This is a genomic window from Roseovarius aestuariivivens, assembly GCF_004761875.1.
In the GTDB taxonomy this organism is placed as follows: Bacteria; Pseudomonadota; Alphaproteobacteria; order Rhodobacterales; family Rhodobacteraceae; genus Roseovarius; species Roseovarius aestuariivivens.
In genome coordinates, this window is the sequence record NZ_SJEY01000009.1 from 57,672 (window position 1) to 115,135 (window position 57,464).

Annotated in this window: 52 protein-coding genes (1 of these 52 only partly in view); 22 read left to right on the plus strand and 30 right to left on the minus strand. The window is 60.8% G+C overall.

Translation table 11 applies throughout. From position 1 onward, the window contains the following. From rarD to EZV60_RS14820, 9 genes are all read right to left on the minus strand, one after another. A protein-coding gene (rarD, locus tag EZV60_RS14780) for an EamA family transporter RarD (protein WP_135506378.1) crosses the window boundary here: on the minus strand, positions 1 to 668 show its 5' portion. 229 nt of this gene lie to the left of the window's left edge; 668 of the gene's 897 nt are visible here — the first part of the coding sequence; the start codon lies at positions 666 to 668; the stop codon falls past the left edge of the window. Positions 669 to 757: 89 nt separating this feature from the next. Beyond that, a complete protein-coding gene (locus EZV60_RS14785) occupies positions 758 to 1,213 on the minus strand; it encodes a baeRF12 domain-containing protein (protein ID WP_135506379.1) in 456 nt (151 codons plus the stop codon). Position 1,214: 1 nt separating this feature from the next. Beyond that, positions 1,215 to 1,433 carry a hypothetical protein gene (locus EZV60_RS14790; protein WP_135506380.1) on the minus strand — a complete coding sequence of 73 codons (219 nt, stop codon included), beginning with the start codon at positions 1,431 to 1,433 and terminating at the stop codon, positions 1,215 to 1,217. Between the two features lie 121 nt (positions 1,434 to 1,554). Beyond that, positions 1,555 to 2,154 (minus strand): superoxide dismutase, encoded by a 600-nt coding sequence (locus EZV60_RS14795; RefSeq protein ID WP_135506381.1) that lies wholly within the window; start codon positions 2,152 to 2,154, stop codon positions 1,555 to 1,557. Between the two features lie 135 nt (positions 2,155 to 2,289). Continuing rightward, positions 2,290 to 2,859, minus strand: coding sequence for a sarcosine oxidase subunit gamma (locus EZV60_RS14800; RefSeq protein WP_135506382.1), 570 nt, complete (start codon positions 2,857 to 2,859; stop codon positions 2,290 to 2,292). Beyond that, a complete protein-coding gene (locus tag EZV60_RS14805) occupies positions 2,852 to 5,866 on the minus strand; it encodes a sarcosine oxidase subunit alpha family protein (RefSeq protein ID WP_135506383.1) in 3,015 nt (1,004 codons plus the stop codon). The genes EZV60_RS14800 and EZV60_RS14805 overlap by 8 nt, the downstream gene beginning before the upstream one ends. Next, positions 5,863 to 6,192, minus strand: a complete 330-nt coding sequence (locus tag EZV60_RS14810; RefSeq protein WP_135506384.1) for a sarcosine oxidase subunit delta — start codon at positions 6,190 to 6,192, stop codon at positions 5,863 to 5,865. The genes EZV60_RS14805 and EZV60_RS14810 overlap by 4 nt, the downstream gene beginning before the upstream one ends. Next, entirely contained in the window at positions 6,186 to 6,623 is a 438-nt protein-coding gene (locus EZV60_RS14815; RefSeq protein ID WP_135506385.1) for a hypothetical protein, read from the minus strand. The genes EZV60_RS14810 and EZV60_RS14815 overlap by 7 nt, the downstream gene beginning before the upstream one ends. After that, entirely contained in the window at positions 6,623 to 7,867 is a 1,245-nt protein-coding gene (locus EZV60_RS14820; protein WP_135506386.1) for a sarcosine oxidase subunit beta family protein, read from the minus strand. The genes EZV60_RS14815 and EZV60_RS14820 overlap by 1 nt, the downstream gene beginning before the upstream one ends. Positions 7,868 to 8,061: 194 nt before the next feature. On the opposite strand from EZV60_RS14820, the gene ccmI reads away from it, so the two are divergent. The 3 genes from ccmI to EZV60_RS14835 are packed head-to-tail and all read left to right on the plus strand — an operon-like array spanning position 8,062 to position 10,006. After that, positions 8,062 to 9,300 carry a c-type cytochrome biogenesis protein CcmI gene (gene ccmI, locus EZV60_RS14825; protein ID WP_135506387.1) on the plus strand — a complete coding sequence of 413 codons (1,239 nt, stop codon included), beginning with the start codon at positions 8,062 to 8,064 and terminating at the stop codon, positions 9,298 to 9,300. Then, a complete protein-coding gene (gene ruvX / locus EZV60_RS14830; RefSeq protein ID WP_135506388.1) occupies positions 9,297 to 9,773 on the plus strand; it encodes a Holliday junction resolvase RuvX in 477 nt (158 codons plus the stop codon). Before ccmI ends, ruvX begins: the two co-directional genes overlap by 4 nt. Further along, positions 9,770 to 10,006, plus strand: a complete 237-nt coding sequence (locus tag EZV60_RS14835; RefSeq protein ID WP_135506389.1) for a DUF1289 domain-containing protein — start codon at positions 9,770 to 9,772, stop codon at positions 10,004 to 10,006. The genes ruvX and EZV60_RS14835 overlap by 4 nt, the downstream gene beginning before the upstream one ends. Here EZV60_RS14835 and EZV60_RS14840 read toward each other — a convergent pair. From EZV60_RS14840 to EZV60_RS14855, 4 genes are all read right to left on the minus strand, one after another. Beyond that, positions 10,003 to 10,788, minus strand: coding sequence for a hypothetical protein (locus EZV60_RS14840; RefSeq protein WP_135506390.1), 786 nt, complete (start codon positions 10,786 to 10,788; stop codon positions 10,003 to 10,005). The genes EZV60_RS14835 and EZV60_RS14840 overlap by 4 nt on opposite strands. Further along, on the minus strand, positions 10,785 to 11,783 hold the full coding sequence (gene dusA / locus EZV60_RS14845) for a tRNA dihydrouridine(20/20a) synthase DusA (protein WP_135506391.1): 999 nt from the start codon (positions 11,781 to 11,783) through the stop codon (positions 10,785 to 10,787). Before dusA ends, EZV60_RS14840 begins: the two co-directional genes overlap by 4 nt. A gap of 211 nt (positions 11,784 to 11,994) precedes the next feature. Further along, complete coding sequence (locus EZV60_RS14850) at positions 11,995 to 14,373, minus strand: YbcC family protein (protein ID WP_135506392.1); 2,379 nt, start codon at positions 14,371 to 14,373, stop codon at positions 11,995 to 11,997. A gap of 16 nt (positions 14,374 to 14,389) precedes the next feature. Beyond that, a complete protein-coding gene (locus tag EZV60_RS14855; protein WP_135506393.1) occupies positions 14,390 to 15,949 on the minus strand; it encodes a proton-conducting transporter transmembrane domain-containing protein in 1,560 nt (519 codons plus the stop codon). Between the two features lie 95 nt (positions 15,950 to 16,044). Here EZV60_RS14855 and EZV60_RS14860 point away from each other — a divergent pair, with 95 nt between their 5' ends. Beyond that, positions 16,045 to 16,935: a LysR family transcriptional regulator gene (locus tag EZV60_RS14860; protein ID WP_135506394.1), complete on the plus strand. Its 891-nt coding sequence runs from the start codon at positions 16,045 to 16,047 to the stop codon at positions 16,933 to 16,935. A 141-nt stretch (positions 16,936 to 17,076) separates the two neighbouring features. Here EZV60_RS14860 and EZV60_RS14865 read toward each other — a convergent pair whose 3' ends face one another. After that, positions 17,077 to 17,994 (minus strand): LysR family transcriptional regulator, encoded by a 918-nt coding sequence (locus tag EZV60_RS14865; RefSeq protein ID WP_135506395.1) that lies wholly within the window; start codon positions 17,992 to 17,994, stop codon positions 17,077 to 17,079. Positions 17,995 to 18,102: 108 nt separating this feature from the next. Between EZV60_RS14865 and gstA the strand changes: the two genes are divergently transcribed. The 6 genes from gstA (at position 18,103) to EZV60_RS14895 (ending at position 21,881) form a co-directional block, all read left to right on the plus strand. Continuing rightward, positions 18,103 to 18,711 carry a glutathione transferase GstA gene (gene gstA / locus EZV60_RS14870; protein ID WP_135506396.1) on the plus strand — a complete coding sequence of 203 codons (609 nt, stop codon included), beginning with the start codon at positions 18,103 to 18,105 and terminating at the stop codon, positions 18,709 to 18,711. Continuing rightward, positions 18,711 to 19,091 carry a nuclear transport factor 2 family protein gene (locus EZV60_RS14875; RefSeq protein ID WP_135506397.1) on the plus strand — a complete coding sequence of 127 codons (381 nt, stop codon included), beginning with the start codon at positions 18,711 to 18,713 and terminating at the stop codon, positions 19,089 to 19,091. The genes gstA and EZV60_RS14875 overlap by 1 nt, the downstream gene beginning before the upstream one ends. Before the next feature lie 4 nt (positions 19,092 to 19,095). Continuing rightward, positions 19,096 to 19,317, plus strand: coding sequence for a tautomerase family protein (locus EZV60_RS14880; protein WP_135506398.1), 222 nt, complete (start codon positions 19,096 to 19,098; stop codon positions 19,315 to 19,317). A gap of 168 nt (positions 19,318 to 19,485) precedes the next feature. After that, on the plus strand, positions 19,486 to 20,490 hold the full coding sequence (locus EZV60_RS14885; protein ID WP_135506399.1) for a DMT family transporter: 1,005 nt from the start codon (positions 19,486 to 19,488) through the stop codon (positions 20,488 to 20,490). Continuing rightward, on the plus strand, positions 20,490 to 21,293 hold the full coding sequence (cysE, locus tag EZV60_RS14890; RefSeq protein ID WP_135506400.1) for a serine O-acetyltransferase: 804 nt from the start codon (positions 20,490 to 20,492) through the stop codon (positions 21,291 to 21,293). The genes EZV60_RS14885 and cysE overlap by 1 nt, the downstream gene beginning before the upstream one ends. A gap of 105 nt (positions 21,294 to 21,398) precedes the next feature. After that, positions 21,399 to 21,881, plus strand: coding sequence for a GNAT family N-acetyltransferase (locus EZV60_RS14895; RefSeq protein ID WP_167853535.1), 483 nt, complete (start codon positions 21,399 to 21,401; stop codon positions 21,879 to 21,881). A 257-nt stretch (positions 21,882 to 22,138) separates the two neighbouring features. Here the strand turns inward: EZV60_RS14895 and EZV60_RS14900 are convergent, their stop codons facing one another. The 10 genes from EZV60_RS14900 to EZV60_RS14940 form a co-directional block, all read right to left on the minus strand. Then, positions 22,139 to 23,644: an alpha/beta fold hydrolase gene (locus tag EZV60_RS14900; protein WP_167853536.1), complete on the minus strand. Its 1,506-nt coding sequence runs from the start codon at positions 23,642 to 23,644 to the stop codon at positions 22,139 to 22,141. 20 nt (positions 23,645 to 23,664) lie between these two features. Continuing rightward, positions 23,665 to 25,677 (minus strand): alpha/beta hydrolase, encoded by a 2,013-nt coding sequence (locus EZV60_RS14905; protein WP_210115106.1) that lies wholly within the window; start codon positions 25,675 to 25,677, stop codon positions 23,665 to 23,667. Then, positions 25,592 to 25,912: a hypothetical protein gene (locus EZV60_RS19140; protein WP_167853537.1), complete on the minus strand. Its 321-nt coding sequence runs from the start codon at positions 25,910 to 25,912 to the stop codon at positions 25,592 to 25,594. The genes EZV60_RS14905 and EZV60_RS19140 overlap by 86 nt, the downstream gene beginning before the upstream one ends. Positions 25,913 to 25,980: 68 nt before the next feature. Then, entirely contained in the window at positions 25,981 to 26,343 is a 363-nt protein-coding gene (locus EZV60_RS14910; protein WP_135506403.1) for a hypothetical protein, read from the minus strand. Positions 26,344 to 26,899: 556 nt separating this feature from the next. Next, entirely contained in the window at positions 26,900 to 27,583 is a 684-nt protein-coding gene (locus tag EZV60_RS14915) for a helix-turn-helix domain-containing protein (RefSeq protein ID WP_342588805.1), read from the minus strand. A gap of 180 nt (positions 27,584 to 27,763) precedes the next feature. Beyond that, positions 27,764 to 29,056 (minus strand): NAD(P)H-dependent oxidoreductase, encoded by a 1,293-nt coding sequence (locus EZV60_RS14920; protein WP_135506405.1) that lies wholly within the window; start codon positions 29,054 to 29,056, stop codon positions 27,764 to 27,766. A 224-nt stretch (positions 29,057 to 29,280) separates the two neighbouring features. Then, complete coding sequence (locus EZV60_RS14925; RefSeq protein WP_245306322.1) at positions 29,281 to 29,631, minus strand: copper-binding protein; 351 nt, start codon at positions 29,629 to 29,631, stop codon at positions 29,281 to 29,283. A 35-nt stretch (positions 29,632 to 29,666) separates the two neighbouring features. Beyond that, on the minus strand, positions 29,667 to 32,843 hold the full coding sequence (locus EZV60_RS14930; RefSeq protein ID WP_135506406.1) for an efflux RND transporter permease subunit: 3,177 nt from the start codon (positions 32,841 to 32,843) through the stop codon (positions 29,667 to 29,669). Continuing rightward, positions 32,840 to 35,032 carry an efflux RND transporter periplasmic adaptor subunit gene (locus tag EZV60_RS14935; RefSeq protein WP_135506407.1) on the minus strand — a complete coding sequence of 731 codons (2,193 nt, stop codon included), beginning with the start codon at positions 35,030 to 35,032 and terminating at the stop codon, positions 32,840 to 32,842. Before EZV60_RS14935 ends, EZV60_RS14930 begins: the two co-directional genes overlap by 4 nt. Positions 35,033 to 35,115: 83 nt before the next feature. Then, positions 35,116 to 35,508 (minus strand): hypothetical protein, encoded by a 393-nt coding sequence (locus tag EZV60_RS14940; RefSeq protein ID WP_135506408.1) that lies wholly within the window; start codon positions 35,506 to 35,508, stop codon positions 35,116 to 35,118. Between the two features lie 191 nt (positions 35,509 to 35,699). On the opposite strand from EZV60_RS14940, the gene EZV60_RS14945 reads away from it, so the two are divergent. After that, positions 35,700 to 36,041, plus strand: a complete 342-nt coding sequence (locus EZV60_RS14945; protein WP_135506409.1) for a copper resistance CopC family protein — start codon at positions 35,700 to 35,702, stop codon at positions 36,039 to 36,041. Positions 36,042 to 36,044: 3 nt separating this feature from the next. Beyond that, positions 36,045 to 36,914, plus strand: coding sequence for a copper resistance D family protein (locus tag EZV60_RS14950; protein WP_135506410.1), 870 nt, complete (start codon positions 36,045 to 36,047; stop codon positions 36,912 to 36,914). A 19-nt stretch (positions 36,915 to 36,933) separates the two neighbouring features. Here the strand turns inward: EZV60_RS14950 and EZV60_RS14955 are convergent, their stop codons facing one another. Genes EZV60_RS14955 through EZV60_RS14965 form a run of 3 tightly spaced genes read right to left on the minus strand, consistent with a single transcriptional unit; the run spans position 36,934 to position 39,001 of the window. Continuing rightward, a complete protein-coding gene (locus EZV60_RS14955) occupies positions 36,934 to 37,722 on the minus strand; it encodes a metal ABC transporter permease (RefSeq protein ID WP_135506411.1) in 789 nt (262 codons plus the stop codon). Then, the gene (locus EZV60_RS14960; protein WP_135506412.1) at positions 37,722 to 38,486 is read right to left on the minus strand and encodes an ATP-binding cassette domain-containing protein; all 765 of its coding nucleotides are present in this window, start codon (positions 38,484 to 38,486) and stop codon (positions 37,722 to 37,724) included. Before EZV60_RS14960 ends, EZV60_RS14955 begins: the two co-directional genes overlap by 1 nt. After that, positions 38,483 to 39,001 (minus strand): Fur family transcriptional regulator, encoded by a 519-nt coding sequence (locus EZV60_RS14965; protein ID WP_135506413.1) that lies wholly within the window; start codon positions 38,999 to 39,001, stop codon positions 38,483 to 38,485. The genes EZV60_RS14960 and EZV60_RS14965 overlap by 4 nt, the downstream gene beginning before the upstream one ends. A 56-nt stretch (positions 39,002 to 39,057) precedes the next feature. Here EZV60_RS14965 and EZV60_RS14970 point away from each other — a divergent pair, with 56 nt between their 5' ends. The 7 genes from EZV60_RS14970 to EZV60_RS15000 all read left to right on the plus strand — a co-directional run bounded on the left by EZV60_RS14970 (position 39,058) and on the right by EZV60_RS15000 (position 45,022). Next, on the plus strand, positions 39,058 to 40,077 hold the full coding sequence (locus EZV60_RS14970) for a zinc ABC transporter substrate-binding protein (RefSeq protein WP_135506414.1): 1,020 nt from the start codon (positions 39,058 to 39,060) through the stop codon (positions 40,075 to 40,077). A gap of 315 nt (positions 40,078 to 40,392) precedes the next feature. Next, positions 40,393 to 41,058: a Crp/Fnr family transcriptional regulator gene (locus EZV60_RS14975; protein WP_135506415.1), complete on the plus strand. Its 666-nt coding sequence runs from the start codon at positions 40,393 to 40,395 to the stop codon at positions 41,056 to 41,058. Between the two features lie 92 nt (positions 41,059 to 41,150). After that, on the plus strand, positions 41,151 to 41,363 hold the full coding sequence (locus EZV60_RS14980; protein WP_135506416.1) for a YgaP family membrane protein: 213 nt from the start codon (positions 41,151 to 41,153) through the stop codon (positions 41,361 to 41,363). Between the two features lie 3 nt (positions 41,364 to 41,366). After that, on the plus strand, positions 41,367 to 41,801 hold the full coding sequence (locus EZV60_RS14985) for a YeeE/YedE family protein (RefSeq protein ID WP_135506417.1): 435 nt from the start codon (positions 41,367 to 41,369) through the stop codon (positions 41,799 to 41,801). Between the two features lies 1 nt (position 41,802). After that, complete coding sequence (locus EZV60_RS14990; protein WP_135506418.1) at positions 41,803 to 42,234, plus strand: DUF6691 family protein; 432 nt, start codon at positions 41,803 to 41,805, stop codon at positions 42,232 to 42,234. Between the two features lie 66 nt (positions 42,235 to 42,300). Further along, positions 42,301 to 43,185 (plus strand): MBL fold metallo-hydrolase, encoded by an 885-nt coding sequence (locus EZV60_RS14995; protein ID WP_135506419.1) that lies wholly within the window; start codon positions 42,301 to 42,303, stop codon positions 43,183 to 43,185. Positions 43,186 to 43,276: 91 nt separating this feature from the next. After that, positions 43,277 to 45,022: a SulP family inorganic anion transporter gene (locus EZV60_RS15000; protein WP_135506420.1), complete on the plus strand. Its 1,746-nt coding sequence runs from the start codon at positions 43,277 to 43,279 to the stop codon at positions 45,020 to 45,022. Between the two features lie 18 nt (positions 45,023 to 45,040). Here the strand turns inward: EZV60_RS15000 and EZV60_RS15005 are convergent, their stop codons facing one another. Next, the gene (locus tag EZV60_RS15005; protein WP_135506421.1) at positions 45,041 to 46,597 is read right to left on the minus strand and encodes a trimethylamine methyltransferase family protein; all 1,557 of its coding nucleotides are present in this window, start codon (positions 46,595 to 46,597) and stop codon (positions 45,041 to 45,043) included. A 392-nt stretch (positions 46,598 to 46,989) separates the two neighbouring features. Here EZV60_RS15005 and putA point away from each other — a divergent pair, with 392 nt between their 5' ends. Both putA and nhaC read left to right on the plus strand, forming a co-directional pair. After that, complete coding sequence (putA, locus tag EZV60_RS15010; RefSeq protein ID WP_135506422.1) at positions 46,990 to 50,655, plus strand: bifunctional proline dehydrogenase/L-glutamate gamma-semialdehyde dehydrogenase PutA; 3,666 nt, start codon at positions 46,990 to 46,992, stop codon at positions 50,653 to 50,655. A gap of 84 nt (positions 50,656 to 50,739) precedes the next feature. Further along, a complete protein-coding gene (gene nhaC, locus EZV60_RS15015) occupies positions 50,740 to 52,263 on the plus strand; it encodes a Na+/H+ antiporter NhaC (protein ID WP_135506423.1) in 1,524 nt (507 codons plus the stop codon). A gap of 68 nt (positions 52,264 to 52,331) precedes the next feature. On the opposite strand, the gene EZV60_RS15020 is transcribed toward nhaC, so the two are convergent. Continuing rightward, complete coding sequence (locus EZV60_RS15020) at positions 52,332 to 54,767, minus strand: GcvT family protein (RefSeq protein ID WP_135506424.1); 2,436 nt, start codon at positions 54,765 to 54,767, stop codon at positions 52,332 to 52,334. Between the two features lie 181 nt (positions 54,768 to 54,948). On the opposite strand from EZV60_RS15020, the gene EZV60_RS15025 reads away from it, so the two are divergent. Then, positions 54,949 to 56,481, plus strand: coding sequence for a trimethylamine methyltransferase family protein (locus EZV60_RS15025; protein ID WP_135506425.1), 1,533 nt, complete (start codon positions 54,949 to 54,951; stop codon positions 56,479 to 56,481). 5 nt (positions 56,482 to 56,486) lie between these two features. On the opposite strand, the gene EZV60_RS15030 is transcribed toward EZV60_RS15025, so the two are convergent. Continuing rightward, positions 56,487 to 57,455 (minus strand): LysR family transcriptional regulator, encoded by a 969-nt coding sequence (locus EZV60_RS15030; protein ID WP_167853538.1) that lies wholly within the window; start codon positions 57,453 to 57,455, stop codon positions 56,487 to 56,489. Positions 57,456 to 57,464 lie beyond the last annotated feature (9 nt).

Below are 57,464 nucleotides of genomic sequence, written 5' to 3' on the forward strand. Positions count from 1 at the left end.
GGCGTGGCCGTGATCGGGCCTGAGAGCATCAGCAGCCCTGTCTCAGCCCATGACACGCCCAGCGCGTCGCCGCCCTGCAGATGCACCCAGATGAGCAGGCCGACCGCCAGAGGCACCAGCAGGATCGCCTCGGCCGTCACGGAGGTGATCGGGCCGAGATCAAGCCCCTTCTTGAGCATCCCGTAGATGCCGAAGGTGATGCCGAGAATGAGGGAGATCCATGGCGGCACGCCAAGCCCGGCGGTGAGCGTGATGACACCCACTGCGGCGAGGATCACCGCGGCGGTCTGAACCCGGCTAAGCCGTTCGCCAAAGACCAGAAGCCCGAGAAACACGGCGACAAGCGGAAAGATGAAATATCCCAGCGAGGCGTCGAGCGCTTTGCCGATCTGTACCGCGAAGACGAAGGTGAACCAGTTCGCGCCGACCATGAGCGAGGCCAGCACGATGATCGGCAGGTCCCGGCGGCGCGTGAGGGCGGCGAATGGCGCTGTCGCCCTGCCCTGCACGCCCAGAACGATCAAAAAGAACACGGCGGCCCAGATGGTGCGGTGGGCCATCATCTCGATCGCAGGCAAATGCACGAGAAGCTTGTAGAACATGCCAGACAGGCCCCAGATCATGCAGGCGCAGATGATGGCGAGCACGCCACGGGCTGTCGGGGACATCAGGTTCTCCGGAACTGAAAAACCTCCGGGCAGGCCCGGAGGCGCTTCTTTCGCTCTATCGCGGCCCGCAAGCCGGTTCAAGACAGGGCTCAGCCAGAAGCGAGCTCGGACTTGAGCAGTTTTTCAACCTCATCGAGGGGATGGTTGGTAAAATCCTTGTCCACCTCGGCAATGATGCGGCTTTGCACCTCTTTGTGAAAGTGCTGACGCAATTCCCCAAGGGTGTTGGGCGGGGCGCAGACTACAAGACGTTCAAACGCATTCTTGTGGGCGTATTTGTACAGGATATCCGCCAGATCGCTTGCAAAGCGATCCTTGGCCAGCTGGTGCCAATCGGTTTCGTCGAGCGCCGACATCTGCTGAATTCCGGTATCCTGCATGCGGCCCGGGCTATCGGTACCTTGCTCGGAATCGGCGGGATTGTCCTGCTCTTCCTCGCGAACGACATTGAGGTCGGGGTTCATCTCGTCCAGGTCGTTGCGCAGGAAAAGGGCCTTCTCCCCGTCCGCGATCAGGACCCATGTGCCGTGTTTGAGTTCCGTCATCTCAGTCGTCTCCCTCCTTGATGCCGCTGTCGCGCTTGTCCGAGCCTGTGACGCGTGTGGCGCCGGCGGGCTTGGATTTGGCGCGCTTTTCCTCGTCGCGTGTGCCGATCTTGCGTGAGAGCGCGCCGCCCTCACGGCCCTGCTGGCTGATTTCCGTGTCGTCCCCGATGATGTCTTCGGTTTCCTTGCGGCCGTCCTTGGACCTGTGGCGCTCTGCCATGGCACGTTTCCTTCCTATTCTATCATACGTCAGGACAACGCGGGGCAAGTCTTGGCGGTTCCTGAAACAAAAACACCCCCCGGCATGGCCGGAGGGCGTTTCACCTTTAAATAACAAAGGCTTACATGCGCGACGCGACGTTTTCCCAGTTCACGAGCTTGTCGAGGAAGTTCTGTAGATAGGCGGGACGCTTGTTGCGGAAGTCGATGTAGTAGGAATGCTCCCACACGTCGCAGCCCAGAAGCGCGGTCTGACCAAAGCAGAGCGGGTTCACGCCGTTCTCGGTCTTGGTGACTTTCAGGCTGCCGTCCGTGTCCTTCACCAGCCAAGCCCAGCCCGAGCCGAACTGACCCGCGCCAGCGGCGGCGAACTCTTCCTTGAACTTGTCGACCGAGCCGAAGCTTTCGGTCAGGGCTTTTTCCAGCTCACCGGGCATGCCGGTCTGATCCGGGCCCATCATTTCCCAGAACTGGTTGTGATTCCAGTACTGCGAGGCGTTGTTGAAGATGCCGTTCTGGGCGACAGCGCCGGAATCGTAGGTGCCCTTGATGATCTCTTCGACCGACTTGCCTTCCCACTCGGTGCCCGCGATGGCCTTGTTGCCGTTGTCGACATAGGCCTTGTGGTGGATGTCGTGGTGGTATTCCAGCGTCTCGCGGGACATGCCGAGATCGGCAAGCGCGTCGTGCGAATAGGGAAGATCGGGAAGTTCAAAAGCCATATCGGGCCCCCTTGTCTTTCTGTGAATTTCTGCTGTGACAGATGGTAGCGCGGGGCGCGCTAGGTCAAGCCCTTATGGCGTGGGGCTGCCGAGTTTGGACTGTGCGGCGGCGCACGGAACCGCGCGCCGGCCGGCTTAGTCGAAAAGCCCCATGCGCCCCTCGGACCGCGCGGCGTCCTTCAGAAGATCAAAGGCATATTGCGCCACCGAGCGGAAGCAGACCACGTGCACGGTGTCCTCGTCCGTCATCCAGAAGGCCGCAGGGATCTGCGCCATGCGGGTGCGGCGGATCTGGCCGGGAGCAAAGGCGCCGGGCGCCATATCGACCGGGACGAGCTTGGCCATGACCTCGCGCACTGTGGCCCCGTGCAGGCGGAACATGGCGCGGGCGTCCGAGACGTTGACAGCGAGGTGGTGCGTGCCCGAGAGAGCTTTGTCGATTTTCCCGAGCGCGTCGGTGACATCGGCATAGGGCAGCAGCAAAAGCAGCTCGTCAGGTGACATCCACGCTGCACCCCGCCCATCCTTTTGAGCGATCTCGCGGGTGGCGGGAATGGCCACGCCGACGGTGTCCTTGACCGCCTTTTTCAGCTTGGCGGTCCCGAAATCCCCACGCAGGGTGATCATGCCCTGAAGGCCCGATTCCTCGACGCGCACCGCGCCTTCGAAGGCCGCGCCGGGCAATGCGCTGATGGCGTCAGACATTCTGCTTCTCCCCTTCAGGATCGTAGAACACGGGAGAGACGATCTTGGCCTTGATCACGGTACCATCGACCTTGGGGATATCGATGACCTCTCCCATCCGGTCGGGCCCATTGTGGACAAGGCCCATGGCGATGCCGCGCCCGAGCGTGGGCGAGTAATAGCTGGATGTGACGCGCCCCTGCACGTTGCGCTGCCCATTGGCGTTCGTGCCATCGGCCACCGCATAGGCGCCATCGGGCAGGACCGAGCCGTCGGTCGTCTCGAGACCGACCAGCTTCCACCGGTCGGGATTAGCCATGAAGGACCGGGCCTGGGCGCGCTTACCTAGGTAATCGTCCTTTTTCTTGGAGATCGCCCACTCCATGTTCAGATCCTGCGGGATCACGGTGCCGTCGGTCTCGTCCCCGATCATGATGAAGCCCTTTTCGGCGCGCATCACGTGAAGGGCCTCGGTCCCATAGGGCGTGACGGCGAACTCGGCCCCGGCCTCCAAGAGCTTGTCCCAGAGCGCCCGGCCCTGCCCCGCATCCACGGCGATCTCGTAGCTGAGTTCGCCAGAGAACGAGATCCGGTAGGCGCGTGCGGGAATGCCGCCGAGCGTGATGTCGGTCCACGCCATGAAGGGCAGCGCCTCGGCGGAAATGTCATCCTCGGTCAGATTTTCCAGCGTCTTGCGCGCGTTGGGGCCGACGACGGCGATCTGGGCGTATTGCTCGGTCAGGTTGGCGACGTAGACCTTCCAGTCCCACCACTCGCACTGAAGCCAGTCTTCCATGTGGGCGTGGATGTGATCCGCGCCGCCGGTGGTGGTGTGGCAGAGGAACGTATCCTCATCGAGACGCGCGACCACGCCGTCATCCATGAGAAAGCCGTTTTCGGAGCACATCAGGCCATAGCGGCAGCGGCCCGGTTTCAGGGTCGACATCACGTTGGTGTAGAGCATGTCGAGGAACTTGCCCGCGTCGGGGCCTTTCACGACCAGCTTGCCCAGCGTGGAGGCGTCGAGCAGACCGAGGCTGTCGCGGGTCTGCTTGATCTCACGAGCAACGGCGGTCTCGATCGCCTCGCCCGGCATCTTGCGGAAGGTATAGGGGCGGCGCCAGTGGCCGACCGGTTCCCAATAGGCGCCGTTTTCCTCGTGCCAGCCATGCATCGGCGTGCGGCGTAAGGGCTGGAAGATCGGGCCACGCGCCGCGCCTGCGATCGCGCCCATGGAGATGGGCGTGTAGGGCGGGCGGAAGGTTGTGGTGCCCGTCTGCGGGATGGGCTGGTTGAGCGCATCCGACAGGATGGCCAGGCCGTTGATATTGCTGAGTTTCCCCTGATCCGTGGCCATGCCGAGCGTGGTGTAGCGCTTGGCGTGTTCGACGGATTCGAAGCCCTCGCGCGCGGCCAGCTGCACGTCCGATACCTTTACGTCGTTCTGGTAATCGAGCCAGGCTTTGGAGCGCAATTCGTACTTGGCGCCCTGCGGCATGAGCCAGATCGGCGCGATGGCGTTCTCGGACGGGCTGTCGGCCTTGGGCGCGGCGGATTTCTTGGGCTTGTGGCCTGCGGCCTTGGCGGCGGTCTGACCGGCGGCATGGGCATCGGCCACCACATCGGCCAGCCCGAGTGCGCCGTTGGCTGCGCCTGCGACCACAACGAAGGCTTCGCCCGAGGCACCCGTTGGCGCTTTATCCACATCGGGGCGGAACATCGCCTTTTCGTCGTCCCAGATGAGCTTGCCGCCGCAATGGGACCAGAGGTGCACGACCGGCGACCAGCCGCCGGACATGGCGACCGCGTCGCAGGCGATCTCTTCCATGGCGGAGCCTTCGCCCGCCTGCATGCAGATCGCCACGCCGGTCACGCGCCTGCCGCCCTTGACCTTGGCGACGCCCTTGCCCGTCTCGATGCGGATGCCAAGCGCCTTGGCCTCTTCGGTAAGTTGGCTCGCGCCGTGGGGGCGTGCGTCGATGATCGCGGGCACGTCGAGACCCAGCTTTTTCAGGCAAATTGCCGTAAGGTAAGCATCGTCGTTATTGGTCACGACAACGGTGCGGTCGCCGATGGACACGCCGTAATCGACGGCGTAGTCGCGCACGGCAGAGGCCAGCATCACGCCGGGAATGTCGTTGCCGGCAAAGCTGAGCGGGCGTTCGATGGCGCCTGTCGCGGTCACGATCTGAGCGGCGCGGATCCGCCAGAGACGGTGGCGCGGCCCCTTGTCGGCGGGCTGGTGATCGCGAACACGCTCGTAGCCCAGGAGATAGCCGTGATCGTAGACGCCGGCGCCCATGAGCCGCAAACGGAGCGTGACATTGGGCATGTCAGACAACTCTGACAGAATTTCCTCCACCACTTTATCCACAGGCTGGCCGTCCACAGTGCCGCCATCGACCGGGGCACGTCCGCCCCAATGGGCGGTCTGCTCCATCAGCAGAACCTTGGCGCCGGCGCGGCCCGCCTCGCGCGCGGCCAGAAGCCCCGCGATCCCGCCGCCGATCACGACGACGTCGTAGAAGGCGTAGACGTGCTCGTAAGTGTCCGCGTCGCGGTCGCGCGGCGCCTTTCCAAGGCCGGCGGACTGGCGGATGAAGGGCTCGTAGACATGCTTCCACAGAGGGCGGGGATGCATGAACATCTTGTAATAAAAGCCCGCCGGCAGGAAGCGCGCCAGCCGGTTGTTGATCGCGCCCACATCGAATTCGAGGCTGGGCCAGTGGTTCTGAGAGGTGCAGGTCAGCCCGCCGAAAAGCTCGGTCGTGGTGGCACGCTGGTTCGGCTCGAACGTGCCGCCCTCGCCCATGTTGAAGAGCGCGTTGGGTTCCTCGGCGCCCGAGGCGACGATGCCGCGCGGGCGGTGGTACTTGAAGGAGCGCCCGACCATCATCTGGTCGTTGGCCAGAAGGGCAGAGGCGAGCGTGTCGCCCTCGAAGCCCTTGAGGCGCTTGCCGTTGAAGGTGAACTCCAGCGCGCGGCCCTTGTCGAGAAGCCGCCCGCCCGTGGCCAGACGCGTGCTCATGCGAACTCTCTCCAGCTCCAGCCCGGCACCTTGGCCGAGATCCTGTCCCTGATGTCTTTCGGCGGCTCGGTGGTCTGGGCCGAATAGGTGCCATAAACCTCGAGCGTCACGGTGTTGCGCGCGGCGATGAACCACTTGCCGCAGCCATAGACGTGCCGCCAGCGCTCCAGATGCACGCCCTTGGGGTTTTCCTTGGCGAAGAGATAGTCGTGGAATTCGTTATCCGACGAACCCGGACCGAACCGCTTCAGATGCGCTTCGCCGCCCTGGTGGAATTCTGTTTCTTCGCCCGTCACGCCGCAGCAGGGGCAGGTCAGGATCAGCATGGTGCGCACCCTTGGTTGAATATCAAATCTCCAAAGCCCCAAACCACTGTCCCGTAAAGTACAGCAGTAGCTTGCGAGGCGCTCACTCTTTGAGCTTTCTTAGCGTCATTTGCGAAGTCCGTAATGGCCTCGTGGTACGCGCCTATTCCGTCTTGCCCATTCAACTGAGCTTTGGATTGTGCCGCTGCGCCGCGAGACTTTGCGTCATCTTGCAGCCTTTTCCACCATTGCCCACTGCGCCGAGGATCTAGAAAATTCGCAAAAGCTGCTAATCCAACGATGATCGCTCCAGATCTCGAAAACCAATCGTTGGGGGCAAACCAGTCTGCAAAAAAACCGACCACAGAAATGGCAAGGCTGCCTGCGAAGTAGAATCTCCAACTTCGATGCTCGATGAATCTAGATACAGCGTTGTCAATCGGTGGTTCCATCAGTGCGCCACTCCTGCCGCGACCGACTCATCAATGAAGCGGCCCTCGGTGAAGCGGTCGAGGCCGAATTCGGCGCAAAGCGGCGAGTAGCCCTTGGCCATCAGCTCCGCAAAGCCCCAGCCCGAGCCGGGGATGGCCTTGAAGCCGCCGGTGCCCCAGCCGCAGTTGATGAAGCAATTCTCCAGTGGCGTCTTCGAGAGGATCGGCGAGCGGTCGCCGGTGACGTCCACGATCCCGCCCCACTGGCGCAGCATCTTTAGGCGCGAGACCATCGGGAAGGTCTCGATCAGGGCGCGCACGGTTTCCTCGATGTGGTGGAAGGACCCGCGCTGTGTGTAGTTGTTGTAGCCGTCGGTGCCGCCACCGATCACCATCTCGCCCTTGTCAGATTGCGACATGTAGCCGTGCACGGTGTTGGCCATGACGACCACGTCCATGCAGGGCTTGATCGGCTCGGAAACCAGCGCCTGAAGCGCCACGGATTCAATGGGCAGGCGGAAGCCCGCCATGCCCGCCAGGTGGCCCGAATGACCCGCCACGACGATGCCCAGCTTGTCGCAATCGATGTCGCCGCGGCTGGTGGTCACGCCCGCCACCTTGCCGTTCTCGGAGCGGATCCCCGTCACGTCGCATTTCTGGATGACATGCATGCCCATGTCCGAGCAGGCGCGCGCATAGCCCCAGGCCACGGCATCGTGCCGCGCGGTGCCGCCACGCGACTGCCAGAGCCCGCCCAGAACCGGATAGCGGGGCCCGTCGAGGTTGATGATCGGGCAAAGCTCCTTGACGCGGGCAGGCGAGATGAACTCGGTCTTCACGCCCTGCAGGGCGTTGGCATGCGCCGTGCGCTCGTATCCGCGCACCTCGTGCTGGGTTTGCGCGAGCATGATGACGCCGCGGGGCGAAAACATGATGTTGTAGTTCAGATCCTGGCTGAGCGTCTCGTACAGGCTGCGGGCCTTTTCGTACATCGCCGCCGAAGGATCCTGCAGGTAGTTCGAGCGGATGATCGTGGTGTTCCGGCCCGTGTTGCCGCCGCCGAGCCAGCCCTTTTCGAGGATGGCGACGTTTTTCAACCCGTGGTTCTTGCCGAGGTAATAGGCCGTGGCGAGCCCGTGCCCGCCGGCGCCGATGATGATGGCGTCGTATTTCTTCTTCGGCTCGGGTGAGGCCCAGGCGCGTTCCCAGCCCATATGGTGCGACAGGGCCTGACGGGCGACGGCAAAGGCGGAATAACGTTTCATGCGGAGACTCACTCCTTGGGCGGAATCGCGGGCGGCAACTTGTGCCCGGGTATGCGATATCGCGGCCATTTGGAAGATATCCACGGCGGCATCGAAGACACGATTTGCGACATTGCGCGCATGGCTTTTGACCACTTGCCCCTTTTGCTCGGGCGCGGGCGTCGTTAGATGAACCCGGTAAGCGAGGAGGCTTCATGTTTTTCTGGGGACTGGTCGGATTTCTGGCACTGGGCAGCGGCGCCGTTCTGGCGTTGGTTCTTCTGCGCGGACGCACCGGCGATGCGCCGCCCGCGGCCTATGACCTGCAGGTCTATCGCGACCAGCTCAAGGAGGTGGATCGCGACCTTGCACGCGGCTTGATTTCCGAAGACGACGCCGAGCGCACCCGGGCGGAAGTGTCGCGCCGGATCCTGGCCGCCGACACGCAGCTCAAGGAAGGCGGGGACAGCGGCGGACAGCCCAAGACGGTGGGATATCTGACGGCCCTGGCCGTTTTTGCCGGGCTGGGGGCAGGTTCTTTGCTGCTTTATCAGCAGCTGGGCGTGCCGGGATACGACGACGTGCCGCTCGAGGCGCGGATCGCGGCGTCGGAAGACCGCCGCGCCAACCTGCCAAGCCAGGAGGCCCTGGAGGCGCGCATGCCTGCGCCGGAAACGCCGAAGGGGGTGGAAGAGGATTACCTGGAGCTGATGGCGCAATTGCGCGAGGCGGTGGCCGGGCGACCCGGCGACCTGCGCGGTCTGCAGCTTTTGGCGCGAAACGAGGCGGCGCTTGGCAACATGGCCGCCGCGCGCAAGGCGCAGCAGGGCGTGGTCGATCTCAAGGGTGCGGAGGCCACGGCGCAGGACTATGCGCAGCTGGCGGACCTCATGGTGACAGCCGCCGGCGGGCAGGTCTCGGCAGAAGCCGAAGCGGTGTTGCGCGCAACGCTGGAGCGCGATCCGAACGAGCCGCGCGCACGGTATTACCTTGGCCTTTACCTGATGCAGGTGGACCGGCCCGACATGGCGTTTCGCACATGGGACAGACTTTTGCGCGAAAGCACGGCGGACGCGCCCTGGACACCGATCATCCGCAGCCGGATCGAGGAACTGGCGTGGCGCGCCGGGGTGCAGCGGTATGAACTGCCCCCCGAGCCGGGCGCGGAGACCGCGCCGGGTCCATCCGCCGCGGATATCGAGGCTGCAGGCGAAATGTCGGTGGAAGACCGCGCCGGCATGATCCGAGGCATGGTCGCGCAGCTTTCCGCCCGGATCCAGACCGAGGGCGGCAGCCCCGGGGAATGGGCGCGGCTGGTCAATGCCTATGCCGTTCTGGGCGAGGCCGACAAGGCGCGTGCGGCGCTGGCCGAGGCGCGCGAGATTTTCGCCGACAATCCCGAGGCGCTCTCGCTGGTGACCAACGCCGCAAAGCAGGCAGGCCTGTCAGAATGATCCACGAGGAGATCGCCGAATTCGCGCAGGCATTGCCGCGCGGCCGGGCGGTGCTGGGGCTTGATCTTGGGACCAAAACGATCGGCGTTGCCGCCTCGGACGCGCTGTTGTCCTCGGCCAACCCGGTCGAGACGATCAAGCGCCGTAAATTCGGACTGGATGCCGCGCGTTTGCTGGAAATCGCGGGCGGGCGCGAGGCCGGCGGTATCATCCTTGGCCTGCCGCGCAACATGGATGGCAGCGAGGGGCCACGTGCGCAATCCACACGCGCCTTCGCCCGCAATCTGGCAAGCCTCACCGAGCTGCCGATCGCCTTCTGGGACGAGCGGCTGTCGACGGTTGCGGCAGAAAGAGCACTGATCGAGGCTGATATGACCCGAAAGCGTCGTTCCGAGGTGATCGACGCCGTGGCGGCAGCGTATATCCTGCAGGGAGCCTTGGACCGTCTGAGGCATATGAGGGCAGAGACGTGAACGACACCCCGGTTTGGAAACGCGACGAGATCGAAAGCCCCTGCGTGCGCATCTGCGTGGTGCATCCCGAGGCGCGGATCTGTACCGGATGCTATCGCACGCTGGACGAGATCGCGCGCTGGTCCAAGATGAGCGCGGAGGAACGCCGCGACATCATGGCCACCCTGCCCGACCGCGCGCCGCAGTTGCGCAAGCGGCGCGGCGGACGTGCCGCACGTCTGAGCCGCAGCTAGGGCGCCGTCAGCCACTGAGCGCCCGTCTCCGGCCATTCGGGGCGGAAATAGGCGATCATGCGCCCGTCATCCGGCGCCTCGGCGCCGTCGTCCCACGGCGCCACGCCGTGCAGAGCCAGGCGGTGCACGAGATACGCCTCTCCCGGCGCGGCGGTGAGAAGCCGGCGCGGGCAGCTCTCGAACACCTCGCGGCGTGTGGCCTTGTAAATCTCGGTCAGGTCGACCTTGTCCCAATCCGCCGTATCGGTGCCGCCAAGCGCCGCCTCGAAGGCGCGGCGCATGATGTGATGGCTGCCTTCCCAGATGCTGAGCGGGCTGGCACCTGCACCGCTGGCGGTGAGCGGCAGGCCGAGGATATAGGCGTGGCGTTCCAGCAGATAGCGCCGTTTCCCGGGACCGCTGGCCAGCAAGCCGTCCACATGCGCGGCATCGCGCCGGAGCCGGTAGCCGAAGGCGGCCTCACTCTCGCCCGCGCGGGGGCGCGGGTAGCCCGGATAGATGACCGAAACCTGCCCCTTGTGCAGCGGCAGCGTGCCATAGAGCGCGCAGGCCGTTTGCCAGGCGGCCCCATCGAGGGGCGGGCCGTCGGGCAACCGGCCCGAGCTGTCGTTTTGCAACGCATCCACGCCTACGAACCAGGTCCCCTCGCAGACGAGACCTTGCTGCTGGTCGGGGTCGGCGACGCTTTGACGGGCGTGATGACGGGCGTTTTCGGCCCACGCGAGCACCGCCGGCTCGGATGGAAAAGACGCCCAGCCGCGCGCGATCAGATCTTCGCTCACACCATCGCTCCGTTGACCTCTTGCAACGCCTCTTCCACCAGTTCCGGGCCCGCGCCGCGACGGGTTGCGTGTTCCGACAGATGACGCCGCCAGGCCCGCGCGCCGGGTCGCCCGGTGAAGAGCCCAAGCATGTGCCGCGTGACCTGGTGCAGCTTGCCGCCCTGCGATAGGTGCCGTTCGATATAGGGCAGCATGGCCGCCACGGCATCCTCTGCTGTGCGGTCGGGCCCGCCGAGGCCGAAAATCCGGCGATCCGCCTGCCCGAGAATATCCACGGGCCGGTGATAGGCCGCGCGCCCGATCATGACACCGTCAAGCCCGCCTTCGAGCCGCACTTCGGCCTCGTCGAGCGTTTCAAGACCGCCGTTGACCGAGATATGCAGGTTCGGAAAAAGCTGCTTCATCCGGTGCACCAGCTCGTAGTCGAGCGGCGGAATATCGCGGTTTTCCTTGGGGCTCAGGCCCTGCAGCCAGGCCTTGCGGGCATGGATCGCCACGCGTTGGACCCCGGCCGCGACGATCCGCGCCAAGAATTCCGGAAGAATCTCCTCGGGGTCCTGATCGTCCACGCCGATGCGACATTTGACGGTGACCTCCACATCCGTTGCGACGCGCATCGCCGCGCAGCATTCGGCCACCAGACCGGGATCTTTCATCAGCACCGCGCCGAATGTGCCGGATTGGACGCGATCACTGGGACACCCCACGTTGAGATTGATTTCATCATAGACCGCCTGCGCCCCCAGCGTCGCGGCTTGCGCCAACTCCTCCGGGTCGGAGCCGCCAAGTTGCAAGGCCACGGGGTGCTCTTCCGGGTTGTAATCCAGAAGATGCATCGCCCCGCCACGCACAAGCGCCGGAGCTGTCACCATCTCCGTGTAGAGAAGGACTCGCGACGACAACTGCCGATGTAAAAAACGGCAGTGACGGTCGGTCCAATCCATCATCGGAGCGACCGATAGACGCGCGGCCTTGGTGGCTGCGGTGAAGGGCATACGGCAATCTCCTCGGGGCCTCTGGATTTAATGATCTCGCCGTGCGCACCATACGCACACGGCGTCTGGCTTGCCAGCCTACCGCGATCACCGTTCTGAAAGGACGGCCTTTCAAAGCATCAAGCAATTCCGAGACGGCACGTATCTGGTCACGCAGTTGCGTGACCGCCGCCTTCTTGCCATGCACCTCGTCGCGCACGTCACGACTGCATCACGCGGCAGCGGTTTCCGTGATGTCCGCCCAGACAAGTCCGGGGCCATAGCGTGCGTCCACCTTGCCGTTTTTCAGCGTAAAAAGGTGCAGCCAGCCATTGTCGAAAAGTTTGCGGACTTCCGTATGGTGCTTTAGGACCTCAGTGATCGCCTCACGGGGCGCTTCGATCATGACCGACAGCCGCAGTGGGTCATGCATCAGTTTTTCGCCGTCGTGAACGGACTGCCACGGCAGACCCGGCCTGAGACGTCCCGAATTGCCTTCGATCACGCCGATGCCGCCGACGACATTGTGGATAAGCTTGTTGCCCCCGCCGAAGACGTCGGGCATCACCGAAGACCCGTAATACTGTAGACTGATCCAGCTCGCCACGACCACGGGCGCCGTAATGATCAGTTCGAGCGTTCTAAAGTCTTCGTCCGCCTTCCAGTCGTAGCTGTGCAGGAACGCCCGGCCTTCGAGATCCTTGCGCTCTGTCGCGGCGCGTGGCGCCGCGATGAATGCGGCGCAGCCTGCCAGCCCCCATTCGGGCCGGATTTCGGCCCAGTTCAGCGCCCGGTCGGAGACCGTGGTGGGCATGGCCCCGGGCAGGTCGGGCGCCCGTTCTGCCCTCGCGATCTTGCCGGCCTGCCGCAACCAGTTTTTCATCTGGGCGATGTCATCGCCCCGGTCGGCGGGCAGTCCGTCATCGTAGATTGTGATCTCGTCAGTTGTCGTATCATGCAGACCGGCGATGAAGAGCGTGTCGTCCGGGATCGGAATGCCGCGCTCGTCAAGGCCGGCTCTGGTTTCGGGATCGTTCAGGAGAAGCGCCAAAAGTCGCGCCGATACCTCGCCCGTGTATCCGCCGCAGGCGCCGCAATGATATGCACTTTCATGCGGGTTGTTGGTGACCTGCCCGCCGTGTCCAAGAAGCAGCACCATCTCGCCGTGGCCTTTGGTCAGGCTCATTGCGCCCAGAACAGCGGCCGCTGTGTCGGCCTTCGCCTTGGCATCGAGACCGCCGATCACCTGCGGTGCGGGGGAGGTCTTTTTCGACGTCTTCCCGTGACCCAACGCATCCTTGATCAGCTTTCCGGCGTAGAACGGTCCCGCCGCCTCGACGAAGGCGAAGGAGGATACGGCTGCCTGCCGGAACCTACCCCAGGCCCGGATGGTGCGCGCAGCGACGCGGGTCTCCTGCTCATGCTCTGGATCAGCGTGGCTTGTCGTGTGCACTGTCGGATTCAGAAGAACGGGCAAATGGGCCTCTGAGACATCCGAGCCATGCGACATGTGCGCCAGCGGCAGGCCGAAAAAGCCTGCGAACCCGATAGTTTCGATCTTTGAGTCGACGCTTTCCAGCGCCCGGCGGAACACCTCTGAGCGGACGTCGATACAGAAGGCGGCCTGAAGCTTAGGACGGGCGTGGGAGGTTGTTTCTCCATCCAGGGCCGCGATCAACCTGCGTTGATGCGCCCTTTCAGACGCCTCTTGCAGGATCGCGAAGGCAACATCCTGCTCCGAGGCTGCCACGGGTTCGCCATGCGCCGTGACGGTTTCGGCCCACGTATCTGCGATCGACGGCACGTGCGCGAGAAGCGCTTCTTCCCAGATCAGCCGGATCGCCAGAAGATCGGCCAGCGTCCGGTCCGTCCCACCGGCAAGTTCGGCCTGCCAGAGAAGCCAGCGCGCGTGCTGCGACCATCCACCGAGATCCATGTAGAGACGATGAAAGGTCGTTTCGGCCGAGCATGCGTCGAGGCCAAGTGCCTCGGACGCTCTTGCGATTGCGCGCTCCGACGTGTCCGGGGCCGCTGCAACATGGGCGCAAAAGCCTGTCAGGCCGGCGATCTCGGGCGTCAGGTCGTGCGTGGCCCAGGCACGCCACGACGCGAAGGCTTCGGACCCGGGCGTCGGAGACCACAGAGCCTGACCCCGATCGAATTGTCCCGCCGCCCAGACACCGATGGTTTTCTCGATGATGGAGGGCCAATCCGTGCCGGTTGCCCGTGCTGCAAGGTCCGCCACGCTGGGCAGCATGCGGGCTTCGAGGGGCGTCGGGCCGGCGGCAACCGCTTTCAGCGCGGCGAGATCCCGGGGCTTCCGGAGCGACGCGGACGCTGAAAGCGCCGCTTCCAGATCCGCGTCCGTGATCCCGCCGGTTTCGAGCGCGGATGCGAAAGCGTCACTGGCCGGAGTTGCCTGAACGCCGGCAACTCTTTGCAGACGCGCCGACGCGGTCGCGAGGTCTTCGCCGGTCTGGCCCAGAAACGGGTTGACCGCGACGGTTGCCTCCAGCGGAAATGCGGGCGGGATGCGCCGCGCGGCATCTTCGGCGGCTTTCAGGATCGCCGAAACCAGAGAAGGGTCGATCTGCGTGTGCTTCATAAACATGTCAGTCTCCATGATCTCAGTTCGTTTTCGCGCTTCGGAAGCCGCCGATGGCGCGGTCAAGCAAGGCGTTCAGATAAAAGCCATTGGCGAGGTGCACGCGCAGACCGGCAGTTGACGGGTGATGCGCCCAGAGCGGAAAGAGCGCCTGCGCGAAGGCGACAAGGCCGAACGAGAGAACCGCAAGGACGATCAGCGCCCATTCAAGCGGCCCGGGCGTAGGAGCAGCCGGCAATGCCGGACCCCAGATCACCTGTGCCGTCGCTTGAAAGGCGAAATACGCGATCGCGGTGCCGAGCGACGCAAGTGCCGTCCGCGTGGTCAGTTCCGCGGGTGCCAGATCGGCCAGTCCCTGTGCGACTAGATACGCAACCCCGAAAATCAGGATGGCCCCGAGCGCCACCGCCTGCGCCGTTTTTGGCCCCAGAAGCGCGGTGAAGCCGACGGCGATCACGGCATAGAGGACGAGCGCAAGGGCAAAGGATTTAAGCACCGCGCCAACGCTCGGCACCGCGATCGGCCCGGGACGCCGCAGGCTTGCCACCGCCTGCACTGCGCCGCCCGAAGACAGGAAGGCGTGCGCCTTGTAGAGCGAATGTGCCACGATATGCAGCAGCGCGAGCGCCCACAAGCCGAGCCCGCATTGCAGAAGCAAGAACCCCATTTGCGACACTGTGGACCATGCGAGCGAGGTCTTCACCGCGCTTTGCGTCAGCATTACCGCCGCCCCAAAGAGCGCCGTGAGCCCGCCGATCATCACAAGTGCCGCCATGGCGCCGGGGCTAAGTTGCACAAGGCCAGACAGGGCGATCAACAGCACGCCACCTGAATTGATGATTCCTGCGTGGAGAAGCGCCGAAACGGGTGTCGGTGCTTCCATGACTTCGGTCAGCCACCCGTGCAGCGGAAGGGCCGCAGTCTTGAGCGCCGCAGCCAGAACGATCAGCGCAACGGCGATGGAGCCGCCCCAGGACAGGTTTCCTCCGGTGGCCGCCGCAGCGATATTCGCAATATCACCAGTGCCATAGCTGACGACCAGCAACGCCGACGCGATTAGCAGGATGGCATCCGCGCCGTGCCAGACAAGTGAGAATTTCATAGCCGCGCGCCGGGCCTCCGGGCGATTGCCATAAAAAAGGAGAAGGCGTTTAAGCCCCAGGCCTACAAGCACGGTCGAGGTCATAAGCGTCGCCAGACTGCCCGACTGTACGAAGAGCAGCACCGCCGCCAGCGTTGCGAGCATGAGCGCGTGAAACCGGCCCTCTTGCGGTTCACCGTCGAGATAGCTGCGGCTGTACCGGATCACGACCCAGCCGATGAAAGCGACCAGCAGCGCGAGGGTCAACGTGATGGCGTTCGCCTCGAAAACCAGAGCCGCGGGGCCTTCGAGAAGCGAAAACCTTGCCGGACCGCCGACCACGAACTGGACAAGGCCAAAGACCGCAAGGCCAAGCGCGACCAGGGCTGCGGTCTCCGCGAGTTGCGGCAATCCCTCTGGCCTGCAGCCGGGCCGCTGCCAGGCGATGAGCGCAACGACGATCAGAACACAAGGGGCGAGAAATGAAATCGAAAAAAGCATGAGGCGTCTCCATACCGATTTCCACGTCAAATAGGTCATGGAGAGCTTTGAGAAAAATTCATATATTGTGAGAAATCGTTCTGTTATATGTAAGTATGTCGATCCTGAATCTTCATCATCTGCGGCTGTTTCGTGCCGTCGCGCGGGATGGAACTCTGACCGGTGCGGCGCGCGCGCTCAATATCTCGCAGTCGGCGGTATCGACCCAGATCAAGTCACTGGAAGCGTCGCTTGGCCACGATCTGTTCGACCGGCGAGGCCGCAATCTTGTGCTGTCGGAGGCTGGGCGGATCGCACTCGATCATGCCGATGAGATTTTCCGCGCCGCTGAAAATCTTACGGCGACACTGAAACATGCCGAAGCAAAACGCCGGGTTCTGCGGATCGGTGCGCTAGCTACCCTGTCACGAAATTTCCAGATCGCGTTTCTGAAACCCCTTATAGGACGCGACGATGTTGAGGTGGTTCTGCGGTCTGGCACGCAAGAGGCCCTTCTTCGCGGTCTCGAGGCGCAATCGCTTGACGTGGTTCTGACAAATCTCATTCCCGCGCGCGACGTCGCGAGCCCCTACCTTGTTCATGCTCTCGCCGATCAACCCGTCAGCCTTGTCGGCGTACCAAACCGGCTTGCCGGGAAAGACCATACCGTGGCCAGCATCGTAGCGTCCGAACCGCTTGTTCTGCCGACGCCAGAGACATCGCTTCGTGCCGGTTTCGACGCATTGCTGGAACGGCTGGGCCTTGTGCCCAAAATTGCCGCAGAGGCCGACGACATGGCCATGCTGCGCTTGTTGGCGCGCGCCGATGCAGGCGTGGCTGTCATCCCCCCCATTGTCGTTCAGGACGAATTGGAGACCGGACGATTGAAGGAATACGCGCGCCTTGACGACGTCAGAGAGGTCTTTGCGGCGGTCACGATTGCGCGAAAGTTTCCGAACCCGCTCGTCCAAGAAGTGTTGCAGACGAAACTGCAGAACGCTGTTTAAGCGCACCCAATTCGAGTGTGTGCCACGCAGGAGTCCACGCAGCCATCTTTTTTAACAGAATAATGAGATTCCCGAATTCTGCCCCTTGCCGCCCGCATCAATTGTCAGGACCAGATGATAGCGCAAGCCCGCCCGGATCACTTATGCCGTGGGAGATGTATGGATGTCCTGTGGTATCGGTGACGAGGTTTCCGCGATCCTTTTCCAGAGGCTGGACATGACCCGGCCCATCGGTCGATCCCTTCGTCTGATCGCAAAAATCTCGGTATGGCGCGGCGGGAATCCTTCGACCGCCAGGGGAACGAGTTCCCGTTGCGCCAACTCGGTCTCCATCAAATGTTCCGGGATGCCGCCCCAGCCCAACCCGGCCTTGATGATCGACTTCTTTGCCTGAAAGTCAGACACGGTCCAACGCTGTCCGCCGGAGAGCAAGTCGCGGCTTTGATCGTAGTCCGGGCCACCCGTACCGGACACGACAACCTGCGTATAGGTCTGCATCTCGCGCCTGGATCTGACGCCGGAGCGTTGAGCGGCGGGAAAATCCGGGCTGACCACTGGACGGATCGTGATGGATCCGACCGGAAGCGTTTCGACCTCATCAATCGAGACGCCGGCGAGGCCGGCCACGATCAGATCCGCCTCTCCGTCCATGAGCCGCGCCAGAGGCCCGCCCATCATCTCTGTCACAACCTTGATGTGCGTGCTTGGAAAGGCCAGCCCGACCTCACCCAAGACGCTCAGAAACGGGTCGAGCGACATCGTGGCCGTCATCGCGATAGAGATCATCGGCTCGTGCTCACTCCGCAATCCCGCCGCCACCGCCTTAAGACCGTGCACGCTTTCAAGGACGCGCGTCGTTTCGCGAAAGAAGATTTCGCCTTCCGGTGTCAAACTGGGCCTATAGGCATCGCGCGAAAAAAGCTCGAAGCCGAGTTCGTATTCCAGCTTGCTGATTTGGTGGCTGACGGCGGATTGGGCCTTGTTCAGGCGATCCGCCGCCGCGCGGAAGGTTCCAAACGCGACGATCGCGTCAAAGGCCACGAGTTGATCCAAAGTCATCGGCAGCTCATTTGATCTATATTTTAGATCGTATATATGAAAACTCGATATTATCAATCGACGATCACGCTTGCTACGCCTCAGGCGCAGAACAAAACGGAGCGTCTGATGAAACTTTACTACAAACCAGGGGCCTGCTCTTTGGCCAGCCACATCATGCTTAGGGAGGTCGGCGCGACATTCGACATCGAAGCCGTCGATACCGATGCGGGACTGACGGAAAGCGGACGTCAATTCAGCGACATCAATGCAAAGGGCTATGTGCCCGCGCTGGAAATCGAAGGTGGCGAGACCATCAACGAAGGGGTGGCCATCCTGCAGTACATTGCGGACACGAACCCGGGGCGCGCCTTTTCGCCGGCGCCCGGCAGCCTTGACCGAGCGCGTCTTCAGCAATTCCTCAACTATGCCGCGGCCGAATTACACAAGTCCTGGAGTCCCCTTTTTGCGGATGATGCCACGGATGCGGAAAGGGCCGCAGCGACGGCCAAAGTGAAGAAGAAGTTCGACTATCTGGAAGCGGAGCTGTCAGACGGGCGAGAGTTTCTGGTGGGCAACCGGTTTTCCGTTGCGGATGCCTATACCTTCGTTCTGGTGTTTTGGGCCAACTTCAAGGACATCGATCTTGGCGGCTGGCCCAGGCTGTCGGACTTCGCCGACAGAATCTTTGCACGGCCAGCGACCAGGGCCGCTTTCGCCGCGGAAGGGCTTGCGTGATGGCCGGTCAGGATGAACGTGAAATCCGCGACCTCATGCAGCGCTACTTCGACGGCCTGTATCAGTCCGACAGTACGGTCTTGCGTGGCGTTTTCCATGCGGACCTTGCCTATGTGAACGGAACCTCCGGCAACTACGAATCCATGGGCCTCGACGCCTATATGGCGCGCATCGATGCCCGCACGTCGCCGGCATCGCGCGGCGACCTCCGCGACGAACAGATTGAAAGGATCGCCCTCAAGGGAGATCGCATCGGCATCGTCGAAGCACGGATGACCATGATGGGTCGCAAGTACGAGGACCTTCTTACGATCATGAACACGGATGACGGATGGCGAGTGCTGACCAAGGTATTCTCCTTTGTCGAACGAGAGGACTGACTCCATGCCGTACGTGAATATCAAGGTGACGCAGGAGGGTGGCCTGAATGGAGTCGGCCCGTCGGCAGAAGAAAAGGCTCAGCTTATCGCGGGCGTGACCGATTTGCTTTCCAGGGTGCTACACAAGAACCCGGCCACGACTTTTGTGGTGATCGATGAAGTGCCGCTTGAAAACTGGGGCATGGATGCCAGGCAGGTGAGCACCATCCGCGCGGAACAAAGCTGAGCGCGGTTTCCTTCGTCTCGCTGGCATACGACCAACATCGGCGCGCTTTCGGGTGCGCCGACCCAAGGGACAGGCCAGATGAACAGGCTTGTCCGAGTGGAGCGCCCAGCCGGCCCTGCGTCGATGCAAGGACGCAACGCTCCAACCGAAAGATCGTCATGCGCTTACATGCGAAAGGGCCTTCGTCAGGTACAGCAGACCATGAATGAAACCAAATCCCTCACATCGGTGACGAAAGGCTACGCCTGGATGTGCGTCGCCGTTTTGATCTGGGCCAGCTGGCTGGTCCTCACATCGGCAGGGCGCACGACCGCGCTTTCGGTTATCGACCTTGCGGGATTTCGGGCTTTGGTTCCCGCCATCGTGCTGGCGCCTGTGCTTTGGCGACAGCGCCGAGACGTTATCGCGCTTGGGCTTGTGCGGTGCCTGCTGCTTTCTGCATATGGCGCGCCTTTCACACTGTTGGTCGGCTACGGGCTTGGCTTTGCGCCCGTCGCGCATGCGGGTGCGTTGGTCCCGGGACTGATGCCCGTATTCGCCAGTATTCTTACCTTCGCATTCATGGGCCAACGTGTGACTGTACGACAGGTCATAGCCACCCTTCTCATCTTGTTGGGCGCCGTTGCTCTTTTGCTGCAAGCGTCGCATGGGCCGGTTCTGGAACAGATGTGGATCGGACACGCCCTTTTCCTTGCGGGCGCGGTGTGCTGGGCCTGTTTCGCTGTCACCATGCGGGCGAGCGATATCCCACCGTTTCTGGCCACCGCCATCGTGGCTGCCATATCGGCAGTGGTTCTGTTACCCGTCTGGGTGCTGTCAGATCTATCCGAACTGAACACGGCCCTCAGGGGCGATATCGTGTTCCAGGCGGTTTTCCAGGGCCTCATTGCGGGCCTTTTATCCCTCTTCGCGTTCGGCCAGGCGCTGCGATTGATCGGTGGGCAGGCCACCGTTCTGTCGGCCTTGACGCCGGGCGTCGCGGCCTTTCTGGCCATGCCGGTGCTCGGCCAAATCCCTGACCGGGTGGACCTCTTCGCCCTGACAGTCGTTGTCGCGGGGCTCATCATTAGAGCAACCGCGTCGAGCGAGACACTAGCCGACATTCCGCCATCGAGCCGGCCCGATGTGTCAACCACTGTGCAGAAACCCCTTCCAAGGCAGGAGCCGTATTGATGGATCTGACGCCAGGATCAGCTACCACGCTGCGAAGGGTTTGGCCGATACTTCGGGAGGAAACGCATGAAATGGCGGAAAAAGAGCCCTTTCTCGCGCCGATGCTGAATAGCATACTCCTGTCGTCGCCATCCCTGTCGCATGCGCTGGCACAGCGACTTTCTTTGGCTCTTGCCAGCGCTGAAGTCAGCAAAGGCGCGTGCCAAAGCCTGCTGTCTGAGGTTCTCGACCGGAATCCGTCTATCGTCAAAGCCGCAGCGCAGGATCTCATCGCCGTTCGCACAAAGGATCCCGCATGCAGAACGCATATCCACGCCTTCCTGCACTACAAGGCTTTCCACGCCGTGCAGACGCACCGCATCGCCAACGCGTTGTGGACAGCCGGACGACAAGAGCTGGCCGCGTGGTTGTCGAACCGCGTGTCGGTGGCCCTCGGCCCGGATATTCATCCCGCCGCCAGTCTCGGAGCCGGAATTATCCTGGACCACGGATCTGGCATCGTGATTGGTGAAACCGCTGTTGTGGAAGATGACGTCACGCTTCTTCAGAACGTGACATTGGGCGGCACCGGGAAGGTCGTTGGCGACCGTCATCCAAAGGTTCGAAAAGGCGCCATGATCGGCGCTGGGGCCAGCATCATCGGAAATGTCGAAATCGGCGCCTTCAGCAAGGTCGGAGCCGGCAGCGTCGTGTTGAAAGATGTGCCACCTGCTTGCACAGTTGCAGGTGTCCCGGCGCAGATCGTGCGTCTGCACAGGACAGCGGATTATCGAGGAAACGACCCTGAACCGATCTTTTGTTGAAAGCCAACCGGTCCCGATGTGCTCTTACCTATGCGGGCATCATTTGTATTTGGTCTAGGGACTACGATCCGAAACTGCAGCGCCAATATCAGGCCGGAGACACAGATGGACATCGAAGTTCGACAATTTCAACCGGATGACGCAGATTCGTTTCGCATGCTGCACCGTGCCTGTCTTGCGCATTATCGCATTGCTCCTGCGACGAGGGCGCAGGAAGACCGTGTCTTGGCCTGCCTGATCGCCGAAAGGCACATCGCATGTCACCTGGCCTTTGCCGACAGGGATCCAGTCGGTTTTGCCACGTGGGGACTGAGCTTTCCCGCTGGGCCCGGTGTGTCATTGGTCATGAAAGAATTGTTTGTGTCTTCACAAGCCCGGAGATGGGGTGTCGGTCGAGCCTTGCTTTCAGCCTTGGTCGATGTGGCGCGGGATGAAGGGTGCGAACGTCTGGACTGGGCAACCGATGGAAACAACGCCGGTGCACGGCTCTTTTACGAGTCAATTGGCGCACCAAGGCACTTCAAGGAAAATTACAGAGTGCCGCGCGAGGCGTTTGACGCGTTCCAAGCCGATTTAGGTTCAGGATGAACTTGGCTCGCCTTATAAGCGAGATGGGCCGCACCGGTCGCCTTCAACGCCTTTCTGAAGATCCGAGGGTGCGTCGGGCCGCGGGAAACGCGACGGCAATTCCGTCCCGCGCAATCGACAACGTTAGAGCAGATGACCCGGGATGATGCCAATTTTCATCGTTGCAGGTGAGCCGGGCCGAAACGAAATGGGGACAGCAGGAGCGCCATGTTTCGGTGCAGGCCAGCGCGCATCGTCTGACCGCGGCCCGCAAAGACCTATGGCAATGCGAATTCGAACCTGCCCGGATCGTTGGCACAGCTACTCTTCGGCGCTGTGCCCGGGTTGGCGAAGAATTGCTGCATGATCGAGTGTGCGCAGGCGTCGATGGCACCTTGGACGTGATCGCCATACTTGAACGTCACGGAAAACGCGTTCGACAGCGCTTCGGCAATGGGTTGCGCTGTGAAATCGGGCGTAACCGGATCGAAGCCGCCATTCAGGATCAGGACGGGCACATCGCTGATGACTGGCGCATCCTTTTCGGCAGGTAGCATCGGCAGGTTCATGTGGCTGCACATTTCGACATATTCACCTGCATCGAGATTGACATAATCAGTGACCAGTTCGAAACGCAGGGAATCCAGGCTGAACGCCTCGTCCAACGACGAAGTTGGGTCCTCGGCGCAGACAACCGCGAAATGCATCATATACGCGAGACTGGTTTCCGTCTGCGCCGGCAACGGCGCCACGAAAAAGCCGGGCGCTGTGTCATTCGGCGTGTCGTTCCGCATAGAGTTCACGATCTGCGGGATGAAACGAAGCTGTGTGACATCGTAAAGCGCATCGTAGAGAGCCAGTGAAAACTGCTCGGCATCGACTTCAAAGTCGACGCCCTCAACCGAAAACCGATAGGGCTCCGCCTGCAGTCTTTCATACATCTCGTTTATGGCGTCCTCGAGATCCGGGTATGCCGAACTGCAGGCGTCGTCCGCAGCACAAAGGTCGACGACATAGCCAAGCGCACGCTCATATCTCTCGTCAAGCTCGGTCTCCCAGCTGGGATATGTCGTGGTGAGAGCACCATCCAGGACCACGGCAGCAAGCGTTTCGGGATATTCGCGTAACAGGTGCTGGCCAAGTAGCGTGCCGTAGGATTCCCCGTAATAGAAAATCTTATCATAGCCGAAGAGCGCGCGGATGCTGTCGATATCGGCTGCATTCTCGAGGCTGTTGAACGCCGCAAAATCCACGCCGGCCGAGACGAAATCGTCGTAGCACGACTTGAAACGGTCAAGCTTGTCCTGTTCGAGCTCGCGCCAGCCAGGATAGTCCCCAGCAAGGTACTTGTCGGCGATATCGTTGACGGCGAAGCAGGCCAGAAAGGGATCGGAAAAGGCCGTTCCTCTTTGCGAAAAGAAGATCAGATCATGGTTTGCAAGCAGCTGTGCATAATACCCGTCCTGGTCTGACAGCGCACCAATCTCGAGAAGCGTAAAAGCAGATCCGCCCGGACCGCCAGAGCCGAAAACGATCGGCTCTCTTGGCTGATCTGATGTTGAGCGTAACCGGATGACACCCAAGGTCAGCGTTTTGTTCGAGCGCAGGTCAGGGAACTCCGGAACAACGACGCGCCCGCAATCGAAAGCAACATCCTCCGGCATTTCAAGAAAACACTCTTCGAGAGGTTCGTAACGTGGGACGTCTGTCTCCTGCGAATACACGGGCAGAGCGAAGCCGAACGCCAAAACCAGCCCCGCAAAACCGACAATCGAGCGTTTCATGACATTGACCTTTCTTTGATTTATTGCGGCAGTGGCGCGTCGGGCTGCACGAACCGGACCTTCGCGTCGTCGATACATGAGGTGTTCAAAGGTGTTTGAGGCGCTAACACGAATGACTGGACAAGGGCCTTTCCGCAGGCATTGAAGATCCCGGACACATGCCCGGACATCGTGATCGTCACGACCGTGGCATTGCTCAGCGTCTCTGCTGCGCGCAGCCCCCATTCCGGCGGCGTCGCGGTATCCAGCGCGCCGTTGACGATAAGCGTCGGAATGTCACTCACCACGCCTTGCGGTGCAGGCGCATAGTCGTCGGCGGCCAAGCCGAGCTGTTCGCAGCTGATCTGGTAGCTGGGCACCCATTTCACCGTTTCGCCGATAAGCTGCGGCACCTCGTAACTGGTATAGGCTTCAAAGGCCACGTCGTTGAAGAAGCTGTAGGAAATGTCGTTGCAACGGATGATGCGGTGCGTGATCGAGTCGACCATGGTACGTCCGCGCAGGAATGTGTCGCGGGTCAGATCGCGGAACACGACCGCAAGCTCGTCGTCTGAAAGAAGGTCAATAATCGCGAGCATTTCGGACTGCAGTGACGGAATAATGACGGATTGCTGAATAAAGTTCTTCAGGCCCTCTCGTGTCCGCTGGTCGCGGTGGATGAGAAGCGGTTCGAGCTTGGTCATCGTGAGGTTGGCAATGGAGCCGCCCGCCGTGTCGAGATAGGTTTCGAGGAGTGCTTCGAACAGCTCCGTTCGATTGGTTGCTTTCAAAAGGGCCTCCCGCACGATCGCGGCGCCACCAAGGATCAAGGAAACCTCTTCCTCTATCGCGTCGAACTTGTCCGAGATGCTTTCAAGTCGCGCGTTCGCCTGGGCGATAGCGCCCTCTTGCGCTGGCAGCGCGGCTTGCACTTGCGCATCAGGCAAGATCACCTCTGCCCGGGACGCCGCCCGGGCGAGATCGAACACAGCGAATTCACCTTTTTCCAGTTCGGCGATCAGCCGTGGCAGAAACGGGATCAGGTTCTTCTGCAACGAGATCGAGGATAAAAGCAGGCCGGCCAAATCATCAGCCGAGACTTCCATCCCATCGTCGCGAACCAGCGGTTCCGCCTCGAGACGAGCCAAAAGGTCTACAGCACGCTGACGGATCTCCGGATAGCTCGCCGCGCAGTCCGTATCAGCCTCGCAATCGGCAAAGACCCGCAGAACGACATAGGCGTTCAGAAATCCCATCTCGTAGAATTCGGTATTGCGTGGAGCGACACCGTCGATCACCGCCACACGCAGAGGCGGCAACCCGTTCTCGCCGGTCGTTTCATAGTGGTCCATGATCGCAAGAGCAACCGAGCTTCCGTAAGAGCCGCCGAACAGGTTGTAGGCCGTGTAATCTAGATGTTGCATCAGCGCGATCGTGTCGCGGACCGTGCTTTGCGTATGGTATTGCGTGATATCGATCCCTTGCGCCTGCAGGTAGGGAACGCAACTTCGGTAATCCACGACCTCGGCAGTATCCGCCATAATGTTATAGACTGTCTGCGGGTCGGAGCCGGGACCGATATCCATCGCCTCGAACCTTTGATTGACCGCATCAAGATCGTCCTCGTAAGTCTCCGGCTGTGAAATTCTGACGTTGATCGGACAAAGCAACTCGTTGCTGTGTGCGGTGCCGCGCTGGTCGAAAACGATAATGTCGCGGTTCTGACGCAAGCCCTGCATGCCGCCGGCGATTTGGACGAGCGAATTTAGAGCCGATCCACCAGGACCGCCCTGAAAATAAACGACCGGGTCCTCGAAGGGCGCGAGGTTCCTGCTTTTTAGGACAACGTACGAGATCGAGATCTTACGACCGTCCGGCGCATTCCAGTTCTCCGGAACGTCTATGCGGCCGCAGGAAAACGTTTCCCCAAGAACCTCTCCATCGTGAACAGGGATGGCACAGTCCGGATCAGATGTCTGTGCCGAAGCTGCGACGGTAAAAAGAAACAGGATGGAAAACAGAACCGGAAGACGTCTGGAATAGAACTTGTTCATATTCGGCTGGCCTCCAAAGTGTTTGGTGCATTTTGCGGTGCCGGCTTTCGATCAGCAGGTTCGGGAGGATCACGACGAGAAGGATCGTACTCGTCGCGATAGATTGGAAAATACCGGGCAAGGTAACCGCCGGATCGGCGGCAGGATTAAGGCCAAGACCTTGCGACAAGGGAGAACTGCCCGTCACCGGATCTTTCTCCTGACCGAAACGCTCGCACGATCCGGTCAGAAGCAATGCCAGGACATGAGAGAACAGATGCTTCTTTCCCGGCGATCCCCATGCGCGTGTGCGTCAGCCGGGTGTCAGTTGGCGAACTCGCTGAACACGGTGACGCTGCCATTTGGTTCCAGACGGCAGCTTAGACGCTGGCCACCCGCGTCAAGCACGAGCAGCGGTCCGCCACCTGTGCGGATACGGTCAGCGATATTGATGTCCCGCGCCGGGTAGTTCGCGTAACGAGCCGCCTGATCGATACACGGCGCAGTCATCGCATTAAACTGCTCCTCTGTTCCACTAAGACCATCGGCAGGTGCGGTGCCGCTGGTCTCGACACACCCTGCCACAGCGCCAAGAGCCACCGCTCCTATCACCATTTTTATTACACTTTTCATACAGTCCCACTCCTTTTTTCTTGGGTTTGCTGATTGGAAATCTTGTTTTTTCAACGCTCAGGTCAGGCTGCGTGCCGTCGGTCTTTCAACGCGAACCCGAAGAACGCCGTCTTGAGGCGACAAGGCGGGACCGTTCGCGCCGGCAACCAAAAGGCCTCCGAGATGTCGTCTCGTTCAGGTCATGGCAAGTGTCCTTTTTCAGGAAAGCGTGTGATTGGCCGGGGCGGGATACCGGCCCGGTGGTGGACCGAACGTGCGCGCGTCGTGGCGCATAACTTGTCGAGGCGTCGCATGGTCTGGCCGCAGTCGAGCAATTTTACGAGCATGCATCAATACGCTTGTCAGCTTCGCGTTCAGCAATCGCCGGCAGTTGTCACCACGCCTGGGAATTAGCCTTGTCGCGATCCATGATCTTCCCTGAGCGCGCGCGATAAGCATGCCAAATTCCATTGTAGCTTTTATGCAAACCGAAATGCAGTTGAACTCAAAGACCGAAAATGCCCGCACGACGCGGTTTACACATCGTGCCAACACTTTACCGTCAGGCCTTTGCTTGAAAAGGGCGAAAATATGCGTTTTCCAGTTTAGGCGCTACACCACAAAGGCCAGCTCAAGATTGGTACGAGCGTCCAGCGACCGAACCCTTGGAAAGCGCCCGGATCGCGTGATCCGCATGGGGGCCACGATACAGGGTTTCGACCTTGTCCGGATCAATCGTCGGCACCGCTTCAATCAAGGCAATCGAGGAACCATCGATCGCAGGCAGATCAAAGAAGAACGTGATGTAACAAAGCATCCCGGCCAAACCGGCTTCGTCGAAAATCGGCTCATAGACCGTTGCATGACCTCGTCCGCCGGAATTCGTCACGAAGCGAAAAAAGATGCATTCGCCGTGCAAAAGTCCTGATTCCTCGACTTTATCAAAAAAGAATGAGTTTCTTTGACGCTGTACGATCCAGTCCAGGCTCATTCCCATCATGGCCCTGGGGTTCATACCACGGTCTCTGTAGTACCGCTTGCCTGAGTCGGAAATTGCGACCAGTCGCAGCTTGCTATCGAGAAGAACGGACGGAAGAAAATCATTATGCACGAACGCGCGCGCCCTCAGCATCGCGCGCGTGTTGTCGTCAAGATTTAATAACTTCTGAAGTTCAGCCTGTTTCGCCGGACGTGGCTGCTCGACCGACCGCTCCCATCGGCTCACCGTACCCTGGTCCACGCGCAGTCGCTCAGCGAGTTGACGTTGTGTCATGCCGAGCCGCTTACGAAGTCCCCTGATTGCTGCGCCGTCGATTGCTTACCTCTTTCGCTGCCCTGTGTGTTGCGGCCCCGTTGGCGCCGAATGCGGGCACTCTAGCGCGATTATGCAGCATGCCACATCTTTCCTATCGACAACGGGTCGAGGCCGAAAACGAACTGAACACGAATTCGAAGTTTCGGCAGTGGCGGCACGGCCCTTGGAAAAGCGGCCTTTCTAGGCGGCTGCGATCGCGTCACGGTACATCGACACGACCGGATCATCTGCCAGATCGACATCGCCGAGCCCCAAGACCTCTCCCGCGGCAACGTCGCGCGTCAGCCTTATCCCGTGTGCCAGACCAATGGGGAGTGCCGCGCCCGCTTGGGCAATCGGCAGCGCCTTGCCCCAAACCGTATACCCGCCTTCGCCGTCAAGCATTTCACCCACTTTCAAATCCCGCTTCGCGACAGAGGCGACCGTGCCGCGCATCTCCCGCGCCTGGCCTGTTGGCTCGCCTCGCAACGCGGCGCTAAGGACCGAGATAGAGAGCTCGAGACCGATCAGGTGAAAGGGCTTGTACATCGCGGCGAACCGGCCGGTATCGTCGGTAGGCAGGCCATATTGCCTGAAACACGCCGCCGCGTAGTCGTTCGGGGCCTCAAGCACCACGTAGACCCCCCATCGCAGGTCCCGAAACACCGGGCGCCCGTCGCGTTCAAGTGAAGAAACAGTCTCGACCATCCCGCGCCCTTCCATCAGCCCGCCAAGCTCACGCGGGCGCAGCACGTGTGCGAGGTGATCGACCCCGCAAGGCGGAAAGCCAAGACCCTCGGACGGCACATCCAAGCCGCACGCATTGGCGATAGCGGCCATCTCGATCGCGCTTTTGGTGCCGTCGAGAAACGAGTTGAACATCTGCGGATTCATGCCCGCGGCTTTCGCTTCCTCGGGGGTCAGGCCGTAGTGGCTCCAGACATCATCCGGTGTTACCGCATGGAAGGCTGGAAGATACTTGGTGCCCTTTCCTGCGGCCGTGACATGGAACCCCGTGGCCCGCGCCCAGTCGACCATCTCGGAGACCAACGCGGGCTGGTCACCATAGGCCATGGAGTAGACGACCCCGGCCGCCTCGGCCTCTTTCGCCAGTGTGGGTCCAACCAGCACGTCGGCCTCCACGTTGACCATCACGACATGCTTGCCTGATGCGATCGCCGCTTGCGCATGGGCGATGCCGGCGCGGGGATTGCCGGTGGCTTCGATCACGACGTCGACGTCGTCGCGCGCTGCAAGCGTCTTGCCGCTTTCCACAAGAGCAGTCCTGCCAATGCGGTCTTCATCCCAGCCGACCTCGCGGCAGGCGCCGCGCGCCCTGTCAGGATCAAGATCGGCAATGGCGGAGACCGTGAGTCCGGCAATCGCGGGCACCTGAGAAAGGAACATCGAGCCGAACTTGCCTGCACCGATCAAACCGGCGCGTACGGGCTTTCCCCGCGTTTCGGCTTCTGCCGCGAGATGCGCGAGATTCATCCTAACCTCCCAATTTGACGACGTCGGTCTGCCAGTTGTCGGTCACCCGGTTTCAGATGGCCGCAAAAGCCGACCCGCCGACATCCCCGAAGTCCCGCGCGAGCCTTGGGCCGCGCAACAGTGTTGCTGACCCATAAACCTGCCAGAAAGACGACGCCAGTCTCTTCAGTCGAACGATCCGATGCCGGAGCGAGGAATGGACCGAGGCTGAGAGCCGTCCGCCTTTATTGCTCGATCGGCGTTAGGGCGCGAATTGCGAACATGCCGTCTTCGCCTTTCTCCAGCATCATCATGGCCGGTTCTCCCGCTTCGACGTCGCCGACCATCGCGTTCTCAAGAAGGTTCAGATCCATGGTCATGGCCGGCCAGCCGATTTCGGGAATTGGACCGTGAGACACATTCACACTGCCATCAGCCATGCTGTTGATTGTGACTTCGGTGTGAATACCGCCCTCCATCGTGCCATGATCCATCTGGCCGTGGTCCATTGTACCATGTCCGGATTGTTGGTCGCTGGCGAGGGATGCGGTCGCCATGAGACCGATAGCAAGTGCGGATGTAAGTGTTTTGCGCATGTGATCCTCCATGTGAAAAGCGCGGATGCTTCGGGTTATTCGCCCGGGGTTGAAATTGGGTCTGAGGTATCGAAAGCCGACGCACGGTTTGTCCGGGCAAGTCCAAGACGTTTCCAGATCACGAAGACCGCCGGTATGACGAAGAGCGTCAAAACGGTCGCCGTGGCCATTCCGCCGATCATCGGCGCTGCGATGCGCTGCATGATCTCGGATCCCGTGCCGGTACCATACATGATCGGTATAAGCCCTGCGAAGATCGTGGCGACTGTCATCAGTTTCGGACGCAGCCGCAGAAGCGCACCTTCGAAAACGGCTTCTTCGATGTCATCCCGGGTCAGAGCGCGTTCTTCGGCCCGCGCGGCCTCGACCCGCTTGTCCCAGGCGAGATTGAGATAAAGCAGCATGACAATCGCGGTTTCCACGGCAACGCCGGCGAGCGCGATGAATCCAACCAGAACAGCGACCGAGACCGCGAAGCCGAGATACCAGACGAGCCAGACCCCGCCGGCCAGTGCAACAGGCAGAGCCAGCAGGATAATCGCCACCTCGGTCACCCGGTTGAACGCCATGAACAGCATAAGCGTGATGATCATCAGGGTCGCGGGCGCGACCACGGTCAGCTTGTTCTGCACGCGTTCGATATATTCGTACTGTCCCGCCCACGAAAGGGAATAGCCTGGCGGCAGGTCAATCGCGCGGGCCACCACCTCACGGGCTTCGGCCACGTAACCGCCAAGATCTCGCCCGGCAATGTCGATAAAGACGTATCCGGTGCGCCTTGCGTTTTCGGATCGGATCATGCCCGGCCCGTCGACCAGCTTGATCTCTGACACGGCCGAAAGCGGGATGTGCGCCCCCGAGGGCGTAACCACAGGCAGATCGGCGAGCCTGTCGGGACTGTCGCGCCAATCACGCGGGTATCGCAGGTTGATCGGGAACCGCTCCAGCCCCTCGACACTTTCGGCGATGGTCTGCCCGCCAATGGCGGTCTGCACAACCTGCTGCACATCGGCGATGGAGAGCGCATAGCGTGCAGCCGCGGCGCGATTGATGTCAATCTCGATATACCGCCCCCCGACAGGACGTTCCGCATAGGCCGAAGTGGTGCCCGGGATATTTGCCACCGCTTTTTCCACCGCCACGGCGATCTCCTCGATCACGTCAAGATCGGCCCCGGACACCTTCACCCCCACCGGGGTTTTTATTCCCGTCGCGAGCATGTCGATCCGATTCTTGATCGGCTGAATCCAGACGTTGGTAACGCCGGGTACCTGCACGCGTTGATCCAATTCGTTACGAATATCATCCATGGTGATACCCGGGCGCCAGTCCTCTTCGGGTTTGAGCTGAATGGTCGTCTCGATCATGGTCAGCGGCGCGGGGTCAGTGGCGGTGTCGGCGCGGCCAAGCTTTCCGTGCACGGTTTCGACCTCTGGCACCTCGCGAATGAGCCGATTGGTCTGTTGCAGGACCTCGCGCGCCTTGCCGATGGACACCCCCGGATAAAGCGAGGGCATATAAAGAAAATCCCCCTCGTTCAGGGCAGGCATGAATTCCGTCCCGATGCGTTGCGCAGGATACCACATCGACGCCACCAACGCCCCGGCCAGTAGCGTCGTGGCCCAGGGCCACGCCACGGCGGCGTCGAGGAATGGGCGATACATCCACTGGCAGACCACGTTGAGGGGGTTGCGCCGTTCGGCGATAATCCGTCCCCGGACGAAATAGCCCATCAAAACCGGCACGAGCGTTACCGACAGGATCGCGGCCGCCGCCATGGCGTAGGTCTTGGTGAAGGCCAAGGGCTTGAAGAGCCGGCCTTCCTGCGCTTCCAGCACAAAGACCGGTACGAAGCTGACCGTGATGATCGCCAGAGAGAAGAAAAGCGCGGGTCCAACCTCGCTGGCTGCCTCGCTGACCACCTTCCATCGGGTCTCCCGCGTGATAGGCGTCTTCTCGATCCTTCGGTGCATCGCCTCGATCATCACGATCGCCGCATCGACCATGGCGCCAATGGCGATGGCGATGCCGCCCAGCGACATAATGTTTGCATTCACCCCCTGCAGGCGCATGACAATAAAGGCCGCCAACACGCCCAAAGGCAGGAATATCACGATCACCAAGGACGACCGCAAATGCAAAAGAAAGGCCCCGCACACCAGAACAACGACGATGAATTCCTCGGTCAGTTTCTCCTGCAAGTTTTCGATGGCCCGCTCGATGACGCCGGAGCGGTCATAGGTGGTCACGATTTCCACACCTTCGGGCAAAGAAGACCTCAGCTCGCCCAACTTGTCTTCTACAGCCCGGATCGTGGCTAGGGCGTTTTCGCCCCAGCGCATGATCACAACAGCGCCCACTGCATCGCCTTCACCATCGAATTCGCCCACGCCGCGGCGCATTTCGGGCCCAAGCCGGATCTCCGCCACATCCCCGAGCGTCAGCGCGGCGCCGCGGTCATTGACCATCAGCGGGATCGTTGCGAGATCTTCCAACCCGTTCACGTATCCTGTTGCGCGAACCATATACTCCGCCTCGGCCATTTCGATCACGCTGCCGCCGGTTTCCCGGTTGGCCTCCTGAATGGCGCCGAGCAAATCGGACAGGGGAATGTCGAATGCCCGCAACTTGTTGGGATCCACGACGACCTGGTACTGTTTCACCATACCGCCGATCGTGGCCACTTCGGACACGCCTTCGATTGTCTGCAGTTCGAATTTCAGAAACCAGTCCTGGATGGCCCTGAGCTGTGACAGGTCATGCCCACCCGTGCGGTCGATCAGAGCATATTGGTAGATCCACCCCACGCCGGTCGCGTCGGGGCCGAGTTCAGGGTTCACGCCCGCTGGCAGGCGCGATTGCACCTGTGCGAGGTATTCCAGAACCCGTGACCGCGCCCAGTAGAGATCCGTGCCATCCTCAAAAACCACGTACACGTAACTGTCGCCGAAAAAGGAAAATCCACGCACATCCACCGCCCCCGGCACGGCCAGCATGGCGGTGGCGACGGGATAGGTCACCTGATCCTCCACCACCTGCGGTGCCTGTCCGGAATAGGTTGTCTTGACGATCACCTGGACATCGGAAAGGTCGGGAATGGCATCGACGGGCGTGGTGCGCAACGACCAGACCCCGGCGGCGGCCAGCATGCCAGCCAGAACGATCACCATGAAGCGGTTGGCGATCGACCAGCGGATAATCGACGCAATCACGACGCGCCCTCCTCGATACCGATCACCGTAAGGCTCAGGTCATCCCCCTGTCTCAGCAGCACTCCGGTTTTCTGCCCGATTGGCAGGCTTTCTGGGTCAAGCGCGTCATCCAGCGGGAAATTCATCGTCATGCCCGGCATACCGATTTCGGTGATCGGGCCATGCGTAATGTTGGCAGTAGCGGCATTGACGTCGACGCTGTTGATCGTCCCGGTCACCATGATCGGGATCGCCTTTGCCTCCACCGCCGTAAGGACCATGGTCATCCCGTCCGGTCGGGCGAAAGTCAGGGAAAGGTCCTTGTCCAGCGGCAGGTCGGAAGGGTCGAGGCTTTCGTCCAGGGCAAAGTCCATCATCATGCCGGGCATCCCGATCTCAGCAATCGGGCCATGGGCAATTGTCGCCTGCCGCGTGGCCGCGTCTACAGACCGGATCACGCCGTAGACCACGATCGGCGGAACCTGATCGGCCTTCTCCTGGGAGGTCTTAGGTTCAGGCGGGAGTTCGTCTGTCTCTGCTGCCGCGCGAAGCCCGACGATCACGTAAAGCCCGCCGTCGCCTTCGGCGAGGTCAAACTCAATCGGCGTTTCGAGCGGAATTTCGTCCGTCTCAAGACCTTCGACATCCATGTCCATCCTCATCGAGGGCCAGCCCAGCGCCGGGATCGGATCATGGCTGATGGTCAGTTTTCCGTCGGGTGTCACTGCGTGAACCATGCCAGTGCCCGAGGCATCGACGCCATCGTCATCGCCGATATCGCTGATTGCCACTAGGCCATCCGCCCCGCGGAAGACCTTGAACCGCACGGCCTGCCCTTCCGACAGATCGTCAAGCGCCACGTCGTAGCGGATCGTGAACGGGCTGGTCAGAGGTGGCCAGTCGAGATCTGCAATTTCGTCATGCGCGATCACCGCCCGGCGTGCCTTGCGATCCAGCGATACCAGTGTGCCCTTCGCCTCAACCGGCGCCGCCTCTGTCGGTGCAAAGCGCAGCATACCGGCATTGAGCGCGCTTTCACTGTCGATCAAAAACTGCGCCGAGGCGACAACCTCGTCCCCCGGGGCCAGCCCCTGCACGATTTCCGTCCGTCCGCCCTCGCCAAACCCGCTGCGCAACCCGGTGTTCACGAGTCGCGGACGAAAGGTGCCTTCATCGGTCTTGAGGATCACCCGTTCGGCTCGGCCCGTGCGGATGACCGCCTCCGAAGGCACCGTCACGGCTTGCCGGACCTGTTTCGGGATCAGCGTCACGTTCGCGAACATGTTAGGCTTCAGCATCCCATCGGCATTATCAAAGCGCAAACGAACGCGCAGGGTTCGTGTCGTCGCGTCGAGTTCGGGAAAGATGTAGTCAACCTTCCCCTCCAGCGGACGCTCTGGCAGATGATCGAACCGTGCTTCGGCTTTCATATCGGCAGATAACAGGGCGAGGTCTCGCTCAAATACGTCGACAATGACCCAGACGGTCGAGAGATCCCCCAGTGTCAGTGCCCGTGTGTTGGGTTGCAGATACATGCCATCCGCCGCATTCAGGCCAAGCACGACGCCATCTTGGGGCGCATAGTAGCGGATACGTTTCGCGGTTGTCTGCGCCCGGGCCATTTCTTCAATCTGCCGCTCGCTTACACCGAAATTCATCAGTTTGGTGCGGGCGATCTGTTCTTCATCGGCGTCCTGGCGCTGAACGGCGCGCATCAGCTCGGAACTCGCAATGGTGATTTCCGGCGCGTAAAGCTCAAACAGCAATTCGCCCTGACGCACCGGATCTCCCTCCGCTCGTACCTCAAGACGTTCTATCCATCCTTCGACACGGGTGTGAATGTGGCTGATCTCATGTTCGTCATAGGCTACAAAACCCACTGTCTCGATCCGACGCGCCACATCCTGCATTTGCGCCACCGCAGTGCGCACACCGATGGAGTTCACCTCGGTGGCCGACAGCATGACATTGCCGGTATCGCCGATCGGTTCATCGCCTTCGTAGACCGGCACGAGATCCATTCCCATCGGCGATTTGCCGGGACCTTCCTTACGGAAATTCGGATCCATCGGAGCAACCCAGTACAGTATCTGAGGGCCGGCATCGGCGGCCTCCATTGCGGCCCGCGTCCGTTCCTGTTCCACGAGAACGCCCCCGCCGACACCCAGAACGAGTGCCAAAATGCTTAGGGCAGCATATCTTCCACGCATCGCATGTTCCTGTTCTGACGGACGGCACATAGGTGGCCGCCTATTGAAGTCGATGTGCCTAAGCACACCAATGGCGCGTCAAATCAGGCGTGTTTTGGGGGTTTGTCGGCGCGGGCGCGATCCGCTTCGGCCAATTGATGCGCTGCGGGCGTCCCGAAATCCAGCAGCCCGGCACCGACGACCAATTCGGAGCAGGCCTGCATGCCGTCCGCCATGAAGCAGCATGCCATCATGGCACAATCCGCATGATCTTCGTGACCGCTCGGCAGCGTCTCTGTCTGCCCGTGATCCATATGGGCAGCGAATTCGTGCGAAGCATGGGCATTGTCTTCCACTGAGGAAGGGCCAGACAAGTCGGCCGAAGCGTTCGGCGAAGCAGAAGGCTGAGCAAACGTCATTACGACGCCGCCCAGCGCAAAGGCTAACGCTGTTACAACGACGCAAATTCGCGTCATGATCGGGCCGAAAATGTCCATTTGGTTGACATATCTCTCTTTCGCCCAGAGGCAAAGAGAGAAACACGCGAGAGGTACTCTTCTAGGGACACAGCGTCCCGCGTCGCTTTTGGACCGGTAGGGTTGACTCTCGGACTTGCAAATCGTCCAGTGCTGGCCGGTTTGAGCGCCGCTCAGAGCGGCAAGCACATCGCAAAACGGGAATGTCCACCATGAAGCACATCAGCGCGGTAATCATTTTTTTCCTTTTACCCACAGTCGCTTATGCGCATTCCAAAATGGACGCAACGTCGCCGACAGATGGCGCGGTTCTTAACGAAGCACCGACCGAGATCGCGTTCACTTTCTCAGGCAAACTTAGACTGACAAAAGTCGAGGCCAGCCATTCAAGCGGTGGCGCACAAACCATCGACCTGAGCGATCACACATCTTTTACCAACGAGTTCACTTTGCCGATCGATCCGATGGGGCCTGGATCCTACGACATCGAGTGGCGCGGTTTGGGCACAGACGGCCACGCCATGCAGGGATCTTTCACGTTCAACGTCGAATAAATCGTGCTTGATATCTGGACGATTGCCGGCCTTCTGGCCAAAGCTGCGATGTATGTCGGCATGCTGACAGCCGGCGGTCTGGTGATCGTGCATTGCGCATTTGCGTCTCACGTCCGCGACGTTGCATCATCCATGCGGTCCATGGCGCTGTTCTGCGCCATACTCGGCGCGGTCGCAGCGTTTGCGTCTTTCACCCTGCGCGGGGCCGCCTTGACCGGGGGTGCCTCTGGCCTGACAGACCCGGAAATCCTGGGATTGCTGTGGCAGACTCCGGCCGGATCGGCGCTTTTGTACCGTTTATCCGGGCTTGGCATTTTGTGTCTGGGGCTGTTGGTTGGAGGTGTTGGCTGGACTGTTGCGCTTTTCGGTACGGGTCTCTTGCTCTGGTCATTTTCGATTATCGGCCACGTCGCCGATGACACGGCGATCTGGATAGAGCTCGTCCTGTTTCTCCACGTGATCGTGGCCTCATTCTGGATCGGCGTCCTCATGCCGCTTAGTCGTCTATCGAAGCGTCCGGAAACGGTTGCCGCCGCCGGAGATCTTGGACACAAATTCGGTCAGATCGCATTTGGAGCAATTCCCCTGCTGGTGGTCGCGGGCCTACTTCTCAGCTGGCGCTTGGTCGGATCGTGGAGCGCCCTGTTCGCCACAGGTTATGGGTTAATGCTTGTCGCCAAAGTTCTTCTGGTCGCGGGTCTCTTGGGCCTCGGAGCGTTGAACAAATATCGTTTCGTTCCGAGGCTTCTTGCAGACGAACCCGGGGCGGGCGACATCTTCAGGCGCGTGCTTGGGATCGAATGGGCTGTCTTCTTTCTCGTTTTCGGAGCGACTGCCTTCCTGACTGCGTTCTTCGCGCTACCGGGCGGTTAAGCCAAATCCGCCCCGTGCGTCATGTTCGCACGGTCCTCAGAACACTGGTCATAATGAAGGCCAACGCCGCAACACAAACGATGGACGGCCCTGCGGGCGTATCAAATACATAAGCCCCGCGCAGTCCGACGACGACGGACGCGCCGCCAATCAGGGCCGCGGTCAGGGCCATCTGTTCCGGCGTTCGAGACAAAGGCCGCGCCGCAGCCGCGGGAATGATCAGCATGGCCGCGATCAGCAACGCGCCGACCACCTTGATAGCGACGGCAACCGTGATCGCGAGAGACAGGGTCAGGACCATCTGTTCGCGCCGTGGATTGATACCACTCGCAAAGGCCAGTTCCTCGCTTAGCGTAGACGTCAAGAGCGCCGACCAGCGCCACACCATCAATCCCACGACAAGCGCCGCGCCCGCCCAGATCACGGCAAGGTCAGTCGCCGACACGGCCAGAATATCTCCGAAAAGGTAGGCCATGAGGTCGATCCGGATACCGGACAGAAAAGACACCGCGACCAGCCCGAAGGCGAGCGCCGAATGCGCCAATACGCCCAGAAGCGTGTCCATTGCATGACCGCGCCCGCTCAGAAGTGTCACGGTCAGCGCCATGGCCAGCGCGACAGCCACTGCACCCGCGAAGATCGAAACTTCCAACGCAAGAGACAACGCTACGCCGAGAATCGCGGCATGAGCCGTTGCATCGCCGAAATACGCCATGCGCCGCCAAACGACGAAGCTGCCCAACGGGGCTGCGGCGCAGGCGACCCCGAGTCCTGCCAGCATCGCACGGGTCATGAAATCATCCAGCATCACTCGGCCGCCTCAAACTTTTCGGCACCATGATCATGATCGTGACCGCAGGCGCCATCATGAGCGTGATCGTGCTCGTGCCGATACAATGCCAGCGCGCCGCCGGTGCCGCTTCCGAAAAGCGCTCGGTATTCCGGGGCGGCCGAGACATTCTCGGGCGTTCCTTCGCAGCACACGTGTCCGTTCAGGCAGATGACGCGATCCGATGCGCTCATCACAACATGCAATTCGTGACTGATCATCAACACCGCACAGCCGGTTTCTTTTCGTACGTCCTCGATCCGCCTGTAAAATGCGGCGGATCCCGGTTGGTCCAGTCCTTGCGTGGCTTCGTCGAGAAGCAGAAGATCTGGCTCGTCTATCAGCGCCCGGGCCAATAGAACTCTCTGCATCTGTCCGCCAGATAGGGACGACATCTGCCGGCCTGACAGATCGGGCACGCCGGCACGTTCCAGCGCCCGCGCGCTTGCGGCACGCGGCAGGCGACAGGGCAAACCGAGAAACCGCTCCACCGTGATCGGCAGGGTTGACCCGATATGCAGTTTCTGAGGCACGTAGCCGACACGCAGCCCCGGCTTGTGGATCACGCGGCCGGACTTCAGGTTAACCGCACCGATCAGGGCACGCAGAAGCGTTGTCTTGCCGGACCCGTTCGGACCGACGATGGTTACGATCTCGCCGGGCTCTATCGCGAGTGACACATTTTGCAAGACCGTGCTGGTGCCATAAGCGACGCTGATGTTCTTGATATTTACAAGCGTCATGGACCGGCCTTTTCAGCGCAGGCGGGACACAGGCCGACAGCTTCGACCATGGTGCCTTCGATCTGAAATCCGGTTGCGCGCGCGGCTGCGCCAAGTGCCCCGCGCGATGGGGGAGACTGCGCCTCGGCCACGGCCTCGCAGGCGCGGCAGATCATGAAAGCGGGTGAGTGGCTGGCCCCGGGATTTGCGCAGGCCACAAAGGCGTTCAATCGCTCGATCTTGTGGGCAAACCCGTTGGCCACAAGAAACTCCAAAGCCCGGTAAGCCACGGGAGGTTGCGACCCAAAACCGGCAGCGCGCAGTCGATCCAGCATCTCGTACGCGCCAAGCGCGCGGTGTTCCTGAAGAAGAATCTCAAGCGCTGCCCGCCGGACCGGCGTAAAACGCAGGCCCTTTCGCGTGCAATGTGCCTCTGCCGCAGCAACGGCTGTCTTGATGCAATCGGCGTGATCGTGGCTTTCGAAGGCAATCGGATCAAGCTGTTGGGCTCGGACAGGTCTTGGGCCACTTGTCATAATATAACATTTCCGCTATTCGAAGTGTAACGTTATAAAATCACAAAGGTTGAGCCATGTCCAGAAAGCTTGCTGCACTGTCGTTCCTCGTCTCACTGACAGGAGGAGTCGCCCTGGCAGACATCCCCAAGGTGGCCGCGGATATCGCCCCGGTGCACGCACTTGTTGCACGCGTCATGGAAGGCGTAGGCACGCCGTCGCTCATCCTGTCCTCTGGGGCAAGTCCCCACGAATACAGCCTGCGCCCGTCCGAAGCGCGCGCATTGCAGGAGGCGGACATCGTCTTCTGGATCGGACCAGACCTGACCCCATGGCTCGACGAAACACTCGACACGCTGGCCGGCGACGCAACGGCGGTACGATTAATGCAGGTCGAAGGCACCACGGCTTTGCCGCGTCGCGAGAGCGCTCTCTTCGAAGCCCACCGACACGCAGATTCAGACCACGCACATGAGCACGCCACGGCGCATGAGAGCGACGCCCATGCCGATCACGACAATCACGACACCCATGGCGAACACGATGATCACGAACCTCATGCCGGACACGGCGAGCATGAAACCGGCGGCAAGGATCCTCATGCATGGCTCTCGCCCGACAACGGAGCGGTTTGGTTGACCGCCATCGCGTCCACCCTTTCTGACGTGGATCCGGCGAATGCCGAACTCTATGCCGTCAACGCGGCAGACGGCCAAGCAGAGCTGGAGGCACTGAAAGGCGAAATCGAAGCGATGCTCTCTCCTTTGCGCGACCGCAACTTCATCGTGTTTCACGATGCGTTCCAATATTTTGAGCATGCGTTCGAAATCCCCGCCGCGGGTGCGATCTCTCTTTCTGACGCCACTGAACCAAGCCCTGCGCGCATCGCCGAAATCAGAGGACGCGTTGCAGACCAGAATGTCACCTGTGTTCTTGCGGAACCGCAGTTCAATCCGGGTATCGTGGCAGCAGTAATGGAAAGATCCAGCGCACGTACGGGCACACTCGACCCTTTGGGATCGGACCTTGCGCCCGGTGCCGGACTTTATCCTATGCTCTTGCGAAATCTTGCGGTCTCACTTGCGGACTGTCTCTAGAACTCATGCATCGTCTCAAGGCGAACTGAGCCGGAACACTGGGAAAGCGCGCTTGGCAGCGACCACATCCCGGCGCAGCCGAGAGCCGAGACAGACACGCAACCCAAGACGCGTTGACCAAATTCCCACCTGCGAAATATGATCGCATCCCTAATGCTAATCGGCCTCGGGGGCCGCATGATGCCCAAATCCAGCTTAAAGCCCGGTTTGCTGCTTTTGCGTTCAAGACTCTGGCGCGGAACGGTCGGACGGAGAAACCTTTGGCCGACACACAACTGACCGTCTTTGAACGCACCGATAGGATAAGGGTCATTCATGACCGAATTTGACTGGACAGCAAGGTTCTCCGGCACTGCCGCATTGCCACGGCAATTGAGAGACCGGCTGATCTCCGCCGCGCGGGTGGTGAAGATCAAGCAAGGAAGTCAGGTGTTTGGACCAGGCAATGTGCCGGATAGCCTGCTATTTCTCTATGACGGACGCATTCGCGTGTTTCAACGCTCGGAAGGCGGGCGCGAAATTGTGCTCTACCGCGTCGAGGCCGGCGAAAGCTGCGTTTTGACGACGGCCTGCCTGCTTGCAGAAAAGGCTTATGATGCAGAAGGTTTCGCTGAAACGGATGTGACCGCTATCGTTCTGCCAAAGCAGGCTTTCGACCGGCTCGTCGCGGAAGAGGAAACGTTTCGCAATTTCGTTTTCGCCGCTTATGCCAGACGACTGATCGATCTTATTCGGGTGGTCGACGACGTGGCATTCGGCCGGATCGACGTTCGCCTGGCGGAACGGCTTTTGGCGCTCGGGGCCGGCCTGAAAGAGATCCAAGCGACCCATCTTGATCTGGCGCACGAACTCGGCACGGCGCGTGAAGTCATCTCGCGCGTGTTGAACGATTTCCAAAAGCGCGGCCTGATTGGGCAAGCGCGTGGCCGGATTACCCTTCTCGACAAGCCAGCCTTGGTTAAAATCGCCGAAAGCCCCTAATGCCTGCTTTTTTCGACGTTAGGTGACAATGTCACTGAAGCGCGGTCCGCGACGGCTTACCTGATGTTCATCCAATGCATCAGGAGGATATCATGTCAGCAAACGTCGGAACGATTGATCGCATCTTGCGGGCCGTCTTGGGCCTGGCCTTAATCTATTTCGCCTTCTTCAGCGGCCTGCCCGCCTTTGAGTCTCAAGCCCTCAAGTTTGGCGCGACAGTGATCGCGTTCATCATGCTGATCGTGGCGCCTGTGCGGGTTTGCCCGGTCTATTCCATCCTGGGCATCAAGACCTGCCGGAACTGATCTATGGAAACGAATTTCACCCCTTTCGCGTCTTTGGCCGGCGGTGCGGCTATCGGTCTGAGCGCGGTGCTTCTGATGGTGGGACTTGGCCGGATCATGGGGGCCACAGGCTTGCTCTCGGGTGTCCTGTTCGCCGAAAGCCGGGACGAACTGATGTGGCGTCTTGCTGTGATCGCCGGCATGGTTCTTTCCCCAGGCGTGATCTGGGGCGTGACGGGCGCGATGCCAAGTATCGAGGTGCCTGTCAGTCCGCGGATGATTGCCATCGGGGGCGTCATAGTCGGTATTGGCGCCCGGATGGGATCTGGCTGTACATCCGGCCATGGCGTCTGCGGATTGTCTCGTCTCTCGATCCGCTCGATGGTGGCCGTACCGACCTTCATTCTGACCGCCGGCCTTACCGTTTTCGTCATTCGCCACGTCCTTGGAGGCTCGTAAGATGAAGCTGGTCTTTGCTCTTGTCACCGGGTTGATCTTCGGCGTTGGAATCGCCGTGTCCGGAATGATGAACCCTGCCAAGGTTCTGAACTTCTTCGATCTTGCCGGTTCTTGGGACCCAAGCCTGGCATTCGTGATGGCCGGAGCCGTGTTTGTGGCCTCGATCGGGTTCAGATTAGCATCAAAACGACCGTCACCGGTGTTTTCAAACAGATTTCAGCTGCCAACCGCAGCGCAGATAGACGTAAAACTTGTCGCAGGCTCCGCGATCTTCGGGATAGGCTGGGGTATCGCAGGTTTTTGTCCCGGCGCAGCGCTTCCGGCGCTTGGTACCTTCCGGTGGGAGGTAGGCTTGTTCGCTGCTGCAGTCTTTACCGGACTTTGGCTGCACCGCGCTGCAGTCTCGTTTCGCCGGGAACACTTAACTGCGTGACACGCCCCACGCCGGAAAGACAGATGTTGGCGCGAACTCGCATCGCGCCCCGAACCGGAGACCAATATGACCCAATATCCCGTTCACATGAACATCCAACCAGAAGTTCAAGCGTTTTTCGACGAGGTCACGAACACCATCAGCTATATCGTCAAGGATCCCAACTCGTCGGCTTGTGCCGTCATAGACAGTGTCATGGACCTTGATTATTCCGCCGGTCGGATCACGTACGATCACGCCGATGAACTGATCCGCCACATCGAACGCCAGGCCCTCACGCTCGAATGGATCATAGAAACCCATGTCCACGCGGATCACCTGAGCGCGGCGCCCTATATTCAGGCAAAGCTCGGCGGGAAGATTGGCATTGGCGCAAAAATCATGGTCGTACAGGATACGTTCGGCAAGGTCTTCAACGAAGGAACCGAATTTCAGCGTGACGGCAGCCAATTCGACGCACTTTTCGAAGATGGCGACACCTATATGATCGGCACGATGCAGGCCTTCGCGATGTCCACGCCCGGTCATACACCTGCCTGCATGGTCCACGTGATGGGAAATGCGGCCTTCGTGGGCGATACTCTCTTCATGCCCGACGGCGGCTCCGCCCGTGCGGATTTTCCCGGGGGCGATGCTGGCCTCCTTTACGACAGCATCCAAAAGGTGCTTGCCCTGCCTGACGCCATGCGTCTTTTCATGTGCCACGACTACGGGCCGAATGGACGGGATATTCAGTGGGAAACGACCGTAGGCGAGGAAAAGGCCCACAATATCCACGTCGGTGGCGGCAAGACGAAAGAAGAGTTCGTAAAGTTCCGGACAGAGCGCGACGCGCATCTGGCGATGCCCAAACTCATCCTGCCGTCGCTTCAGGTGAACATGCGGGCAGGCGAAATACCCAAAGACAAGGATGGGCGACCAATGCTCAAGGTGCCCCTCAACAGACTATGACGCTGCCACGGAGCCATGAATACTGCCCAATTAATCACCCCGAGCCAGCGCTTCTGCGCACGCTCGTCCCTTAATGATTGCCCGGAAATCGATGCGCAAACTTGACCGCTATCTTCCAATCCTCGACTGGGGCCGTCGGTACAATCGCAGTGCCTTGTCCAATGATGTGATTGCCGCAGTGATCGTGACGATCATGCTAATTCCGCAATCGCTGGCCTACGCCCTTCTTGCCGGACTGCCGCCTCAGGCGGGCATTTATGCCTCCATCGTGCCGATCATGCTTTATGCTCTCTTCGGCACCTCACGTGCCCTGGCTGTCGGGCCGGTGGCGGTTGTCTCGCTGCTGACGGCCTCGGCGGTCGGGCAGGTCGCCGAGCAGGGAGCTGCGGGTTATGCCGTGGCGGCGCTGACGCTTGCTTTTCTATCGGGTGCGTTTCTTGTCCTGCTGGGGGTCTTGCGGCTTGGGTTTTTCGCGAACTTCCTCAGCCACCCGGTAATTTCGGGTTTCATTACCGCCTCTGGCCTGTTGATCGCGGTCAGCCAGATCAAGCACCTTCTCGGGATCAGCGCCCACGGCCACACATTGCCTGAAATGCTGAGCGCAATCTTCTCTCAACTGAATGAAACGAACTGGATAACGGTGTTCCTTGGCGTCACCGCGACGGCGTTTCTTTTTTGGGTACGCGGACGTCTCAGGCCGCTTCTCGTGCGCTTTGGCGCACCAAAGCTTCTGGCCGATATCTTGACCAAGGCGGGCCCGGTCATGGCCGTTCTTGCCACAACGGTCGCGGTCTGGGCATTCGGACTTGACGCGCACGGCGTCGGGATTGTCGGTGACGTCCCGCAGGGTCTGCCGCCTTTCACTTTCCCCAGCCTCGACCCTGAACTGCTGCAGACGCTTTTGGTGCCGGCGATCCTGATCTCCGTGATCGGTTTCGTCGAGAGCGTTTCCGTGGCGCAAACCCTTGCCGCCAAGAAAAGGGAAAGCATCGACCCCGATCAGGAACTGATCGGTCTAGGGGCCGCCAATCTTGGCGCCGCCTTTTCCGGGGGCTTTCCCGTGACCGGCGGTTTTGCCCGCTCGGTGGTCAATTTCGACGCGGGCGCCGAGACACCGGCCGCAGGCATCTTTACCGCGCTCGGTCTTGCCGTGGCAGCGGTCGCGCTGACACCGCTTGTCTATTACCTGCCTCTGGCGACGCTCGCGGCCACGATTATCGTCGCGGTGCTCAGCCTCGTGGACCTGTCGATTCTGAAAAAGACATGGGCGTATTCACGGGCCGATTTCGCGTCTGTCGCCGCCACGATCTTTCTGACCCTCGGGCTTGGCGTAGAAATTGGCGTTGCCAGCGGGGTTGCCATTTCGCTCCTTCTGCATCTCTACAAGACCTCGCGCCCGCATGTGGCCGAGGTGGGGCTCGTGCCCGGCACACAGCATTTTCGCAATATTCACCGCCACGCAGTCGAGACCGATCCTGCACTGCTGGCGCTGCGCGTCGATGAAAGCCTTTACTTCGTCAATGCCCGCTTCCTGGAGGATCTCATTCGCAGTCGGCTGCAGGAAGGCCCCGAAATCCGCAACGTTGTATTAATGTTTTCTGCGGTAAACGAAGTCGACTTTTCCGCACTGGAAAGCCTTGAATCTATCAATGAGCGCCTGAAAGACATGGGCGTGGGGCTTCACCTATCCGAAGTGAAAGGGCCGGTCATGGATCGCCTGGAAAAGTCTCATCTCATCGAAAACCTCAATGGGCGGGTTTTCCTGTCACAGTACGGGGCCTGGATCGCCCTCGCGCGCCACTCGGAACCTTCCGCTGCCGAAGCGCAGCGCCGATAATGTTGCCGGCGCCTGAGTTCAATACTCTTGGTTGAGGGCGTCGGCCGGCGGGATCTGGCGCTCGCGCCGGTCAATATAGTCCAGAAGCGCTTCGTTTATTGCGGCATCCAGTTGAGGCTCTTCATAAGCGGCCAGAAGCGCCCTTGCGTGATCCAATGCGCGTGCCGTGATTTCCTTCGATCCTTCAGCGGTCCATTGCTCAATCGAATTGTTGTCGAAGAGTTCCGGCATGAAATAGGCCGTCTGAAAATGTTCCTGCGTGTGCGGATGCCCCAGGTAATGCCCTCCCGGACCGACATCGGGAACAGCCGCAAGCGCGGTTTCGAAATCATTCCATTGCGGGCCTTGCGCCATTCGGTAGGCCATCGCGCATTGCTCCGCATCCACCACGAATTTTGCGACCGAACAATGCATCCCGGCTTCGTTCCAGCCAGCGCTATGCCAGATGTAATGCGCCCCGGCATGCATCACCGCGGAAAGTGTCGTCGCGCTTTCGTAGCCCGCCTGCGCATCAAGGGTTTTGGCCCCGCCAAGCAAATTCGACGTACGCCACGGCACATTATAATATCGCGCCATCTGTCCGATCATGAAATTCATAAGGCTGATTTCAGGCGTTCCCGCCATCGGCGCCCCAGACCGCATCGAGACAGTCGAAAGGTAATGTCCGTAGATCGCAGGTGCGCCTTTACGGATCACCTGCGAGTAGGCCAGCGCCGACAATGCTTCGGCATTGAGTTGCGCCACGGTGGCGGGCACAGAGGCCGGTGTATTCGCCCCACCCAAGACGAAAGGCGAGCAGAGCACCGGTTGATTTCGACGGCAAAAGGCCCGCATCGCGCCCAGCATAGTTTCGTCCCAGACCAGCGGCGAGTTACCGTTGCAGTTACCGGTTGTGACGGGATGGCTTTCCAGAAATACGTCTCCGAAGAGAATGGCACACATTTCCATGACATCTTCGGCGTTCCTCGGGCTGGTCGTCATGCCCATGAACATCTTGTCGGAATGCTTCATTGACGAATAGGTGATGCGAAGATGCCGCTGGCTGATTGGATGATCGTAGGGTTCTACGATGTGATGCGCCGTGGAATGCAGCGCCGGTGACATATGGCTCAGCTTGTGAAACATCGCCAAATCTTCAAGCGTCGGATTGCGCCGCACATCCTCCAGATCTCGCAAGTAAGGTGCGCCAGTCATCGGTACGAACACCGCCTGCCGACCGCCCAGGGCCACGTTGTTGGCAGGATTGCGCGCATGGTAGGTGAACGATGCGGGGATCGTCGCGATCAGTTCCCGCACAAGCCCCCGATCCAGATAGACCCGCTCGCCCACTAGCTTTGCCCCCGCCCTCCTCCAGTCGTTCAGGGCGATCTCATCGCGAAAGACGACGCCGACATTTTCTAGGATATCCATCGACGCCGCATCGATCTTTTCGACCTGCCCGTCATCCATGATCTCGCAATGCGGCAGCGTGTTGGTCAGGCCCGGCAGCATCGCGACGTCCCGCGTACTGCGCAAGCTGCGACGGGCGGCACGCCCACCAGCGCGGACAGGGGATTTCGGTGCTTGAACGTCCACGGCGAGCCCTCCGATTGGGTCAAGCCTACACGTGCGACCGACACTTGACGCCAAAAATTGCACGAAACGCGATCTGGAAACGACCCCTGATGCAATCTAAAATTGTATCTGGGTGGATATGCCGTTCTAGAATCGGGAAAAGGGACGGGAACGATTTTGTGATCGGCTGCGTTCGTTTTTAATGGAACACTAAAGATCTGCTCGCACCGCGTGCTTTTTCTGTCCCGGTTTTCCGGTTGACGTTGCGGTGCACACTCGTTTTCGTGCGCGAAACGCGCAGGCACGAAAGCTTTACGAATGCGGAGGGCTATCAAACGAAGGCTGACACCAAACTCGCAAAGAGATCAGCTAAGCCCGATCAAAAAACCGACAAGGATAACAGGGAGAAAAGCATGAATGAGTTCAAGGTCGACCATGACGACGGTCTCACCCAAGCACGAGAGCACATTCGCGAAAACTATACCTTGGACGAAAAGGACGTGATGCAGGCGCTGATGGCGCGGATCAACCTGTCCGAAGACGATCGTAAAACCATCGCCGCCGCGGGTGCCCAGTACGTCAGTCGCGTCCGTAAAGAGACTTCTCCGTCCATGATGGAGGCCTTTCTAGCCGAATACGGTCTATCCACGGAAGAAGGCGTTGGTCTCATGTGCTTGGCCGAAGCATTGCTGCGCGTGCCAGACGCCGAAACGATCGACGATCTCATTCACGATAAAATCGAACCGTCGGACTGGGGCTCGCATCTGGGTCACTCGTCCTCCTCACTCGTAAATGCGTCGACTTGGGCCCTTATGCTCACCGGTAAGGTTCTTGACGACGACCCGAAGCGCCCTGCGGCTGCATTGCGCGGATTGATCCGGCGAATGGGCGAGCCCGTGGTGCGGACGGCCGTCAGTCAATCGATGAAAATCCTAGGTAAGCAATTCGTGCTCGGGCAGACCATCGAAGAAGGCATGAAAAACGCCCGCGAATTGGAAAAGAAAGGCTATACGTACTCTTACGACATGCTGGGCGAAGCCGCGCGTACCGACGAAGATGCGGTTCGGTACCAAAAAGCTTATGCGAAGGCCATCACGGCTATCGCGAAACAGGCAAAGGGCGACGTTCGCTCCAGTCCCGGCATTTCAGTTAAGCTGTCCGCGCTGCACCCACGTTACGAATATACGCACAAGGAAACCGTGATGGCAGAATTGCTGCCGCGCGCGAAAGAATTGGTGCGTCAGGCCGCAAAGGCCAATATCGGCTTCAACATCGACGCCGAGGAACAGGATCGTCTGGACCTTTCGCTCGACATTATCGAAGAGCTGCTCAAAGACCCCGAGCTTGAAGGTTGGGATGGCTTCGGCGTCGTTGTACAGGCCTATGGTCGGCGTGCCGCGCCGGTGATCGAATACCTTTACGAGCTGGCCGAGCGTCTGGATCGCAAGATCATGGTCCGTCTCGTGAAGGGAGCGTATTGGGACACTGAAATCAAGCTTGCGCAAGAGCTTGGCGTGGAACGGTTTCCGGTCTTCACGCGAAAGGCGAATACCGATGTCAGTTACATGGCCTGCGCGCGCATGCTGATGGACCGGCGGGACCGGATCTATCCCCAATTCGCCACCCACAATGCCCATAGTTGCGCCGCGATCATCGCCATGGCCGGCAACGACAAAGATAGCTTCGAATTCCAGCGGCTTCACGGCATGGGAGAATCCTTGCATCAAATCGTGAAAGAGTCCGAAGGTACACGATGCCGCATCTACGCACCGGTCGGCGCGCACCGCGATCTGCTGGCATACCTTGTGCGGCGACTGTTGGAGAACGGCGCGAACTCGTCCTTCGTCAACCAGATTGTCGACGAGAAGATCCCGGCGGAGGAAATCTCGCGCGACCCGGTTACTGAGGTTGAGAAGCTCGATGACGGCATTGCAAATCCGAATATCCGGCTTCCGGGAGAGCTGTTTTCGCCCCATCGCCGAAACTCGAAAGGCTTTCGCATCAACGAACCGGCTTCCATCTTGCCGCTGCTTGCCAAGCGAGAGGCTTTTTCAGACACGAACTGGACCGCCGGACCGATGCTTGCCGGCAATCCGAAGCCGAAAGGCCCTGCGCGCGACGCGCTGTCACCGGCCGATCTGTCGCGTGTCGTCGGACAAGTGCACGAAGCGACAGAAGAAGAAGTGTCCACAGCCCTCGATAATGCCGACAAGGCATTTGATCGGTGGTCATCGACACCTGTGGGCGAGCGCGCAGACATCCTGCGCAAAGTGGCCGATCTCTACGAAAATAATATAGCCGAATTGACGGCGATCACGACACGTGAGGCCGGCAAGACGCTTCTCGACGGAATTGCCGAAGTGCGCGAAGCGGTAGATTTTCTGCGCTACTACGCCAACGAAGCTGAACGGCTTGAAGAAGAGGATCCGGGTTCGGGTCGCGGTGTCTTCGTCTGCATCAGCCCATGGAATTTCCCGCTTGCGATCTTTACCGGACAGATTGCGGCCGCGCTTGTGGCAGGTAACACCGTCCTCGCGAAGCCCGCCGAGCAGACACCGTTGATCGCTGCGCGCGCGGTCGAACTGATGCGTGACGCGGGGCTGCCCGACGACGCCTTGCAGTTGCTACCCGGGGACGGCCCGACAGTCGGCGGTCCGCTGACAAGCGATCCGCGCATCGCGGGTGTCTGCTTCACGGGGTCGACCGAGGTGGCTCAAATCATTCACAAGGCGCTTGCGGAGAACGCTGGCCCCGAAGCGACACTCATCGCCGAAACGGGCGGTCTAAACGCGATGATTGTCGACTCGACGGCCCTGACCGAACAGGCTGTCCGGGATATCCTGATTTCGTCCTTCCAGTCGGCAGGGCAGCGCTGCTCGGCCCTTCGCATGCTCTACGTTCAAGAAGAGGCCCGCGACCGCCTTCTGGAAATGCTTTATGGCGCCATGGAAGCGCTCAGCATCGGCGACCCTTGGAACATTGACACCGATGTGTCGCCCGTCATCGATGCAGACGCTCAAACCGAAATTTCGGAGTACACGGCAAAGCAGGACAAAGCCGGTCGGCTGCTCAAGGCGGTCGAGGCACCCGAAACCGGCAGCTATGTGCGTCCTGCCGTGGTCAAGGTCGGGGGTATCGCTGACCTGGAGAAAGAAATCTTCGGCCCGGTCCTGCACGTGGCAACCTTCAAGGCCAGTCAAATCGACAAGGTGGTCGACGCAATCAATGCGCGAGGGTACGGCCTGACCTTTGGCCTGCACACCCGCATTGATGACCGCGTGCAGCAGATCGTCGACCGCATCCACGTTGGCAACACGTACGTCAATCGCAATCAGATCGGCGCCATTGTCGGCTCTCAGCCTTTTGGCGGCGAGGGCCTGTCGGGTACCGGACCCAAAGCAGGTGGGCCGCTCTATCTTACCCGCTTCCGCCGTACCGGCAAATCGACATCCTACGATGCGCCAAGGGCGGAAGAGGTCAGTACAAAGCGGCTAACTTCGGCCATCGCAGCGCTCGACAGTCGTAATTGGGCGGCGCGCGGCGATCGAGTTGCCGTGCTGCGCAAGGCGCTTTCGGGCCAATCGGGATCCGTGCGAAAGGCACTGACGGAAACGGCGGCTTTCGACATGACTGCGCAGACGCTTCCCGGCCCGACCGGTGAAAGCAACCGGTTGAGCATGTATCCAAAAGGAACGACGCTTTGTCTCGGCCCAACGGCGGAAATCGCGCTTGCGCAAGCGGTGCAGGCACTTGGCGCGGGTTGCGGCGTCATTCTTGTCGCGCCCGGTGTCGAGAGTGCGGCGAAACCTCTGGCCGATGCCGGCGCCCCGGTGGTCGCCATCGATGGCACGGTCGGAGCCGACACCTTGACCGAACTTGACGGCGCACACGTGATTGCAGCCGCTGGCGCGTCTGATTGGACGCGCAACTTGCGCAAGGCGCTGGCCCGAAGAAAAGGCCCGATCCTTCCGCTGGAGACAGAAATCGTCGCGCCCGAGCGCTACGTGGTGGAACGCCATCTTTGTATCGACACGACCGCCGCAGGCGGGAACGCCAGCTTGCTGGCGTCTGCGGAGTAATCGGTGAACGGGTGCGCAGCTGACGCACCCGTTTATCTCTCTCGCCAACTTTCCTTTCGAAATTCATAAAAAGGAGTAGACTTCATGTCGACTGACGATCCCAACGTGCGTGAGCCATCGCTCGGCCTCGCCCTAGTACCCGTCGTGCTGACCTTGGCCGTTCTTGGCCTTCAGCTTTTCTATTTCGATGACTTTACACCACACATTCCGTTGTCCATCGGTCTCGCCATCACCGCGCTGGTAGGGCTTTATCTCGGGCACAAATGGCCAAACATTCAGGACGGCGTATTTCATGTGATTCATGTATCGCTGCCGTCTGTTTCGGTACTGATCACGGTCGGCATGATAATCGGTGTCTGGATCGCTTCGGGTACCGTGCCGACGCTTATATATTACGGACTGGTGATCCTTTCGCCCGAAATTTTCCTAGCGGCGGCAATGATACTTTGTTCAATCGTATCGCTTTCGCTCGGGACATCCTGGGGCACCGTCGGTACGGTCGGTCTGGCCTTGATGGGGATCGGCGCGGGTTTCGGCATCCCGATGTACTGGACCGCCGGTGCGGTGGTTTCCGGCGCATTTTTCGGCGACAAGATTTCGCCGCTGTCCGATACCACGAACCTGGCGCCGGCGGTGACCGGAACGGACCTTTTCGATCACATCCGAAACATGATGCCCACCACAGTCCCGGCGATGCTGATCGCGCTTGGTATCTATACGTGGGCCGGTTTCGCATTGATCGATGGCGGTGAAACGTCCTTTGAGCGGATCGAGAGCATCACCTCCGCCTTGCAGGACAACTTCTGGATTTCGCCTTGGCTTCTGGTGCCCGCCCTTTTGGTCATTGCCCTTGCCGTGACCAAGCAGCCGCCAATCCCCTCGCTGTTCGCCGGCGTCGTGGCCGGTGGTTTGATGGCAATCGGCTTTCAGGGTGTGGGTCTGCATGACGTCTTCACCTTTGCCAATAGCGGCTATTCCATCGACACAGGTGTGTCGGAAATCGACTCGTTGCTCAATCGTGGCGGCATCCAATCGATGATGTGGACGATCTCGCTCATTCTGATCGCACTTGGCTTCGGTGGCGCATTGGAGCGGACGGGCTGTCTGGAAACCATCATCAACGCCATCATGAGCAAGGTGCGCAGTTTTGCCGGTGTGCAATCCTCGGCCATCGGCACCTCGATCGCCACCAACCTTGTGGCTGGTGATCCGTATCTGTCGATCGCCCTTCCGGGCCGGATGTATGCGCCGGTCTATCGCGGGATGGGTTATTCGACTCTCAACCTCAGCCGCGCCATTGAGGAAGGCGGTACGCTGATGTCTCCGTTGATCCCGTGGAATGCAGGCGGTGCCTTCGTCATCAGTGCGCTCGCGCTTGGTGTACAGGACGGCAACCTTGAAAATCTCCTCTACATCCCGTTGGCGTTTGCCTGCTGGCTCGCGCCGGTGTTCGGGATCTTCTATGCCATTACCGGGTTCTTCTCGCCAAAGGCGACACCGGAAGAAATCCAAGGCTGGAACGACAGCGGAGAAACCATCAAGGACCTGAGCGGGCACGGTTTCGACGCGCCTGAAGACATTCAGGCCACTTCCTCTCCGGCGCAGTAAGCGCCGCATAGCAGAGACTTCAACAGGGCCGGACACGTCCGGCCCTGTTCTTTTTTCGGCTTTCACGATTATCCGCGCGCAAGCACACCGTAAGGATCATAAGGAGACGGCGCGATCACATGCGCATCGATCCGGTCCCCCAAAAGATCAAGCTGCACAGCGGTTCCAGGATCATTGAGGTCGGGCAGGACATAGGCCAGGGCTAGGTTCATGCCGGTCCTGTGCCCCCATGCCCCGGATGTGACGGTTCCGACAACTTTGTCTGCGTCCATGACGGAAGCTCCGCTCTGCGCCGGACGGTCGTCGCAATCTATATTGAGCGTCACCAAGCGCCGCTGCGGCCCCTTTGCCACGCGGGCCGCCAAGGCGTCGCGACCAGTGAAATCCGGCTTGTCCAATTTTACAAACCGGCTGAGACCGGCTTCGAACGGGTCGACTTCGGAAATAAGTTCCGATTTCCAGTGCAGGTAGCCCTTTTCAAGCCGCATCGACTCCACCGCGCGCGCGCCGAAAAGGCGCAGGCCGAAAGGTGCGCCTGCCGCGCTTAAAGCCGCGTAGACGGCGTAGAGCTGTGCATTGGGAACATGTATCTCATAGGCCAATTCGCCGGAGAAACTCACGCGCATGACTACGGCGGGCGCGATCCCGACGAACGTTTCGCGCACCGATAGTGCCGGGAATGCGTCAGTCGACCAATCCTCGCGAGAGGCCGCTGACAGCACGGCGCGCGCCTTGGGACCCGCCAGAACGAGCGTTGTCCAAGCGTTTGTCAGACATCGCAGTCTATAGTCCTCTCCGGGCCGAACGTGGCCAAGCAACCAGTCTCGGTCGTGCCATTCCGCTGCCGCAGCGGCGCCGTACCATATGCGCGCAGGGCCGTTGCACCCGGCCGGCAGGTTGGCGATCGTTGCCTCCGATTTGATCATACCGTGCTGATTGAGCAAGTAGGCCAGCCCAACGCGGCCCTCATGTCGCGGCAGACGGCCGCAGATCACGCGATCGAGGACGGCCTGCGCATCCGCTCCGGTGATCTCGTACCGTGTGAACCCGTTCACTTCGCAAAGGCCGACGGCGGTCTGCACGGCCGAAACCTCTTGCGCGACGAGGTCTTCAACTTCGGTGAAACGAAAGCTTTTGGTCTCGGTAAAGCCCTGATCCGGCTTGATGAAATCAACCCTTTCCCAACCGTTGACCACACCGAAGGCCGCACCCTCGGCGTCCAGTACCGGTGTCAGAGGCGTCGTCTTGACCGGGCGGCCTGCGGGACGATGTTCGTGCGGGAAATGAAACCGGAATTCGTTGCGGTACTCTTCTATGGCTTTCTGCGCGCATAGCTCGGCGGTGCCGTGCCCGGTAAAGCGGCGCGGATCGAGGGGCCACGTGTCATAGCACGCCTCGCCATGCACGATCTGCTGCGCCAAAAGCCACCCATGCCCGCCCCCTTCCCCAAGACCGGCGCGCAAACCGATGATACAAAATGCATTTCTTTTGCCCGGAACCGGTCCGACCAGCGGTGCACCGTCGATCGTATAGGTGATGGGACCGTTGATCACCGACTTGATCCCGACAGTCATGAGCGCGGGCATTCGGGCAAACGCGTCGTCCAGCACGTCGGTAATCCGGTCAAGGTCATTCGGACAGAGATCATTGCTGAAATAAGGATCGATTCCGTCCATCCCCCATGTTCGGCAGTCTTGCTCGTAAAAGCCGACAAGCAGGCCGTACTTCTCTTGCCGGGAATAGAAATCGCTGATCGGACAACGAATAAGCGGCATCCGGTGGCCTGCCTCTCGGATGGCGGGGATCTCCTCGGTGATGAAGTACTGATGCTCCATAGACATGACCGGGTGGTGCACGCCCATCATGGCGCCCACCTCGTTCACCCGGTAACCGCTTGCATTCACGATAAAATCCGCATGGACCTCGCCGTTGGCGGTTTCGATGGTCCAGGTGTCGTCCTGCCTCTGTCGCAATCCCGTCACGGGCGTGTGTCGATGAATCTCTGCGCCGGCCATGCGGGCGCAGCGGGCGAGCGCCTGACATAGCTGCGCCGGGTCGATATCGCCATCCAGCGGATCCCAGAGTGCGCCGATCAGATTGTCGGTAGACATCAGGGGATGGCGGCGGGCGCACTCGTTTTTATCAATGATTTCAAAGTCTACGCCCATACCGCGGGCCATGGAAGCAAAATGGCGGTAGCCGTCCATCTGTGCCTCGGTATTGGCCAGACGCAGGCCGCCATCGCCGTGATGATAGTTGATCGGATAATCGGGATCGTCCGCCAACTCCTTGTAAAGCTTGATGGAATGAGATTTTAGACCGACCATCGTCTGGGTCATACCGAAGTTTGTGACCTGCGCAGCGGAGTGCCAAGTGGTGCCAGAGGTAAGCTCATCGCGTTCCAGCAGCATGACATCGGTCCACCCTTCCTGACAAAGGTGGTAAAGCGTTGAAATACCAGCGATTCCTCCGCCGATGATCACGACTTTGACCCTGGATTTCATGATACCTCCGCCAAATAGCTGAGAAAAAGCGTCGGGGGAAAGCCAGGGAATTGGCAAGATGGGTCTCTGCATTTTCGATATTTTCGAAACTAAGATCGAATTTGGCCGCAGCGGTTACGTTTGTCTTGCAGGGCGGCACGGGACTGCGGTCCTCTGGCGCAAAAGGGAGCGACGGCAGGGCATGACACGCAACGGGGCACGGCGCGGCGGCGGGCGGCAGGAGAAGCTGGCGCAGCGCGCGCGGCCTGCGCCCAACCGGTCGCCGCCGGGCCAGATCAGCGGTCGCTACGCCCCTCTGACCGAGACGGAAATCGAGGCGATCTACAGCACGGCGCTGCGCCTTCTGGCCGAGTTAGGGCTGGGCGACGTTCCCCCACGACTGATGGGCGATCTGTGCGCCGCCGGCGCGGAGGATCGTGGCGACGGGCGGGTGCGCCTACCCCCGGCACTGGTGGAGACCGCCATCGACACAGCCGCCAAGCGGTTCGTACTGCACGGGCGCGATCCGGACCGGTCGATCGAGATCGGCGGACGCGCGGTGTATTTCGGCACCGGCGGCGCGGCAGTGCAAACGCTTGATCTCGAAACCGGGCGTTACCGGCCCTCGACACTGGCCGATCTGCATGACTTCACCCGCCTGCAGGACACGCTTGAGAATGTGAGTTGGTTCACGCGCTGCTGCATCGCAACGGACGTGCCGGACATGGTCGATCTTGACGTGAACACCGCCTATGCCCTGATCGCCAACACCACCAAGCCGGTCGCCACGGCCTTTACCCTGGCCGATCACGTGGCGCCTATCGTGCAGATGCTGGATATCGCGGCGGGCGGTGACGGCGCCTTTGCCCAAAGGCCATTCCTCAAGGCGCATATCAGCCCGGTGATTTCGCCGATGCGGTTCGGGGCCGACGCGGTCGACGTGGTCTATGCCTGCCTTGCGCACAACATCCCCGTCTCCTGCATCACCGCCGCGCAATCGGGCGCGACGGCCCCGGCGACGCTGGCGGGGTTCCTGGCGCAGTCGCTGGCCGAGACGCTGGCGAGCCTTGTCATGGTCAACGCGATCAAACCAGGTCATCCGATGGTCTTTTCCAACTGGCCGCTGGTGATCGACCTGCGCACCGGGGCCTTTGCCGGTGGCGGGGGTGAAATCGCGGTGATGAACGCCGCCTCGGCGCAAATATCGAACTGGCTTGGCCTGCCCTCGGGCGTGGCGGCGGCGATGACCGACGCCAAGGCGGTCGACGCCCAATATGGTGTGGAAAAAGGGCTGACGGCGCTTGCGGCGGGGCTGGCGGGCGGCAATCTGATCTACGAAAGCTCGGGCATGACCGCATCGCTTCTGGGGGTCAGTTTCGAGGCTTTCGTGCTGGACAACGACATGCACGCGGCCATCTACCGGATGCTGCGCGGGATCGAGGTGAGCGAGGACACGTTAGGGTTCGAGGCGATTTGCGAGGCGGTTCTGGGCGAGGGTCATTTCCTTGGCGCAGCACAGACCTACGCGGCGATGGAGCGCGATTACGTCTATTCCACGCTGGCCGACCGCGATGCACCCGTAACCTGGCACGAGAAGGGCGCACCCGACATCCGGGCGGCGGCGCGCACGCAGGCGCGCGAGATCCTCGACACCCACCGCCCCGTCTACCTGAGCCGGGCACAGGACGCGGAGATCCGTTCACGGTTCCGGATCTTGACGCCGCCGCGCGGCTGAGCCCCCTACCCCGTCAGCAGCCTGAAATCCGGGGCAAGCCAAGGCACCTGCGCCACGGTGGGCGCGATCACCCGGTCACGCAGAAGCGGGCGAACCGTCGCCTCGAAGAGCGACACAACACGGTGCGGCACGGCCTCGGCATGAAAGACCGACAACGGCCGCACGAAGCCCGCATCCGGGAACGGCAGGACCCGCAGACGCGGAACGAGCGCACCGGCCGAGGCGACATTGAGTGCGGTGGTGATCGTCCAGGCCTGGCCTTCGGCCACCATGGACAGGATCGCCGGCGTGCTTTCGAATTCGAGCCGCGCCGGAATGTCGAGCCGCAGGCGACGCAGCTGCGCCTCGATGCGGCGGCCCATCAGCTGTTTGCGGCTGTAGCGCAGAAGCGGCAGGCGGGACGCGCCGCGCAGGAAGGCGTCGGGCGTGCCTTCCTGGCCGCGCGGGGCAACAAGCACGTAGGGATCGCGCAAAAGCGGGCGTTCGTCCAGGCGGGTTGCGCGGAATTCGGCGGCGGAGGCGATGCCGATATCGATCTCTTCGGTCTGCAGCAAGGTCAGGATGTCGTGGCTGGGCCGCGAGCGGAACGACAGGTCGCAGCTGCGCAGATCGCGGCTGAGCCGGGCGGCCAGCGCCGGCGTGACCTGGGCGTCGAGATCCTCGATCAGTGCAAGGCGCAGCGCGCGCACCAGAGTGCCGGGTTCTTTCGAGACGACCTCTGCCATGCCCTTGCGCAGAAGACCCAAGGATTCGTCCACGCGGGCAAGCAGGGTCTCGCCCTCGGAGGTCAGGCGCAGGGGCCGCCTGCGGTGATCGATCAGCGCGACACCCACGGCCTTTTCCAGCCCGCCTAAGTGATGCGAGACGGTGCTGATGGATAGCCCAAGGCGGCGCGCGGCCTCTTGCAGTGACCCGCCACAGGCGACGGCCTGAAAGACTTCGAGGCCCTTGAGACTGAGTGTCGAGCGGGTCATGCGTGCGCG

Bases quoted from the DNA above. Each gene is read 5' to 3' on its own strand.
- EZV60_RS14785 (WP_135506379.1), bottom strand. From the start codon at position 1,213: ATGACGGAACTCAAACACGGCACATGGGTCCTGATCGCGGACGGGGAG.
- EZV60_RS14790 (WP_135506380.1), bottom strand. From the start codon at position 1,433: ATGGCAGAGCGCCACAGGTCCAAGGACGGCCGCAAGGAAACCGAAGAC.
- EZV60_RS14795 (WP_135506381.1), bottom strand. From the start codon at position 2,154: ATGGCTTTTGAACTTCCCGATCTTCCCTATTCGCACGACGCGCTTGCC.
- EZV60_RS14800 (WP_135506382.1), bottom strand. From the start codon at position 2,859: ATGTCTGACGCCATCAGCGCATTGCCCGGCGCGGCCTTCGAAGGCGCG.
- EZV60_RS14805 (WP_135506383.1), bottom strand. From the start codon at position 5,866: ATGAGCACGCGTCTGGCCACGGGCGGGCGGCTTCTCGACAAGGGCCGC.
- EZV60_RS14810 (WP_135506384.1), bottom strand. From the start codon at position 6,192: ATGCTGATCCTGACCTGCCCCTGCTGCGGCGTGACGGGCGAAGAAACA.
- EZV60_RS14815 (WP_135506385.1), bottom strand. From the start codon at position 6,623: ATGGAACCACCGATTGACAACGCTGTATCTAGATTCATCGAGCATCGA.
- EZV60_RS14820 (WP_135506386.1), bottom strand. From the start codon at position 7,867: ATGAAACGTTATTCCGCCTTTGCCGTCGCCCGTCAGGCCCTGTCGCAC.
- ccmI (WP_135506387.1), top strand. From the start codon at position 8,062: ATGTTTTTCTGGGGACTGGTCGGATTTCTGGCACTGGGCAGCGGCGCC.
- ruvX (WP_135506388.1), top strand. From the start codon at position 9,297: ATGATCCACGAGGAGATCGCCGAATTCGCGCAGGCATTGCCGCGCGGC.
- dusA (WP_135506391.1), bottom strand. From the start codon at position 11,783: ATGCCCTTCACCGCAGCCACCAAGGCCGCGCGTCTATCGGTCGCTCCG.
- EZV60_RS14850 (WP_135506392.1), bottom strand. From the start codon at position 14,373: ATGTTTATGAAGCACACGCAGATCGACCCTTCTCTGGTTTCGGCGATC.
- EZV60_RS14855 (WP_135506393.1), bottom strand. From the start codon at position 15,949: ATGCTTTTTTCGATTTCATTTCTCGCCCCTTGTGTTCTGATCGTCGTT.
- EZV60_RS14860 (WP_135506394.1), top strand. From the start codon at position 16,045: ATGTCGATCCTGAATCTTCATCATCTGCGGCTGTTTCGTGCCGTCGCG.
- EZV60_RS14865 (WP_135506395.1), bottom strand. From the start codon at position 17,994: ATGACTTTGGATCAACTCGTGGCCTTTGACGCGATCGTCGCGTTTGGA.
- gstA (WP_135506396.1), top strand. From the start codon at position 18,103: ATGAAACTTTACTACAAACCAGGGGCCTGCTCTTTGGCCAGCCACATC.
- EZV60_RS14875 (WP_135506397.1), top strand. From the start codon at position 18,711: ATGGCCGGTCAGGATGAACGTGAAATCCGCGACCTCATGCAGCGCTAC.
- EZV60_RS14880 (WP_135506398.1), top strand. From the start codon at position 19,096: ATGCCGTACGTGAATATCAAGGTGACGCAGGAGGGTGGCCTGAATGGA.
- EZV60_RS14885 (WP_135506399.1), top strand. From the start codon at position 19,486: ATGCGAAAGGGCCTTCGTCAGGTACAGCAGACCATGAATGAAACCAAA.
- cysE (WP_135506400.1), top strand. From the start codon at position 20,490: ATGGATCTGACGCCAGGATCAGCTACCACGCTGCGAAGGGTTTGGCCG.
- EZV60_RS14895 (WP_167853535.1), top strand. From the start codon at position 21,399: ATGGACATCGAAGTTCGACAATTTCAACCGGATGACGCAGATTCGTTT.
- EZV60_RS14900 (WP_167853536.1), bottom strand. From the start codon at position 23,644: ATGAAACGCTCGATTGTCGGTTTTGCGGGGCTGGTTTTGGCGTTCGGC.
- EZV60_RS14905 (WP_210115106.1), bottom strand. From the start codon at position 25,677: ATGAACAAGTTCTATTCCAGACGTCTTCCGGTTCTGTTTTCCATCCTG.
- EZV60_RS14920 (WP_135506405.1), bottom strand. From the start codon at position 29,056: ATGAATCTCGCGCATCTCGCGGCAGAAGCCGAAACGCGGGGAAAGCCC.
- EZV60_RS14925 (WP_245306322.1), bottom strand. From the start codon at position 29,631: ATGCGCAAAACACTTACATCCGCACTTGCTATCGGTCTCATGGCGACC.
- EZV60_RS14935 (WP_135506407.1), bottom strand. From the start codon at position 35,032: ATGCGTGGAAGATATGCTGCCCTAAGCATTTTGGCACTCGTTCTGGGT.
- EZV60_RS14940 (WP_135506408.1), bottom strand. From the start codon at position 35,508: ATGGACATTTTCGGCCCGATCATGACGCGAATTTGCGTCGTTGTAACA.
- EZV60_RS14945 (WP_135506409.1), top strand. From the start codon at position 35,700: ATGAAGCACATCAGCGCGGTAATCATTTTTTTCCTTTTACCCACAGTC.
- EZV60_RS14955 (WP_135506411.1), bottom strand. From the start codon at position 37,722: ATGCTGGATGATTTCATGACCCGTGCGATGCTGGCAGGACTCGGGGTC.
- EZV60_RS14960 (WP_135506412.1), bottom strand. From the start codon at position 38,486: ATGACGCTTGTAAATATCAAGAACATCAGCGTCGCTTATGGCACCAGC.
- EZV60_RS14965 (WP_135506413.1), bottom strand. From the start codon at position 39,001: ATGACAAGTGGCCCAAGACCTGTCCGAGCCCAACAGCTTGATCCGATT.
- EZV60_RS14970 (WP_135506414.1), top strand. From the start codon at position 39,058: ATGTCCAGAAAGCTTGCTGCACTGTCGTTCCTCGTCTCACTGACAGGA.
- EZV60_RS14975 (WP_135506415.1), top strand. From the start codon at position 40,393: ATGACCGAATTTGACTGGACAGCAAGGTTCTCCGGCACTGCCGCATTG.
- EZV60_RS14980 (WP_135506416.1), top strand. From the start codon at position 41,151: ATGTCAGCAAACGTCGGAACGATTGATCGCATCTTGCGGGCCGTCTTG.
- EZV60_RS14985 (WP_135506417.1), top strand. From the start codon at position 41,367: ATGGAAACGAATTTCACCCCTTTCGCGTCTTTGGCCGGCGGTGCGGCT.
- EZV60_RS14990 (WP_135506418.1), top strand. From the start codon at position 41,803: ATGAAGCTGGTCTTTGCTCTTGTCACCGGGTTGATCTTCGGCGTTGGA.
- EZV60_RS14995 (WP_135506419.1), top strand. From the start codon at position 42,301: ATGACCCAATATCCCGTTCACATGAACATCCAACCAGAAGTTCAAGCG.
- EZV60_RS15000 (WP_135506420.1), top strand. From the start codon at position 43,277: ATGCGCAAACTTGACCGCTATCTTCCAATCCTCGACTGGGGCCGTCGG.
- putA (WP_135506422.1), top strand. From the start codon at position 46,990: ATGAATGAGTTCAAGGTCGACCATGACGACGGTCTCACCCAAGCACGA.
- nhaC (WP_135506423.1), top strand. From the start codon at position 50,740: ATGTCGACTGACGATCCCAACGTGCGTGAGCCATCGCTCGGCCTCGCC.
- EZV60_RS15020 (WP_135506424.1), bottom strand. From the start codon at position 54,767: ATGAAATCCAGGGTCAAAGTCGTGATCATCGGCGGAGGAATCGCTGGT.
- EZV60_RS15025 (WP_135506425.1), top strand. From the start codon at position 54,949: ATGACACGCAACGGGGCACGGCGCGGCGGCGGGCGGCAGGAGAAGCTG.
- EZV60_RS15030 (WP_167853538.1), bottom strand. From the start codon at position 57,455: ATGACCCGCTCGACACTCAGTCTCAAGGGCCTCGAAGTCTTTCAGGCC.